This window comes from Candidatus Omnitrophota bacterium (genome assembly GCA_023819145.1).
Lineage (GTDB): Bacteria > Omnitrophota > Gorgyraeia > DTHP01 > DTHP01 > JBFWKV01.
This window is the reverse complement of record JAMWCW010000006.1, coordinates 1-56,977: the sequence shown is the minus strand read 5'-3', so window position 1 is coordinate 56,977 and position 56,977 is coordinate 1. Positions and strand designations below refer to the sequence as shown.

Here is a 56,977-nt window from a genome sequence, read left to right as displayed (position 1 = left end):
ATTGAAACGGTGAAAAAAACGTTAAAGATAAGGTAGGGAAATCTTAATTTTTCCTGATTGGGGAAGGAACTCCCTGTGAAAGTCAGGGGGCTGCCCTGCAACGGTAATACCGTAAAAGCTCAAAAATACTCTCGCTTTAGCGGTGAGCCCGGTCGATCCCCATGATGGTAAGTACCTTCACGGGAGGGGAAGTGGTTACGATCTGTGGCCCACCGAAGAAGGTGGGTTTTTTATTTAATCCGAATATATAAAATATAGCAAATAGCACGAATAAAAGGAGGGAAGATGAAAAAGTTGATAATTAGTTTACTGTTTTATTGGGTTATGGGGTTGGTTAGTTTGATTTATGCCCAAGAAGAGTATGAATTAGGAAAGATAGTAGTTACCCCTTTGCGCTATACACAGCTGATTAATAAAATTCCTGCTTTGGTAACGGTGATTACCTACTCAGAAATAGAGAAGTCTCAGGCAAAAACTATTGTAGATTTGTTAAGGCCAATTTCAGGATTAGTGGTGCGTGATTATTATGGGACAGGAACAAAAACTTCGATTGATTTACGGGGGTTTGGAGAATTTGCTGGAAGTAATACCCTTGTGTTATTAGATGGAAGAAGATTGAATGAGATCGATTTAAGCGGAGTAGATTTGACCCAGATTCCCTTAGAGGTCATAGAGAAGATAGAGATACTCCGAGGAGCAGGAAGTGTGCTCTATGGTGATAATGCGGTGGGAGGAGTGGTGAATATAGTTACCAAGAAAGGTGAGGATAAAACTTCTTTTAAGATTGATTTTCAAAGCGGAAGTTACGAATTAGAAAAACATGTTTTAGAATTAGGTGGTTCTAAAGAAGATTTTTCTTACTTAATGCAATTTAATAGGCATTCCACTGATGGCTACAGAAAGAATAGCGATTATCGCGGAGAGGATTTTTTTGGAAAAATTATTTATGAATTCGGTAACGGTTTTTTAAGTTTAAGCGGAAATTATCATTTTGCAGATTTTGGTTTACCAGGGGCTTTACGGGAAAGTCAATTGAAAGAATCTTTGCGTAGAGATACAAAATTTCCTGATGACGATGTTGGAGAAGAAGATGGATTTTTAAATCTTGAAGCAAAAAATAAAATAACTGATCTCTTAGAAGTTAACGCCAACCTTTCTTTTAGACACCGCGTAGTAAATAACTATCTTCTGAGTTCTCAAAGCATTGACCATCGCGAGATTGACACTTTAAGTTTTAGGCCTTTGGTTATTGTAGAGACAAATTTGTTAGGAAAAGAAAACAAAGTTATTGGGGGAATGGATTTCTATTGGGTTGATTCTTTAATCGATGCTTACTCAGATTGGGGGACTGTTTATTATCAAGGAGAAAAGATACGCCAGACAGATATAGATAAAGATTCAGTGGGTTACTATATACAAAATGAGATGAATTTGAGAGAGAATCTTTTATTTCTTTTAGGATACCGTTTAGAAAAGGCAAAGTATAGTTTCGACTCTAAACTTCAAGAAGGTCCTTGGCTTAGCGATCCTTGGATAAGTAAAGTAGAGGTTGATGAAGATTTAGAATTGGATGAGGGGGCATTTAATTTGGGGTTTGCTTATTTTCCTAATGATGTTTCTAAAATTTTTATCAATTGGGGAAGAAGTTTTCGTTTTCCTGCAACCGATGAATACTACAGTATTTGGGCTACTCCTCCAGTCAATACCCAGCTTTTACCTCAAATTTCCTACAATTATGAAGGGGGTTTTGAATATGGATTAAAAGAGTCATTTAAATTGGGGGGAAGTATATTTTATATGAGGTTGAGAAATGAATTATATTATGACCCCTTAGTTTATACGAATAAGAATTATGATAAAACAGAGCGTAGAGGTATAGAATTGTTTACTGAGAAAAAAATAAGTAATTATTTAACCTTAACTGGAAACTATACTTTCATGGAAGCAATCTTTAGAGAGGGTAGTTATAGTGGAAACCAAATTCCATTGGTTCCCCGTCATAAATTTTCTATAATTGGCAACTTGAGATTGTTCGAAGATTGGCAATTAAGATCAATGCTTAATTACTGTGGAGAAAGATATTTTATTAACGACCAGGCACATAATTATCCTCCACTTGATAATTATATTACCTTAGATTTAAAATTAAGTTATAGAATTGAACAAGGGAATATTTATTTTACGATAAATAATCTTTTTAACAAAAAATACTCTGAATATGGAGCAATCTCTACGGTTTACAATGAGAGAGGATTTTATCCTTCTCCGGAGAGAAACTTTGTCATCGGCGTTTCTTATAAATTTTAGTGTGCACAGTTAGTAATTTTAAGGTATAATAAAAATCAATGGATAGAATTTTCTTCTGGGCATTAGTATTTTCTTTTGTAGGGCATCTTTTAGTTTTTCTTCCCTGGGCAGGATTAAAAAATGAATTTTTTCCTCGAAATTTTTCAGAAATTGAAATAAGTTATTTTGAGGTTAAACCAAAGACAGAGGAGATAAAAGTTAAACAAACAATTTCTGCCGAGGAAAAGAAGGTTGTAATAAAAGATGAGATTAAACAGGAGGCAAAACAGGAAATCCAGCAGGTAGCAAAAGAAGAAGAAGCTACTCCTTCTCTTACTAAAGAAGAGGAATGGGTTAAAAGAGATTTTTCTGCCTTAAGTAAAGAGCCTACCTTCTTAGATTATTATCGCGCTATTCGGGAAAAGATAAAAAATTCCGCAAACAGAAACAAACCTCTGTTTTTTAAACCAGGGGAAGTCTGTGTTTTCTTCGTTTTGGATAATAGTGGCAATTTGAGAAGGTTAAAAATAATTGAGCACAGGTCAAGCGATGATTTACTTTTACGGGAGACGGCATTTAAAAGCGTGGAAGAAGCTTCTCCTTTTCCACCGTTTCCTCCTGAACTAAAAAGAGAGCAAATTGCCTTTAATATAATTATCGCATTTGAAGTGCGCTAAACCACAGCGAGTTCTTTAAGAAGTTAAGGAGGATAAATGAAGTATATTGTTGTATTGATTACTACTGCTACTCAAAAAGAGGCAGAAAAAATTGCTAATTCCTTAGTTAATAAGAAATTGGCGGCTTGTGTAAATATTGTTCCGCATATAAAATCTATCTACCATTGGCAGGGTAAGATTGAAAAGGGTGAAGAATTTCTTTTAGTAGTGAAGAGTAAAAGAGTCTTATGCGATTTATTATTTAAGGAAGTTAAAAAAAACCACTCTTACAAAGTTCCAGAAATTATTGCCATCGATATCACAGAAGGATACGGACCTTATTTAAGATGGCTGATGAGTTCGCTTAAACCGCGGTAGAAACAAATTTATAATAGAGTAAATAAAATTAAATTTAAGTAAATATATTGAAGAAAAAACTTGACAAAACAGTTTTGTTATGATAATTTAATTTTTGTTTGCAATTGTAAGGAGGTTAGTGTTGACCCGTTTGATGGATTTAGAAGAATTAGCTTCTTATTTAAAACTGGAGAAGCAAACGCTTTATAATTGGCTCCATCAGAAAAGAATTTCAGGAATTAAAGTGGGACGGGTATGGCGTTTTGACCGCCAGGCAATCGAAAAATGGTTAAGATCAAGAGTAGTTAGAGCCAGACCCAGTAATAACAAACACCCTAAACGGAAGAAAGGGATGAATGTCTAATATTCAAACAGGAATTAACATTGGTAGACATTATATTGAGGTAGTGCAAGTAAATAAAACATTGTCCGGATTCCAACTCATTAATCAAGGGAGAATAAATTTTAGTGATGCTTCCGTAAAGGATTTTTCCGGAACTGGGCTTAGCAGTTATTTAAGGCGCGTCCTCGAAGAAAATCATATTGAACCGATTAATGTAGTTTCTTCCATCCCTGACGCAAAGGTAATTTTACGCTATTTTACCATTCCTTTACTTCCTCCCAAAGAACGAGAGACTGCTATCCGTTTCGAAGCACAGAAGTATATTCCTTTCAAAATGGAGGAGGTGATGAGCTCCTTCCTTGTTTTTCTAGATAAAGAAAGAAAGAAAGAGTGTAAGGTAGTTTTTGTAGCTACTAAAAAAGATGTCTTTAAGGAGCATCTTGCAATGTTGAAGGAAGCATATATTGAGCCTATGGCAGTAGAAACTCCTTCTTTTGCATTGATGCGTATTTTACGTGCTTTGGACCTCCTGAGTAAAAGGAATTTGACAGCAGTTCTTTATATAGAAAAGTCTGATGCTGTAATTACTATTTGTGACCAGGAAATACCTTATTTACTGCGGGATTTCTCCTTGATTACTCCTTTACGAGAAGAAGTAGGGGAGTTGGGAAGAAGCGAAGTTTCCGGAACTGGTAAATACGATAGTCTTTTACGAGAAATTCAATTGTCCTTTGATTATCATTACAAACATTTCCCGAGCCTTGCCATTGAAAAACTTGTTCTCGTAGGAGATGGTTTTGATAATTGGCAGGAAGGTTTAACAAAAGAATTTAAAATTCCTGTAGTCATTGCTGAACCAGCAGTTATTTTTGGAAAGAAAAGTGGTATTTCTTCAGGATTTTCTACTTCTATCGGACTGGCATTAAGGGGATTTCTTGCCCGGGACAGAAAGATTAGTTTTCTTGAGGAGAAGAAAGTCTCTCCAGAAACCGGAGAAACTTCTGGAGAAGAGAAAAATATTCTTAAACGGATTTTCTTTTTGGAGTTAGTTTTTGGTTTGGCCATAATGTTTTTTTTACAAATTACTTTGTCGCGTCAAATAAAAATAATTAAGGATAACCTTAATGAGGTAAGAAAGATAAGGGAAAGGATAGGAAGAGAATTAGCGAGTGCGGACAAGAGGGAATTGGAAAGAATTTATCAAGAGTGGGACAAAAAGAAAAATGTTTTTTCGCGGATGATTGATAGAAGAACATATTTAACTTCTTATTTAAGTGAACTTCCGCGTTTATTACCATCGGGTTTGTGGTTAGAGGGTTTGCGTGTTGAATCTAAGCTTGATGAGGTAGGAAATAAATTTACAAGATTAACTCTAGAGGGTAATGTTTTTGCCGGTAAACAAAACAAGTCTGATTCCGATTTAGTCAATGAATTCGTAAATAATATTAAAAACAGCCCAGTGCTTGCTCCTGAATTTAAAAAAATTGAACTCGGTTTTATAGAAAAAAATAAAATAGGAGAATTTATTGTAACGCGTTTCAAAATAACCTGTTCGAAATAATATGGTTATAACAACTAGTAAGAAAGTTTTATTAATGACGGTTTTATTAGGAATGTTTTTATTCTTAGCGACAGTTAAATGGGTTTACGAACCGCGCACGAGGGAATTAAAAAATTTACTTAAAACGCTTGATGAGGAACATGAGAAAGATAGGGTACATTTTGAGATTAGTAAAATAAAAGAAGATGTAGAAAAACGTGTTGCTAAAGAGATGCTTAAGAGTGAAAAAGACCTTTCCTGGTTTTTGGGGAAAATTTCTGAAATATTTAAATCTTTGGGTTTAGAGCTTATCTCTTTAGAACCCCAGACTTTAGAAAGAAGTATTTATTATACTAACCTTCCGGTTAAGGTCAAAACCATATGCAATTATCATGCTCTGGGAGAGTTAGTGAGCAGGCTAGAAGGTTTGGATAAATTTGTAGAAGTGAGTTTTTTGGAGATAAAGACCTTAAAGGAAACGGTTTCTAAAGATAAAGAGGAAGGAGTTAAGAAAATTTCGAGTATTAAACAGGTTGATGATAAAGGGTTTGTTCTTCTGGAAATGAATTTGATTATAAAATCTGTTTATCCCAACTTATAAGTGAATAAAATTAGATTAATTATTTTTTGGTTAATGGTAACAAGTTTAGTAGGAATTGTGAGGTTAGTTTTTTCTCAAGAAAAAAGAGAATTAAAATATTTTGGGGTGAACTATCGCGACCCGTTTTCAAGTTTTCTACCCCAGGAGAAACCTGTAGAGGTTGTGGAAAAGGTTAATCCTCCCGATTTAAAACTCCAGGGAATGGTCTGGGGTTCAGATAAACCAAGGGCAATTATTAATGGGACGGTTTTGGGGAAAGGGGATAAAATACAAGAGGCAGAAATTTTAACTATAAGCAAAGAAGGGGTAGAATTTGTCTATAAGGACCATGTTTTTTTTCTAGATAGAATTAGCGGAACAATAAAGGAAAAAACAGAATAAAAGGGAGGAGAAGATGAGAAAGACTAGAATTATTTTATGGGGATTATTTTTAATTTTTATTTTTTTTAAACAAGGCTTTTCTCTTGGCCCAGGAGATGTTACCATTTCTATGGATTTTAAAGAAGTATCCCTTAAGGATGTGCTGAAGATTTTTTCTCAACAGTCGGGTTTAAATTTTGTAGCAAGTAATGAGATTGAAGATAGAAAGATTACTTTATATTTTGAGAATGTAAGTGTGGAGGATGCTTTAAATACCATATTACGTGCTAATAATCTTACTTATGAACAACCTGCGGGAAGTAATATTATTGTAATTCAGGAACTGCTTATGCCTGAAGTAGAGACAATTACCCGTATCTATACCTTAAATTATGCCAAAGCAGATTCTGTAAAAGAGCTGTTTGAGAAGATGCGCGAAAAACGCCAAGATGCCACTGCTGCTAAAGAGAAGGAAGAAAAAAGCACCCGTCAACCCATTAAGGCAGCAGGACTTTTAACTGAATACGGAAAGATTGTTTCTGATACGCGAACAAATAGTTTGATTATTACCGATATCCCCGCGCAATTTCCGGTTATTGAAGAAACTTTAGCCAAGCTTGATGAGGCGACTCCGCAGGTAATGATTGAAGCAGAACTTTTGGAAACCACGGTGGGAACAATAAATAAATTGGGCGTAGAATGGGCAGATACCATTGGCGTTTATACCGGACCGGTGCAAACTACCAAATTCCCTTTCAGAAAACACGATTTTCCTAGTGGAGTGGATAAGACAGAAGGTATGGCTTACGGAACAATTTCTCTGGCAGATTTTACTGCTGCTTTAAAATTATTGGAGTCAGATAGTGAGACCAAGGTTCTTGCCCGTCCGCGGGTGCTTACTTTAAACAATGAGACCGCGGAGATAAATCTTACGGCGCAGACTGCGGTAGCAGGAATCACCACTATTCAGGGAGAAATACAGACTTATTCGGTAGAAAGGATTCAGACAGGAATTGTGTTGAAGGCGACTCCTCAAGTAAATAAAGATGGTTATATTACCATGACCCTTGAGCCCTCGGTGACTACGCCAGTTAAATCCCCTTACTTTACAAAAGCAGAATATGTTGACCCTCATAAAAGAGAGGTGAAAACTACGGTGAGAGTAAAGGATGGAGATACCATTGTTATCGGCGGGTTAATCAGTACGCAGGATACCGAGACGTTAAAGAAGGTTCCTGTTCTGGGAGATATTCCTCTTTTAGGTTACTTATTTAAAAATAAGAGTAAGGATAAGAGTGATAGAGAATTAATTGTTTTTATCACTCCGCATATTTCCCAAGAGTATACTTCTCCCACATTAGTGGAGGGGTTGGAAAGAGAAATTACGGTTCCTCCCGGACTTCCCAAAGAGAAAGCAATCGATGCAACTTTAGATAAATTTAATCAATAAATATGGCTCGGCAGAGATTAAAATTAGGCGAGATTTTAGTCAAAGAAGGGCTTATTACTGAAGAACAACTCCAGAAGGCGCTACAGACACAATTGGTGGAAGAGGCAAAATTGGGTGATATTTTGGTAAAACTGGAGTTGGTTACAGAGAAAGATATTGCTCTTGCTTTGGGAAAACAATTAGGAATTCCCTATGTTTCCCTTTCTAAAGGACAACTTAAACCTAAAGAAGATGATAACTTGGAAAAAATAATTCCTGCTGATGTTGCCCGACGCTATAAAATCCTTCCTATTTCGCGCCATTTCAACTCTCTTACGGTAGCGATGGTTGATCCTTCGGATTTGATTATTTTGGATAACTTAAAGAAAATTACAGGTTGTGAAATCAATCCCATTATTTCTACCTATTCAGAAATCGAACAGGCGATTGAAGAATTTTACGGTAGGCAAAATTTACTTAAGGAAGCCATTGAGAATTCTTATCGAAAGGAAGAGAACATAGAGACTTTAGAAGAGGTTACCGAAGATGAAGGTTTGAGTTTAGATAAATTAATTGCCAAAGCAGAGGAAGCACCGGTAGTGAAGTTAGTCGACTTGATTATCCGGCAGGCAATTGAAGAACGAGCTTCTGATATTCACATTGAACCTTTTAAAGATAAACTTGTGCTCCGTTATCGGATCGATGGGGTATTGCATGAGATTCCTCCTCCGGCGCATTATTTAAGACAGGCGTTGATTTCCCGCATTAAGATTCTTTCTAAATTAGACATTGCGGAGAAAAGATTGCCTCAAGATGGAGGAATGATAGTTAAAGTTGGAGAACGGGTAGTAGATATACGGGTTTCGATAATTCCTACCATAAATGGAGAAAAGGCAGTTTTAAGAATCTTGGATAAATCGCAAGTTCCTTTAGATTTAAAGGAATTGGGTTTCGAGTCTAAGGAATTAGAGATTTTTCGCAAGGCAATCCATGCTCCCTATGGGCTTGTGTTTCTTACCGGACCCACGGGAAGCGGGAAAACCACTACCTTATACGCAGCGTTGAGTGAGATAAAATCTCCGAAAATAAATATCTTGACTGTCGAAGACCCTGTGGAGTATCGTTTTGAGGGGATAAATCAGGTTCAGGTGAAACCAAACATCGGGCTTACCTTTGCTACTGCTTTACGGGCTTTCTTAAGGCAGGACCCGGATGTGATTTTAGTGGGTGAGGTACGGGACCTGGAAACAGCAGAAATCTGTATTCGCGCTTCTTTAACCGGACACCTTGTTCTGAGCACTGTGCATACTAATGATGCTCCCACAGCAATCGGACGTTTGTTAGATATAGGAGTAGAACGATATCTTTTGGCGCCGTCCCTTTTGTTAGTTGCTGCCCAGCGACTGGTGCGGAAATTATGTGATCAATGCAAAGAACCATATGAACCTCCCAAAGATTTTATTCAGCGAAATAAAATAGTTAAGGATATTTTTTACAAGCCCCGCGGCTGTGAAGCCTGTAATCATACGGGTTACAAAGGGAGGATAGGAATATATGAAATTATGCCCTTTTCGGAAAGAATAAGGGCATTGGTAGAAAAAGGTTCAGGGACCGATATCTTACGGGAAGCAGCACGGGAAGGAGGAATGCTCACTTTGTGGGAGTCAGGAATGCAGAAAGTAGCAGCGGGGATTACAGATGTGGAAGAGGTTATGCGGGTAACTTTGGTAGGGGGAGATTAGTTTTTCATTTCTTATAGGAGGGAGAATATGCCTCTATTTGTCTATACTGCGCGAACTAAAGAGGGTAAGGTAGAAACGGGTTCTTTGGAAGCAAAAGACCAGGATATGCTCTTAGCGATGCTGCAAGAGAGAGGGCTTTTGGTTACTTCTATTGTTCAGGCGAGTAGAGAAGAGCTTGTTTCTAAGACGTTAGGAAAGAAAAAGCATTATCATCACGGCGTTAAACTTGATGACCTCATTCTCTTGGCTCGGCAATTAGCTACGCTTTTAGATGCTGGGGTTCCGCTTTTAAGGGGTTTAATTGTTGTTTCCGAGCAGGTAGAATCGCGGTTTTTAGATAAGGTTTTATATCAGGTGAGAAAAAGCGTAGAAGGAGGGAGTGCTTTAAGTGAAGCGTTAAAAAAACATCCTAAGGTATTTTCTCCTTTCTGGGTTAACCTGGTGCAAACGGGAGAAGCTTCGGGACAGCTTCCTTTTGTATTTGATCAGATTGCTAAATATTTAGAGGAAGCGGGTGCTTTAAGAAGGAAGGTTATTTCGGCTTTGGTATATCCTATAATTCTTACCTTCGTTGCCTTTGCTACCATTACTGTTTTTATGTTGAGGATTGTGCCCATATTTGAGCGTATTTTTAATGAATTTCAGGTAGAGCTACCCTTTATGACCCAGATGATTATAAGATTAAGCAGTTTTGTGAGACGCTATTTTATCTGGGAAGTTCTGGGAATAATTGGTTTGATTTTTGTACTACGAAAATTTTCTCAAACGAAAAATGGACGCATGATTATAGATAGAGTTAAATTAAAATTGCCGCTATTTGGAGATTTATTTTTGATGATTGCCGTAGAAAGATTTGCTTCTGCTTTTAGTGTCTTAATTAAGAGTGGAGTGCCTATATTGTATGCCTTGGAGATAGTGCAGAAGGCTTCGTTGAACAAAGTTATTGAGTCTGCTTTGGAGAAGGTAAAGGATTCGGTAAGGGCGGGTCAGAGTATGTCTAAACCTATGGCAGAAACTGGAATATTTCCTCCGATAGTTATTGAAATGACCGAAGTTGGCGAGGAAGCAGGAGAGTTAGCCAATATGCTTAATCGCTTAGGTATATTTTATAAGGAAAGAATTGATACTTTTATTTCCCGTTTTACTGCGGCTTTTGAACCCGTAATTTTAATTTTTATGGGTATCATTGTGGGAATAATTGTGATTTCTATGTTCCTACCCATCTTTGGCTTATCCAGTGCCGTAAAAATTACTCAATAATTATCATTAAAAAGGGGGTGATTTTATGTTTAAACGGGGTTTTACGCTATTAGAAATTTTGGTGGTGATTATCATTATTGGCATTTTGGCTACTCTTGCTCTGCCTCAGTATATGAAGACTACAAGAAAAGCAAAAGCGGGTGAGGCGGCTTCTAATATCGGGTCTTTAAGAGGGTCTTTATTAAGATATTATCAAGAATACGATAAACTTCCTGCAAGTATTGCAGAATTGGATATTGAAAATCCAGCGTCAAGGCCGGGTTCCTATTTTGATTATTCATTTACAGGAACCAGTCCTGATGATTTAGTAATTACGGCTACGGGGAAAGCAGGAACGAGCATGGCAAATGTGAAGGTAGAGTGGAAGGCAGCTACAGGAAAAATGACCACTACTGGTTTGGATTAGTGAGATACAAAGAATATAAAAAGAGGTTTAAGTTTTAAGAAAAGATGGAAACGAGTTTAACCATTGAAGAACTTTTGCGTTTAGTGGTAGAAAAAGGAGCGACAGATCTACATCTTACCGTAAATCTCCCTCCACAATTGCGTATCAATGGAGAGCTTGTAATTACCGATTTGCCAGTTTTAACGCATGAGGAAATTCAGAAGCTTGCATATAGTATTTTAGGGGAAAGTCAGATTAAGCGCTTTGAGCAGGAGAAAGAACTGGACACCTCCTATGGGATAAGGGGTTTGGGTAGATTTAGGGTAAATCTTTATTATCAACGCGGTTCAATTGCCTGTGCCGTGAGGTTTATTCCTTATGAGGTTCCTTCTTTAGAAAGCCTGGGTCTTCCGGAAATAGTGAAGAAATTTGCCAATTATCATGCGGGCTTAATCTTAGTTACCGGCGCAGTAGGTTCAGGAAAATCTACCACCCTTGCTTCTTTAATTGAATATATAAATTCTTTCCGGCGTTGTCACATTATTACCATTGAAGACCCCATTGAATATCTCCATAGACATCGCCTGGCAACCATTGACCAAAGAGAAATCGGTCGGGATACGCTTACCTTTTCCCATGCCTTAAAATATGTTTTTCGTCAAGACCCCGATGTGGTGATGATTGGGGAGATGCGTGATTTAGAAACGATGCGTACCGCCTTAACCTTAGCCGAAACCGGCCATCTTATTTTAGGCACTTTACATACTATGGATGCGACCCACGCCGTAACCAGAATTATTGACGTTTTTCCTCCTTATCAACAACAACAGATTAGAGTTCAGCTTTCTTTAGTTTTAATTGGGGTGATTGTGCAACAACTTATTCCTCGGATTGATGGAAAGGGGCGAGTTCTGGCGGTAGAAGTAATGAAGGTCAATTCCGCAGTTTCTAATTTAATTCGCGAAAATCAGCTTCATCAGGTTTATTCGGTAATTCAGACTGGAAAATCAGAAGGAATGCTTACCATGAATCAGTCGCTTTTAGAACTTTATAAAAAGAAACTCATTAGTCTCGATGAGGCTTTAAAGAGAAGCGCTAATCCTAAAGAACTAATGGCACTTATTGAAAGGAAATAAAGGAGGGAGGGATGTTCATTAAAGAATGTAAGCGAGGTTTTACGGTGATGGAAGTAATGACGGTAGTAATTATCTTAGCCATTTTAGCATCCCTATCCTTACCCACTTTTATAAAAACCATTGAAGTTTCCAAAGGGCGGATGGCCAAATCCTATCTTAAGTTGATTTATGCTGCAGAAAAGGTTTATCGCAATGAATATGATTGTTACTATCCACAACCACCCGGCACAATAACGGATTTAGCTTTAATTAATCAGAATTTAGGACTTGACCTTAAACCTTCAGATGATTTTGATTATGTACTTACTACTTCTAAGTGCAATGTTTTTAAAGTAGAAGCAAAGAGAAAGAAAGGGCGCTATACCAGCTGGGTAATTTCTATTAACCAAAATGAAGATATTACCGAAGAAAATAAACCTTAAAAATAATTTACCTTAATTATTTTAAGAATTGGTTTATAAAAAGGTTAATTTTCTCTCTTTAAGATGCGGTATAAAGGAGGTTGATAATGGGTAGAATAAAAATAATAGAAAGAGAGGGTTTTGGTTTGGTGGAGGTGATGGTATCAGTATTATTATTGACTTTAATTACCGGCGGAACATTACTTGTTTTGGGAGTTCCTGAGAAGGTAATTTCCGAGATGGGAAGACGCCGGCAAGCGATAAATTTCTGTCAGGATACTTTAGAGGATTTAATTAGTAAGCATTCCTCTGACCCCAGTTTTTTTAATAGTGCGGAATTAGCCCCGGGAACACATCGAAGCGAATTACCTCCCAGCACTCTTAAGGATAGATTTTCCGGAACAAGAGAATATACGGTAGAGGATTTAGAGGGTGGTGTTTATAAAAAGATTACGGTTAAGACCTCTTGGATTGCCGGCGGAAAAACAGGAAGTAAAACCTTGGTTACTCTTTTAGCTAATCCCCAACCTGTTCCTTTAAGAACCCCTACTCCTTCACCTACGCCTTCACCTTCACCTTCAGTTTCACCCAGTGCCTTTCCAAGTGGAAGTCCGAGTGCCTCTCCGAGTGAAAGTCCGAGTGCTTCGCCGAGTACAAGCCCTAGTACCTCACCCAGCGCTAGTCCCAGTGTCAGTCCGAGCGTTTCGCCCACTGCCAGTCCGAGCGTTTCGCCCACTGCCAGTCCGAGCGCTTCGCCCACTGTCAGTCCGAGCGCTTCGCCTACTGTCAGTCCGAGCGCTTCGCCTACTCCAACGCCGACATCTAAAACTCAACATAGGGAATGTGTTAGATATGGGAGTTTTGGATGGTGTGTGACGGTAGATGGGCCTGGTGAGGATACATGCGAAAGCAATAATGATTGCTGGCGATATGTTTGTGAATTTGGTAGATGTGTTGCGAGATTTGGGACGGGACCAGATGAATGTTCCCAAGACAGTGATTGTCTTTGTGTTCCTAGCTGTGCCGGCAAAGAATGCGGTTCTGATGGTTGTGGAGGAAGTTGTGGAGAATGTGACGGCTATAATTGCTATAGCTGTCGTAACGGCAGGTGTGTTTATCAATGTTCCCACGGCTATACTTGTGTAATGGGTTCATGTATCCCGTCCGGAGGACCAATGCCAGAGTAACGTTAAGTAATTAGATATTAATAAAGAGAGATTACCTTTTATTTCTGCTTATTATCCTTAGAGTAATAGGACGCCAAAAACTGTAATAGTGAGAGTTTAAACTCTTTCTATGAGAACCAGCCCAAAAATTATCTTGTTCTTAGGCAATTTATCTTATATAAAGAAAACAGAGGCGGTTACCTTAACTGAGGTTTTAATTTCCTCAGCATTGATTTTTTTTATCTTTCTCTGCGCGATTACCGTGCAACAGAATGCTGATATTTTCTTTAGCTCTATTACTCAAAAAGGATATAGCCAATCCAATGCTGATTATATCATGGATACTATTCTGCGTGCGGTGCGAGAAAGTAAAAAAGCTTATGTTTTAGACCAAGGAGCGAAATTACAGTTATTTGATATGGACGATAACTTGATTGAATTTACCTGGGATAAGCAAGAAAAAGGATCAATTTATTATTACCAACAAAATAACGGTGCTTTTCCCATCTCTGAAACTTTGGGGAGAGGAGTAAGTAATCTTAATTTTTCTTTGGAAAACAGAACAGTGGTCGTGCGGTTAGAAATTGAGCAGAGATTGAGCAAGAAGAAAACCGTTAAGCTAGATTTGTTCTCCCGGGCCAGTTTAAGAAATTGAATAAGGAGATAAAAACTTGAGCAATAAATCGGGGCAAGTGTTTATAATCGTCGTCTCTTTGGTTTTTCTGCTTACCGCAGCCATTGAAACCTCTGTTCTTTTATATATGCGCAATCATCATCGCCTTACGCTCAAGCAGGCGACATTGACCGAAGCTTTATATTATGCCTCTGCGGGAGTAGAGAGAGCAATCTATCAACTAAAAATAGACAAAGATGATGGTATTGAGGATTATTGGGGTGAGGTATATCATATTCCCGGAGAAGAAGATGTGGAGATTAATATTAATGTTTTCCCCCATGGTTTTGATACCTTTCGTATCGTTTCTTCAGTTTCTCAAGAAAAAGCCGCGCGTGAAATTATGGCTTCTCGAAAGATTGAAGCCATTGTTCAAAGGACGGAATCAGGCTCCGAAGAAGAGTTTTATAGCCAAGTAAATTTAATTTCTTGGCGCGAACTACCCGCGGATTAAGTGAAGTAGGGAGTTTTAAGAAAAAGTGCGTGCTAATAATAGACTGTAAACAAAAGTTCTCTAGTGTAACTTTAGTTTACGCTTTTAACTTATTGATTATAGATAGATTAGAATAATAAGGTGTGGAATGTAATTTGAGTTTACAGCTTTTATGCAATTTTGCAAGGTTCGAAGAAGAAAAAGAAAATTCTCTATGATGTAAGTTATTCTACATTAATTGATTATGATAACAAATAATGGTTCACAATTTGGCACAATTTTTGCACATCCTGAGGTAGAAGTAAAACAAAGGAGGTGCAAAATGAAAAGAAAATATGGGGAAAAGGGAATAGGTTTAGTAGAAATTATGGTTGCGACATTAATTGGGGCTTTTATGAGTGCAGGAGCGGTTACAGTTTTTCTCACTGGTGAGCGGGTAATTTCCCACACGGGGCGACGGATGGAAGCAGTGAATCTCTGTCAGGATAAGATGGAAGATTTAATTGGTAAAGGGTTTTTTGCTCCGGAATTAAAAGCGGGAGAGTATCCTCAAGAATCAATAACCCAAGGGATTTTAAAGAATTTTCAAGGTAAGAGGAGTTACAAAGTAGAAGACATTGCCAAGGAATATGGTTCAGGATACCTCGTGGTGGCAAAAAAGATTACCGTGGAAACAAATTGGAGTGCTGGTGGGAAGCTTTATCGTGAACGTTTAGTAACTCTTTTAACTAATCCTTCGGAGATTACTCCTTCCCAAGAATTGGCAAGCGAAGGAGGATTTACAATTCTACCACCAGGGGGTAGAAGCATTTTGTCGGGAGAATGGAAAAAGATAGCTTATAATGACGATGATTTACTTCCACCAGGACCACCTATACTCCTTGGCGGTGGCGACGACGGTGGTGGCGGCGGTAGAGACGGCGGTGGCGGCGGTAGAGACGACGGTGGTGGCGGTAGAGATGACGGTGGTGGCGGTAGAGACGACGGTGGTGGCGGCGGTAGAGACGACGGTGGTGGCAGTTCTAGCAAAGAAAGAAGAGAAATTCCCATAATGGTGATAGAATACGCTGGAAGGCTTAGTGAATATTATTCTCGTTCAAATGAAGCACCGACATTTACTCCTTCCCTCTCTGATGAGCGTCGTGCTAAAGTCACTGAATATTATTATAACAATCTGACAGTAGTTAGAAAAGAATACAATAATCCTACCGGTTGGGGACCGGGGTCAACGATGGTGGTACTACAATTTTATGATAAAGGAGGTAGTTTGATTTCAGAGACGGCAGAGTATTATGGCCCTTATGTTGAGCCTTATAGTGAGCCAAAGACAAAGGCAGGTACAGAAGCTAAAAAATCTACCGTTATCTGTACTGAGCTGTATCGTTATGGTTTTATACCCGAACATATCTATGAAGCCGATGCGCGTTATGGTGCAAGTCTTCCTCCCGAAGTAATAAGGGGTTATCATCTTTGGGGTAAGCCCATTGCTAGGATGATGCAGAAATCCCGAGTTTTTGCATATTTTGTTTATATTCTTGCTCGTCCGTGGATTCAACAAATGGCATATGAAATGGCTGCCACTGATAGAGGTTCTAAATTAGGTAAACTAATGATTAAAATCGGAGAACCATTTTGTGCTTATCTGGGAGAAAGGGAAAGATAGTAATATAATTATAATGAGGTGTTTAAATAAAAATTTTCATCAACGAAATAGAAAACAATCCTTTACGCTTATCGAACTGTTGATTACTACAGTTTTAATTTTTGTGGTAATAAGCGGTTTTATCATTTTAGAAGAGACCGGAGGAAAGTTCTTCAAATCGGTTTCTGAAAAAAGTTCCTTTCAAGCTAATGCCAATTATGCTTTAGAAAGAATGGTGCGGCGGATTCGTGAAAGTTCCGCTTTCCAAATCTCTGCGGATAAAAGTAGCCTAACCCTCTGGGATCAGGATAATTATCAGATATTTTTTACTTTGGATAAAAAAGAAAATGTTTTATATTATTTAGATGAAAGATACGGACCAGAGATTTTACTGAAGAATGTTTCTGCTCTTAGATTTGAGGAACAAGAAGGGGGTAAAGTTATTTTTATTGCCTTGGTTATTAAATTCAGAGGAAAAGAAGCGGAGTTATCTTCACGGGCTTCCCTGCGGAAGCGTTTAAGAGATGCCGGTGCAAGTGGAGAAAGTTGCACCCCTTGCGAAAGTGATGTAGAGTGTTCTTGTCCCTTAAGGGTTGGGATTGTGCCAAAGTGTCTTTTGGGCTGTTGCAGTTGTATCGATGAAGGACCTCCGGGAATTTAAATTTTTAAAATTGTATAGGGGAAGAAAAATGAGGAATAAAGGACAGATTCTTATTGTATTAGTGGTTCTATCTGTAATGCTTATTACCGGAATGATGGGAGCGGTGCTTTTGTATATGGCACAACACCACCGTATTAAGTTGAAAGAATTTGTTCTCACCGATGATTTTTACTATGCGCATGGAGGGATAGAGCGGGCAATGTGGAAATTACAAGTTACTCCCAATCCTATTGAGTATGTAGGAGAATTTTATACAATCCCCGGGACAAATGTCCCTATTGTGCTTTCGGTAAATTCTCTCGGTTCTAATCAATATCGGATTTATTCTCTGGTTTTACAGACTAAATCAGGAAAAGAACTCTCCATTACCCGTGTCTTGGAGGCAATTGTGGAGCGCGAGGTTCTGGATAATGGCAAGGTGAGGATGAAATTGATTAAATGGCGTGAGTTGTCTCCTCAACAGAAAATACCTTAAAGAAGTAGAAGAGAGCAAATCTTTGTTCCTTTAGAATTTCGTTTAAATAAAAGTTCCCAAAGATAATTTCGGTTTACAGTTTTTTATTTATGAAGGGGCCATAGTTGAATGGGACAACGCCGCATTCGCATTGCGGTGGTACGGGTTCAATTCCCGTTGGCTCCACTCTAAAACGCGAAAAGACGCGAGAATGTTGTGTAAGGAAGAGAAAAGAAAACTGCTTCAACTTGCAAGAATAACTATTGAGAGTTATCTTAAAACAGGTGTAATTCCTCCTTTTGAGACAAAAGAAGCCGGACTTTTAGAAAAGCGAGGTGCTTTTGTTACGCTTAAAAAAAATGGAGAACTGCGTGGCTGTATTGGAAGAATTTATGCTGAAGAGCCTCTTTATCAAACTATTCAGGAAATGGCCATTGAGGCGGGTTTTAAAGACCCGCGTTTTTATCCTCTACGGCTAGAAGAGTTATCGGAAATAGAAATAGAAATTTCGGTTTTATCCCCCTTAAAGAAAATTGAAGATATAAAGGAAATTGAAGTAGGAAAACACGGCATTTTAATGCGTAGCGGATTGAATTCCGGGCTTCTTCTGCCGCAAGTAGCCACTGAGTATAAATGGACGAAAGAAGAATTTTTAAAACACACTGCTTTTAAAGCAGGTCTTTCGCCTCTTGCCTGGCGGGATAAAAATACCCAGATTTACATCTTTTCTGCAGAAGTTTTCAGTGAATCACAGATTAACACAGATTGACCCCGATGCAAAACAAAAGACCAAGATTAACCGCGGTTTTCCTATCTACTATATACTACCTACTATTTACTATTTTCTCTTTTGCTCAAGAAGAAGTCCGCCAGCCCGTAGTAAGTGGTTTATTTTATCCAGCAAACTCTGAGAAATTAAGAGCAACGATTGAAAGTTTTCTGAATAAAGTCCAAACTCCTCTTATCGAGGGAGAAATTAGAGGTTTAATCGCACCTCATGCAGGTTATGAGTATTCAGGAGAAGTTGCCGCGTTTTCTTATAAGCTTCTTCAAAATAAGAAATTTGATACCGTGGTTATTCTTGCTCCCAGCCATGGCGTTTTTATTGAGAAAGCCAAGGTTTTTGATAAAGGGGATTTTCTAACTCCCTTAGGGTTAGTTCCCATCGATAAAGAATTGATAAATAAGCTAATTTCTTTAGAGATAACTCGCGATACCCAAGCGCACAAGTACGAGCATGCTATAGAGGTGCAATTACCTTTCTTACAGGTTGTCTTAAAAGAATTTAAAATTGTTCCCATTTTGATTAATACGCTAGAACTTGGCGAATGTAAGAAAATTGCGCAAAGAATTGCCCCAGCGATAAGGGATAAGAATTTTCTTATCCTCGCTTCCACTGACTTGTCCCATTATCACAATTATCAAACAGCCAGAGATATGGATAATTTTACCCTTAGTTTGATTGAGCAAAATAGATCCATTGATTTAGAAAAGGCTTTAAAAAATGGAACTGCTGAACTTTGTGGCGGAGGTGCAGTGCTTACCCTTATGTTTTTAATGAGGGAGTTAGGTATGGATAGAATAAAAGTTCTTAAGTATGCTAATTCGGGAGATACAAGTTTTGATTTCTCGAGGGTAGTGGGATATGCGAGTGTAGTTTTTTATAGAGAAAAAGGCGCTTTTTTGAGTAATGAGGCAAAAAAGGAACTCTTAAAAATCGCCCGCGAAACATTAGAAGTTTATTTAAAAGAGGGTAAAATACCGGAATTTAAAGTTGAAAATCCTTTCCTGTTGGAGAAAAGAGGCGCATTTGTTACACTGAAAAAGAAAGATTCTTTACGCGGTTGTATTGGCAATTTTGAACCGCTCCCTTTATATTCCCAGATTCAAAGAGTAAGTTTGTCCTCTGCTTTAAACGACCCTCGTTTTCCTGCGGTGCGTCCTGAGGAGTTAAAGGATATTGAGATTGAAATATCGATTCTTTCTCCAACGCAGGAAATAAAATCTCTTGATGAACTTGAATTAGGCAAGCACGGAATTTATGTTACTGATGGGTTGCGCAGTGGAGTTTTCCTTCCACAGGTTGCTTTGGAAACAGGTTGGTCGAAAGAAGAGTTTTTAAGAAATTGCTTTGTGGAAAAAGCGGGACTTCCACCCGATGCCTGGGAGAAAGGGACAAAGGTATTTGTTTTTACTGCTGAGGTCTTTTCTGAATCAGATAGATGAGTTTACATTTTATTATCGACGGATATAATTTGATGAAACAGGTTCCCTACATTCTGAAAAAAAAGGCATTCAGAGATAGAGAAGGTTTTATCCGTTTTATTGATGAGGAAAGACTTTGTGGGAGTAAGAATAATAAAATTACCGTTGTCTTTGACGGTAGAGAAGACGTGTTTGGCTTAAGTACATATTCTACAATAGAAGTAATTTTTACTAAAAGAGAGACTGCGGATGAGAAAATAAAGAGGCTGATAGAAAAGAGTTTGTATAAAAATATTTTAGTTGTCATAAGTGATGATAATGAGATAAAATATTTTGCCAAAAGTCAAGGGGTGCGAGTAATGGGAGCAGAGGATTTTTTATCCAAGATGAAAAATAAAAAGAATTTTCTTGTTCAGGAAGAGAAAAAGATTAGTCTTGAGAGTAGTAAGGGGATAGAAATTACTAGAGAGCTGGAAAGGATATGGCTGAAGAAAAAGGAAAAGTAAATTCGCAATTTAAGGATTCGTTTAAGGAATGGACGGAATCTATTATCATTGCCTTTGTTCTGGCAATGGTAGTAAGGACTTTTGTTATCCAGGCATTTAAGATCCCTACGGGTTCAATGGAGCCGACTCTAAAGCCCCGTGATAGAATCTTGGTAAATAAGTTTATCTATCGTTTTAAAGAACCAGAAAGGGGAGATGTGGTTGTTTTCCGCTATCCTTTAGACCCTAAAAGAGATTTTATAAAAAGACTGATTGCTAAACCTAGGGAGGTAGTAAAGATTGAGAATGGGTATATCTATATAAATGGAGAGAAAATTGATTCGCATCCAGTGATAAAAAGGATTTATTATTATAATCGGGGCTCAATGGGGAACGGTCCATTAGGAATAAAGGTTCCAGAAGCATCTTATTTCGTATTGGGTGATAACTCTGCTTTTTCTCAAGACAGCCGCTACTGGGGATTTGTTCCCCGGAAGTATATTTTAGGGAAAGCAATATTGATTTATTGGCCTCTTCATCGTATTGGATTAATCAGATAAGCAAAAACTCTAAACTCGGATTGAGGAGTGGAGAATATTAAAAGGAGGTGAGGTATAATGAAGTACTTAGGGATTTTGGTTCTTTTAAGTTTAGTTCTCCTTGGGTGCACTACCACTCAAAAGGGAGCAGGAGTAGGCGCAGCGGTAGGAGCAGGCGTAGGAGCGATTATTGGACATCAGAGTGGAAAGACTGCTGAAGGAGCGGCTATTGGAGCAGCTGTTGGTGGATTGGGAGGAGCTTTAGTAGGAGATGCTATGGCAGTAAAATTCTGTCCGGTTTGCGGTACAGAATATCCTCAGGATGTAAAATACTGTCCTAAGGATGGAGTGGAACTGAAATTGAAACAATAATTGATAAAACTCTAATTTTCCGAAATTAGAAATTTTAGTTTATGGTTTGGACTTTAGGATTTTAAAATTAATGAACTTAGCTAATCGTTTGTCTCTTTTTCGAATTATTCTTATTCCTCTCTTTGTGGCAATAGTTCTCTATCACACGCCGCAAAAGGATTATTTACGCAATTTTGCGGCGTTTATTTTTATTTTGTCAATTATTTCTGATTTTTTAGATGGTTATATTGCCCGAAGGAGCAAACAGATTACTCGGATGGGAGCTCTGCTTGATCCGGTAGCAGATAAGTTACTTATTAATACTGCTTTTATTCTTCTTTTTACGCGTAAGGGGCTTTCGGCGAGTTTTGAGATACCGTTTTTGATACCCCTTGTAGTCTTGAGTCGTGATTTACTTTTGGTGGTAGGTTCTTTGTTGTTTTATCTCACCCAAGGTAAGTTAGAAATTAAACCTACTATTTTAGGAAAATTTAGCACTTTTTTTCAAACTATTACGATTATTGCCATAATTATGCATCTTAGTTTTACTCCCTTTCTTTGGTATGCTACTGGTTTTTTCACTATTGCGTCGGGGATTGATTATATCTGGAGAGGGGGTAAATGGATATTTCAGGAGAGTAGTTCTTCGGTATCGCTTAAGACAAGCAAATAGAGACAATATAGCTATGTTTATAATTAAGGTAATTTTGGCTTTTTTTATTGGTTCTTTTCCCACAGGTTTTATTCTTACAAAACTGCTTAAGAAAACCGACATTCGTAAAGAAGGTAGTGGTAATATTGGCGCTACTAATGTTTGGCGAGTAACCGGAAAGATTCCCGGTGTTTTAGTTTTGGTAATCGATATTTTAAAGGGGTATTTAGTGGTGAGATATCTTACCTTATGTGAACCGATTTCCTCTTCTTTGTCAACTTTTGAAGAAAAATTAATTTTAGGTTTTTCGGTAATTCTGGGACACACCTTTAGTATTTTTTTAAAATTTAAAGGAGGAAAAGGAGTAGCCACAACAGCAGGCGTGATTTTTGCTCTTGAGCCTAAGATATTTTTTATTTGTTTAATTATCTGGTCTTTAGTTTTTCTAATCTTTCGTTATGTCTCCTTGGCTTCCATTATTACCGCTGTTTTGTTACCCCTCTTATTATTAATTATTAACCGTCCATTTTTCTATATTCTTTTTGGGGTTTCACTGGCGCTCTTAGTGAGCTATAAACACATTCCCAATATACGCCGTATAATTTTGGGTAATGAGCCAAAATTCCATTTATAATGAAAGTATGCGTGCTTATTCCCACCTATAATGAAGCAAAGACCATCGGTTGGTTGATTCGCCGAATTAAAGAACTTGGGATAAACGAGATAGTTGTTGTGGACGATGGTTCTACCGATAATACTGTTCAACTTGCTAAAGATAATGGCGCAGAAGTATTGAGAAACATTAATAATCTCGGTAAAGGGAATTCCTTAAGGAGAGGTTTTTCTTATTGTTTGGAGAAAAATTTTGATATAGTAATTACAATAGATGGAGATGGTCAACATAGCCCTGAAGAAATTCCTCATTTTATTGATTTTTTTAAGCACCATCGGGTTGATGTCATTGTGGGAAACCGCATGCATCATCCAGAAGGAATGCCTTTGATTCGTTTTCTTACCAATAAATTAATGTCTAAAATAATTTCCTTTTTGATTCATCAAGAAATTCCTGATACTCAATGTGGTTTGAGATTATTGCGAAGGGAGGTCTTGGAAAAGATTAATCTTCGCACCGATAATTTTGAGATAGAATCGGAGATTTTAATTGAGGCGGGGAGAAGAGGTTTTGTCGTTTTTTCACTTCCGATAAAAACTATTTATTTACACGAAACCATCAGCCAAATAAACCCTATTCTAGACTCTTTGCGTTTTATAAATTTTGTTTTTAAAATTATCCTGAGATGGTAGAGGATAGTTATTCTTCTCTTAAGGAAGAGATGGTGAATAATCAAATTATTGCGCGGGGGATAAAGGATGAGCGTGTGATTGGAGCATTTTTAAAAGTTCCTCGGCACCGCTTTATCCCTGAGAAAAATATTAGTGAGGCATATGATGACCATCCTTTACCCATTGGTGAAGGACAGACTATTTCTCAACCCTATATGGTGGCTCTAATGACCGAATGTCTCGGTTTAAAAAGAGGAGAAAGAGTTTTAGAAGTTGGTACAGGTTCAGGCTATCAGACGGCAATTCTGGCTGAGTTGGCGCATGAAGTCTATAGCATAGAAAGAATTTCTTCTTTAGCAGAAAGAGCAAAAATGATATTAGAGGAGTTGGGTTATAAGAATATAAGGATAAAAACAGGAGACGGAACCCTTGGTTGGGAAGATTTTTCTCCTTATGATGGGATAGTAGTTACTGCTGGTTCTCCCGAGGTCCCTCCTCCCTTGATTGATCAGTTGAAAGCAAAAGGGCGTTTAGTAATTCCTTTGGGTGATTCTTTCTCGCAGGTTCTAACCGTTTTTGAAAAATTAGAAAATAGGGTTAAAAGGATAGAAATTTGTGGTTGTGTTTTTGTTCCCTTAGTGGGTAGATATGGTTGGTATAGGGACAGTTGAATGTTAGAAAGAATTTTTCTTTTCTTCAAAAATTTTCCGCCACAATGGGCAGTTTTCTTAACCGCAATGCTTCCTGTTTCTGAATTACGCGGTGCTATACCGTTAGGTTTTTCCTTAGGGATGCCTTGGCAGAAGATAATTATTTTTTCTTTATTAGGCAATATTTTCCCCGTTCCCTTTATTCTTTTTTTGTTAGATCCCATTGCAGAATATCTTAGAGAATTTAAATTATGGAAGAAATTTTTTAATTGGTTGTATATTCGTACACAAAAAAAAGCAAGAGTTATAGAACGGTATAAATTCTGGGGGTTGGTAATCTTTGTAGGCATTCCTTTGCCAATGACCGGGGCTTGGACAGGAGCGGTTGCTGCTTCTCTTTTAGATATGCGTTTTAAAAAAGCCTTAATGGGAATTTCTTTGGGGATAGTTATTGCAGGAACGATTGTTACTTTTCTGGTATTAACCGGTAAGATAATCATTTCTTTTTCCTTTAAATAGATTTTTTGACAGTTTGATTCATTATGCATATAATGTTTTTTAAATTTTGAGTAAACAGGATGGAAAATGTAATTGCTTTTTTAATCTTGTTGGTTGGTGGATACATCGGTTGGACAATCGGAGCAAATGACGCGGCGAATTGCGTAGGTGCAGATGTTGGCTCCGGGAAAATGACTATTAAGCAGGGAATATTTATTACCTGCCTTTTTAGTTTTTTAGGGGCGTTACTTTTAGGTTCGCGGGTGGTAAAGACTATTGGTAAAGGAATAGTTCCTTTAGATAAGTTAGATCCGCAAATAGGAATCTATATCGCCCTAGCTGCTTGTTTTGGAGCAGGGACTTGGGTGCTTATTGCTACCTTGCGGGGTTTACCCGTTTCCACCAGCCATTCAATAGTAGGGGCAGTAGCAGGAGCGGGCTTGGCAATAGGAGCAGAAGTAATTTGGAAGAAACTACTAGACATTTTTATCTGCTGGGTTTTTACTCCCATAGGGTCGGGAGTAATCGCTTATATTTTATATAGACCATTTCGTAAGATTTTTTATACCATAATTCCTAAAAGATTAATTAACGCTAGTGTGGTTTTCTTCATTGTAGCCACCAGTAGCTATTTAGCTTTTACGTGGGGGGCGAATGATGTGGCTAATGCTACAGGAATAATCGTCGGAGCAGGAATAATGCGACAGGATAAAGCAGTTATTTATGGAAGCATCGCCATTTTGTTGGGAATAATAACCTTCGGTTATAAAGTTATTCGGACCGTAGGATTTGGAATTACTCGCCTTATGCCACTAATGGCGATTGTAGCTGAAATTGCCAGTGGATTAAATATTCACCTTTATACAATGTTTGGGATACCCGTCTCCACCAGCCATTCGATAGTAGGAGCGGTTGTGGGTGTGGGGTTGGTTAAGGGGATTAAGATGGTAAAAAGAAAGATGGTAGGAGAAATTATCTTTGCTTGGGCATTAACCCCTTTGGTAAGTGGATTGATTTCATTTTTAATTCTTAAGTTAGTAAGAATTTTGTTATAATAAACGGAGGTGATGGAGATGAAAGAGTCAAGGAATATTTTAGGGTGGTTAGGGATGAAGCAGGAAGCGCTTGTTTTAGAAGATGCTCGGAAACATGTGGAAGTTACCTCTCAGACAGTAGAGTGGTTTAGGGAGGCGATTTTGTCATTTATTAAAGGGGATTTAGAAAATAAGGGAAAAGCGATAGAAAAAGTAAGGGAATGCGAACGGGAGGCAGATGCTTTGAGGTCGAAGATGATAGATAGGCTTTCTGAAGGTGTACTGGTTCCTCCTGACAGAGAAGATTTAATGCATTTTGTTAAATCATTGGATAGGATTGCAGATTGGACAAATGGAGCAGCTAGACTCCTTGATTTTATAGAAGAGAAATTACCAGAAAATATTTTAAAGGAAATTTCCCAAGCTACAGAGATAATTTTTAGTTCCATTTCCAAGCTCAAAGAAGGAATTGAATCACTTATGAAAAATGATTTGAAACAAGCAATAAGAGATTGTAATGAAGTAGAGTTATATGAGACGAAAGCGGATGACCAGAAAAAGGTTTTAATTGGAGCGATTATTAAAGCAAAATTGGCTGCCTCTACCTTGCTTTTGGTATACCAATTGGCAGAATATATGGAAGGAGTCACCGATAAGATAGAGGACGCGGCAGATTTTATTAAAGTATTGGCCATTAAGTCGGGATAGCGATATGTTTATTATTTCCAATTTCCTGTTGGGTTTAGCAAGGGTTCTAAATGTAGGGCTGACCATTATTTGGTGGTTAGTGTTTATACGAGCGATAATCAGCTGGGTAAATCCCGACCCTTTTAACCCCATTGTGCAATTTCTCTATCGAAGTACTGAACCCATACTTAGCCCTCTAAGAAGGATCATACCGCCTACTTTTGGCATTGATATTTCTCCCTTAATTGCTTTTCTTATAATTGTATTCTTAAGACCTTTTCTCGTAAATACACTTATTGGGCTGGCGTTAAGAATGCAATGAAAAACCTTCGTGAATTTTTTCCTTCACGTGAAAGAATCTTAATTCTCTCCCCACACCCTGATGACGACTGTATTGGAATGGGAGCAACCATTAATTTTCTAAAAAAAAAAGATAACATCATCAAAATCTTCTATCTTACTCCAGGATGGAGAGGGGTGAAAGAAAATCTTTCTTGTAAAGAGAGAATCAATTTAAGAAAAAATGAAGCAATTTCTGCCAGTAAAATTTTAGGGATAGATAAAAAATCACTTAAGTTTCTTTTTCTTCCTTTTTATGAAAAAGGAAAAGTTGTTTCTGAGGATATTCAGAAATTAACTAAAGAGATAAAGAAGTTTCACCCCTTGGTGATCTTTACTTCTGGCGAAGAAAATGACCCTCATCTTACTCATAAGAAATGTTGGAAGATAATAAAAGAGAGCTTAGATGGTTTAGATTTTTTTCCTAAGGTATATATTTATCGGGTTTGGAAATTACTCAAAAAATTCGATTTTTATTTTCCCTTTGGAGATGAAATTATGGAATTAAAAATAGAAGCAATCAAAGCACATCGAAGTCAACTTGAGCCAAAATATATTAAAAAAGGAATGATTTCTTTCTGGGAAAGGGAAGAAAGCTTAAACAAATTTTACGGAGAAGTGTTAAGGAAGAAGGGGAAAATAAGAAATTTCTTATTTGCTGAGGTTTTTAAATCCTGCCCAAATAATCCAGAAAAAAATCGCGGTTTCAGGGATGAAGAATGAAATATCTATAAGATTGTGAGATAGAAAAAAAGGACATACCTTCCTAAGATAAACTGACATACCCCAATTTTTTTGAATTCCATTTTTAAAAATGTTATCATATAGGCATTGTAGAAGCAAGAAAAACTTGGATGGCTATGCATGATAATGATTCCGTCTCAGTGGTTATAGTTGATTGGCGGAGTAACAAGTTACTAAAAAATTGCCTTAACTCAGTATTCCTTCAAACCTACAGGAATTTCGAAATCATCTTAGTAGAAAATGAGCCGCTAGATAGCTTTCTTAGAGAGATATTGAGTTCTTTTCCCCAATTGAGAATTATTGCGAATAAAAAGAATTTTTTTTATTCTTTTGCTCAGAATCAAGGCATCAAGGAGGCAAAGGGAGAGTTTGTTCTTTCTCTAAATAATGATATTATTTTAGATAGAAATTTTCTAAAAGAGGTTTTAAATACTATAAAAATGGATAGAAAGATTGGTATTGTTTCGGGAAAGATTCTTTCTTATAAAGGAGAATTTATCGATTCTACAGGACAGTTTTTATCACGGATGCGTAAACCGTTAGAAAGAGGTCATAGAGAAAAAGACATAGGGCAATTTGATACTCCTGGATTTGTCTTTGGTGCCTGCGGAGCCTGTGCATTTTACAGAAAAGAGATGCTTGAAGCGATAAGAATAGAAGATGGTGAATATTTTGATAACAATTACGGATTATTCTATGAAGACCTGGATTTGAACTGGCGTGCACAATTGGCGGGATGGAAGGCATATTATAATCCGAAGGCAATTGGCTACCATTTGCGGGGAAGTTCTGCAAAAGTTAATCAGCCAAAATTTCGTATATTCAAGCGGTTTGAGTTTTGTTATCTTCTTCCTGAACATAAATTGATGCTTCTGAAAAACAGATATGCTACGATAATTAAAAACGAAACTACCCAAGGTTTTTTAAGAAATTTTTTCTTTATTTTTATATATGATTTATCAATCTGGGCTTATTTACTTTTATTTGAACCATCTATAATCCTTAGGTTCAGAAAGGAGGTGAAATATTTATTGAGCGTTTTTAGAAAAGAAAGGAGGTAAAGAATGAAAAGATTTATATTCTACTTTCTTCTTTCTCTATGCGTGGGGATGGCTTCGGCGGATGAGGTCTGGGAGAATATTACGGGGAGTTTAGACCATGATTTGTATTCTTTAGCCATTTCTCCCTTTGATGGCAAAATTATTTATGTGGGTTCGGATAAGGCAGTCTTTAAGACGGAAAACAAAGGAAATATTTGGCAGTATCTCTATACCGTGAAAGGAGAGAGTCAAAAGATTAATTTTATTCTTTTTGACCCCAAGGATAAAAATACAGTTTATTTAGCAACCTCTCATGGGCTATTTAGAACCTTGGATAATGGAAAGTCTTTTCAGAAGATTTTTAGAAAAGAGACAAACGTTTTCTATGTAATTAAGAATTTTGAAGATGCCCTTTATTTAGGAACAAATAACGGTGTGTATTTAAGTATAGATAGAGGAGGTACCTGGAATCGTCTTTCAGGAATTCCTCAAGGAACAGAGGTATTTTCTTTAGCTATCCATCCTGCTCTTCCACGGCTGGTCTATGCGGTTTGCAATAGGGGAGTATATCGTTCTTTTGATAAAGGAGAAAATTGGGAAAGAGTTTTTGTTACTCAAGGAATACAAGAGGAATCTACAGAGGATGATGGGGAAAATGAAGGAGCTGAAGAAATAGAGGTATCATCGCTTATCCCCCGTAGTCTTCTTATTAACCGTTCTAATCCCAGTTTTGTGTATTTAGGAACTACAAAAGGACTTTATGTCTCTTCTGATAGTGGAAGAACTTGGGATAAGAGAAACATCGCTAATTTAGGAGGGGTAGACGTTCGTTATATTGTCGCTTATGAAGAACCAGATTTGTTGTATCTTGCTACAAATAAAGGAATATTTAAGGTTAATCTTAATAAGCTTAGAGCAGAGGAAGTTTATCAGGACTTACCTACCCAAGATGTACGCATGCTTGCCTTGGATAAAGAGCATACACTTTGGGCAGTCACCGCTAAAGGATTATTTAGAACTGTTAAGGTTACTGAAGGAAAAAGCGTCAATAAGGATAGTTATTTAGAGGAATATGAATTTTATTTTCGCGATGAACCTACTATTCAAGAGGTACGAAAAGAAGCAATAAGATATGCAGAGGTTTATCCAGAAAAGATTAAAAACTGGCGAACTCAGGCACGGCTTAAGGCATTTGTACCAGAGTTTGATTTGGATTATGATAAGACTATTTCCATTTACGGGGCTCAGAGTTACGAAAGAGTAGTGGTTGGTCCGCGTGACTGGGGTATGTCTTTAAGATGGGATTTAGGAGACTTAATCTGGTCCACCGACCAGACTTCCATTGATGTGCGTTCTCGGTTGATGGTGCAGTTGCGTGACGATATTCTCGATGAGACCAATCGTTTATACTATGAGAGGCGCAGGGTTAAATTAGGTTTGTTACTTAATCCTCCTCAGGATCTTAAGGAACGTTTGGAGAAGCAAATCCGTCTTGATGAATTAACCGCCGGCCTCGATGCTTTAACTGGAGGATATTTTTCAAAGAGACTAAAAGAATTATCGAATAAGGAATAAAATTCGAAATTCTGAACTTGGGATTTTTAGAGACGATGTTAAAATTAAGAAATATTTTATGTGCTTTAGTAATTATTTCTTTATCAAATTTCTTTCATGAATTAGGCTTACCTAAAAAAGCCTTTGTAGAGAAGGTTATCGATGGAGATACAGTGGTTATAAAGGGAGAAAAAGTTATACGTTATATTGGCATAGATACTCCAGAGGTAAGAAAAAAGGAGAAAGATAAATGGGTTTATGCTCCTCAACCTTTTGCCTTAGAGGCAAAGGAGTTGAATCAGATGTTGGTAGAGAAAAAATGGGTTCGCTTGGAATACGATCTCGAAAAGAAAGATAAATACGGAAGACTTCTTTGTTACGTTTTTGTAGATGATACACTTGTTAATGCCAAGCTCATTGAGGAAGGGCTTGCCTTCCTTTATACTTTGCCGCCAAATGTTAAATATGTGGATAAATTTGTTTCTCTTCAGAAAAAAGCAAGAGAGGAGGAACGCGGTATTTGGAAGATATATGCAAAAGGCAGTATTAATGCTGAAGAAGCAAAGAATCATATTGGAGAATTGGCAGAGGTTGTGGGTAGAGTGAGTAAAGTAAAAGAACAGGAAAAGGTATTAATCTTGAATTTTGGGCAGGCAAAAAAGAATGATTTTAAAATAGCCATTTTCAGGGACGACTTAAAGTATTTTTTCTCCTCTAAAATAGAACCTTCTACATATTATATTGGAAAAAAAATAAAGGTATGTGGTAAAATTAAATATTATTCAGGCCCGGAGATAGTCGTAAGACATCCCAGCCAGATAGAGATCATAGAATGAGAGAAGACATTTATGATTTGATTATTATCGGTGGAGGACCTGCAGGCCTTTCTTGTGCGATATACGCAGGGAGAGCTCGCCTCAGAACACTTGTTTTAGAAAAGACTTCTTTCGGAGGCCAGTTATTATTTACCCAAAGAATAGAGAACTATCCAGGTTTTAGTGAACCTGTAAGTTCCTATGTTTTTGCTGAAGAAATGAAGAAACAAGCAGAGAAATTTGGTGCAGAGTTTAAAGAGGCTGAGGTGATTGAAATAGACATAAAGGGTAAAGAAAAAATAATTACCACGCAAGAAGAGCAAATTTATCGGTCTTTTGCAGTAGTGGTTGCAGCGGGTACGCGATATAAAGAATTGGGGGTTCCTGGCGAATTAGAGTTATTAGGGAAGGGAGTGTCTTATTGTGGGACCTGCGATGGTCCTTTGTTTCAGCATAAAGAAATAGCGGTGGTAGGAGGTGGTGACACAGCATTGGAGGAAACGATTTTTTTAAGCCGCTTTGCGAAGAAAATTTTTCTTATCCATCGTCGCGATAGGTTAAGGGGAGCAAAGATTCTTCAGGAGAAAATTTTTGCTTTGCAAAATTTAGAAGTTCATTGGGATACGGTTGTTTTGAAAATCGAAGGCGGAGAAAGAGTAAAAGGGATAAAGGTTAAGAATCTAAGGAGCGAAAAAGAAGATTTCATAGCTTGTGAGGGAGTATTTATTTTTGTTGGTTTAAAACCTCAGACGGAGTTTGTTAAAGGGATGCTTAAATTGGATGAGCAGGGGTTTGTTGTTACAGACGAAAAACTTCAAACTTCACAAGAAGGCATCTTTGCCTGTGGAGATGTGCGGAAGAATAACTTGAAACAGGTGGTTAATGCTTGTGCCGAGGGAGCTCTAGCAGCAATCTCAGCAGAGAAGTATATTGAGGAGGTTAGACATGGTTAAAGAAATTACTGCGAAAGATTTTCAAAAAGATGTTTTAGATTCGAAGTTTCCGGTATTTGTAGATTTCTGGGCAGAGTGGTGTGGACCTTGCAGGGCAGTTAGTCCGATAATCGATTCTTTAGCCGAGGAGTATAAAGATAGATTTAGTTTTGTGAAAATAAATGTAGACAGTTTTCCTGAAATTGCGGGGCGCTACGGAATAATGTCTATTCCTACCATGCTGGTTTTTAGCCAAGGGAAAGTCATCGCTCAGACGGCAGGAAGTCAGACAAAGATACAGCTTAAGAATTTCTTGGAGGATACTTTGAGAAAGATATGAGAGAGGCAGAATTTTATGAGAAGCTTGCAGGAAACAATGTCCGTTGTTTTCTCTGTAATCATCGTTGTTTAATTGCTGATGGTAAAAAGGGAATTTGCGGAGTAAGGGAGAATATAAAAGGTATTCTCTATAGTCTTGTTTACGGGAAATTGATTTCTCAACATGTAGACCCTATTGAAAAAAAGCCTTTTTTCCACTTTTTCCCCGGTTCCCTTGCTTATTCAGTTGCTACCGTGGGGTGCAATTTTAAATGCGATTTCTGTCAGAATTATGAGATTTCTCAAATAGTGAGAAGCAAGGGAGAAATTTTTGGAGAGGAAGTTGCTCCTGAAGTAGTAGTAGATTCAGCCATAGAGTATGGATGCAAGAGTCTTTCTTATACCTACACTGAACCCACAATCGCTTATGATTATTATAAAGAAATAATGAGGCTGGCGAAAAAACGAGGTCTTTATAATAATTTTGTTACCAATGGCTACATGACAGAGGAGTTATTGAGTGATGCTCTTGGTTATTTAGATGCAGCCAATGTTGACCTAAAGTCGTTCAGCAGTGGTTTTTATAAAAATATATGCGGAGCAAGACTTGAGCCGATTTTGGAATCTTTAAAAATAATGAAAAAAATGAATATCTGGTTAGAGGTAACCACTTTGCTTATTCCTGGGCTTAATGATAGTGAGCAAGAGATAAGGAATTGTGCCGAGTTTATTTATAGTTTAGGTAATGAAACTCCCTGGCATATTAGCAGATTCTATCCGCATTATAAGATGGATGATGTTTCTCCTACTCCTCTTCGTGCTTTACACAAGGCAAGAGAGATAGGTTTAGAAGTGGGGCTTAAGTATGTCTATGCGGGAAATGTTCCTGGAGATGAAGGAGAAGATACCTATTGCTACGGTTGTAAGAAAAAGGTTATTAGAAGATATGGTTTTCAGGTCTTGGAATACAACATAGATAATTCTTACTGTCATTTTTGTAATACGCAAATAGAAGGAGTCGGTTTGTAAAAAAATGAAGCTATATTTAAGATTGTTAAAATTTGTTCAGCCCTATGGTTTTATTTTGCTTTTAGCGATATTAACTATGGTTATTTCTACCCTTTTCGATGGCGTTTCCTTAGGGATGCTTGTTCCGCTTGCGGATAATATTCTTAGCGGTAAAAAAATTATTCTCTCACGCAGTTTACCTTCTTTTCTTACAGAAATCATTGAGGTGATAAATAATACTCCCAGCCTTGTTTTGCTAAAAATAACCGCTATTTTGATTATCATTCTCTTTACCCTCAAAGGAATAACTACTTTTTTACAAGGTTACCTTATGAATCTGGTAAGTCAGAGGATAATGCGTGATATAAGAAATCTTATTTATGAGAAAATTCAATCTCTTTCTTTAGATTTTTATGTCCGTTCTAAGACAGGAGCTTTAGTTTCTCGAATTACCTACGATGTAGGATGGGTTCAGATTGCCATATCTGAGGCGTTGGCAGATTTTATTTTCTTCTCTCTGCAGCTTTTACTTTTTACATTTATTATTTTTTTCATTCAGCCCAAGCTTGCCTTAATTTCTTTTATCCTGCTTCCTCTGATTGGATTACCTGCTTTCCGTATAGGAAAAATGCTGCGCAAAATAAGTAAACGCGCGCAGGAGAAAATGGCAGAAATTAATACCGTACTTTATGAATCGATTACAGGGGTAAGAATTGTTAAGGCATTTTCGATGGAAGATTATGAGATTAAAAAGTTCAGAGAGTATAACCACAACTTTTATCACCTTATTCTCAGTGCTATCAAAAAGAGTCTTGTGCTTGGCCCGGTTACAGAATTTTTTGGTGCCTGTGCAGGAGTTTTTGTGCTTTATTTAGGTGGTAAAGAAGTAATCTATGGCAGGATTTCTTTTGGGGTCTTTGTGCTTTTTTTAGGCTCCCTGCTTTCTTTGCTTAAACCCTTTAAGCGTCTGAGTAAAGTATATACCATAAATCAGCAGGCTTTGGCTGCGGTGGGAAGGGTATTTGAGATATTAGATAAGCAACCTTCAGTAAAAGAAGTTTCTTGTCCCTATATAATGAAATCTTTTGAGAAAGAGTTAGTCTTTGAGAATGTAAGTTTTTCTTATGAGGAAAAAGATGTTCTTAAAGATATAAATCTTAAGGTTAGAAAAGGAGAGATTGTGGCTATTGTAGGCCCTACGGGTTCAGGGAAGACTACCTTAGTTAACCTTATACCACGTTTCTACGACCCTACCGAAGGCAAGATTTTGATAGATGGTATAGATTTAAGGGAGTTGAGTATAAAATCTTTGCGTTCTCATATAGGCATTGTCACGCAAGAAACACTTCTTTTTAATGACACCGTAATGTTGAATATCTCTTATGGTAGACCCGGAGCGTCTTTGGATGAAATAACGAAGGCTGCAAAAATAGCCAACGCTCATGATTTTATCGTGCAGTTGCCCGAGGGATACAATACTTTAATCGGTGAACACGGAGCAAAACTTTCCGGCGGTGAAAGACAGAGGCTGGCAATTGCTAGAGCGGTGTTGAAAAATCCCTCGATACTCATTCTTGATGAAGCCACTTCCCAACTTGATAGCACATCTGAGCGGATTGTCCAAGAGGCACTGGAACGATTGATGCAGGACCGTACGGTATTAATTATTGCTCATCGGCTTTCTACGATAAAGAATGCAGATAGAATAGTTGTTTTACAAGGTGGTAAAATAGCAGAAATGGGCAATCATGAAGAACTAATGAGTAAATGTATGATTTATAAAGATATGTATGAAATGCAGAGTTTAGTTTCCTAAAAGAATTGCATAAGGTATTGATTTGTGATATACTAAATTTTTAAAATTTAGCCCATAAAAATAAAAAAGGAGGAATGAGATGGCGATAATTGAACTCGTGAGGGAACTTTTAGAAGCGGGGGTCCATTTTGGGCACCACAGAAAACGCTGGAATCCACGGATGAAAAATTTTGTTTTTGGAGAACGCAACGGTGTTTTAATCATTGACTTGGAAAAAACCGCTGATTGTCTTGCCACTGCCTGCAAATTTTTAGAGGAAATAAGTGCCAAAGGAGGAGAGGTATTGTTGGTGGGGACCAAAAAACAGGCACAGACCATTGTAGAGGAAGAAGCGAAGCGATGTGGGTCTCCATTTGTGAACATTCGTTGGTTAGGGGGGATACTTACAAATTTTGAAACAATAAAGAAAAGTATCAAACGTTTTGAAGAGCTTATCAAGATGAAAGAAAACGGTTTATTCGCGAAACTTTCTAAAAAAGAGGCTTCGAGACTGAGTAAAGAACTTCTCAGATTGGAGAGGAATTTAGGTGGGATTGTAACTATGAAGAAAATTCCCGCTGCTCTTTATATAATTGACCCCAAAATAGAAGAAATTGCCGTTAAGGAAGCAATTCGTCTTTCTATTCCCATTGTTGCGTTGATTGATACTAACTGTGATCCTACTTTTATTACCTACCCTATACCTGGAAATGATGATGCGATTCGTTCGATAAGATTTATTACTACAAAGATTGTCGATAGTATAACCGAAGGCAAGAAAAAATTTGCTCAGTTTGCTCCTAAAGATGCTAAAGAAGAGATAAAAGAGGAGACAAAAGAAGATGTAAGGGTAGAGGTTCCCGAGATACCTGAGGAAATCGAAGAAAAGGTAGAAAAGAAAGAAGAGAAAAAACCACATAAGGCAGTGAAAATTCGCGGAAAGAATGCTTAGGAAGGAGGTTTAAATTTATGATAGACCTGATTAAAGAACTGCGCGAGAAAACTGGCGCAGGAGTAATGGATTGTCGCCGAGCACTGATTGAATCTAAAGGTGACTTCAATAAAGCAGTGCAGATTATTAAGGAGCGGGGTATAGAAATTGCTTTAAAGAAATCCGAGCGCCAAGTAAAAGAGGGAAGAGTGGAAGCATATGTGCATTTAGGAGATAAATTAGGGGTTATTGTAGAGATCAATTGCGAGACCGACTTTGTGGCAAGAAACGAATTATTTAAAAAAATGTGTCGTGACGTAGCAATGCAGATAGCCGCAGCAAATCCCTCTTATATAAAGGCTGAAGATATTCCCCAAGATGTTCTGAAAGAAGAAAAGAAGAATTTTGAATTGGGCTTCTCTGGTGATAAGAAGGAATTATCTAAGCAATGGGAAGAGTACCTGAGTAAATTCTTGAAAGAAAAATGTCTCTTGGAACAACCATTCATAAAAGATGAGAAAATTACAGTAAGAGAATATATTAATTCTATGATTGCTCAGTTTGGGGAAAATATCCAAGTCCGCAGATTTACTCGTTATCAATTAGGAGAATAATACATTTGTGAGTAAGATAAAAAAGGCAAAATACAAGAGAGTAGTTCTTAAGTTAAGTGGAGAAGCACTCCAGGGTAAGGAAGGATATGGGATTGATCCTCAGGTTACTCTTTCCATTGCCCAGAGGATAAAAGAGGTTAATGATATCGGGGTAGAGATAGCGATTGTGATTGGAGGAGGAAATATTTTCCGCGGAAACAAAGCAGCTTCAGAGGGGATGGACCGTTCTACTGCTGATTATATGGGTATGCTTGCTACGGTAATCAATGGGCTTGCACTGCAGGATGCCTTGGAGAGAATAGGAGTTTCTACCAGGCTTCAGACTGCCATTGAGATGAAGGAATTGGCAGAGCCATACATAAGGAGGAGGGCAATTCGACACTTGGAGAAAGGAAGGGTGGTGATATTTGCGGCAGGTACAGGCAATCCTTATTTTACTACCGATACCACAGCTGCATTGAGAGCGATAGAGATTAATGCAGAGGTTATCCTCAAAGGAACCAAGGTTGACGGTGTATATACCGCTGACCCCCTCAAAGACAAGAAAGCGAGAAAATTTGACGTTTTAGAATATATTGATGTTTTAAAGCTTGGGTTGAAAGTAATGGATGCTACAGCGATAAGTCTTTGTATGGATAACCATCTCCCAATTATTGTTTTCAATTTAAATAAAAAGGGTAATATTAAAAAGGCAATTTTGGGTGAAAAAGTAGGGACACTTGTGAAATAGGGAGGGTGTATGGCTACGGTAAAGGAAGTTTTACACCAAACAGAAGAAAAGATGCATAAAACCATTGAAGTTATTCAACGGGAATTTGCCACTGTTCGGACATCACGCGCTTCGCCCACTTTACTTGACCATATAAAAATAAACTATTATGGGACTTTAACCCCTTTACGGCAGTTGGCAACTATTTCTATACCCGAGCCCAAATTAATTATTATTCAACCTTGGGATCAATCTGCATTAGCAGAAGTAGAAAAAGAAATCCTCAGAGCAAATTTAGGACTTACTCCTATAAATGACGGGAAGGTTATTAAGCTTTCTATCCCTCCTCTCAGTAAGGAGAGAAGAGAAGAACTTATTAAAGTGGTTAAGAAGATGGCAGAAGATGGCCGGGTAGCGATTCGTTCTATTCGCCATGATGCTAATGAGCAGATTAGAAAGTTGGAAAAAGATAAACTGATAGGTGAAGACGATTCCTTCCGCAATCAGGAAGAAGTTCAGAAACTCACCGATAAATATATAAAGCAGATTGATGAGATTCTGAAGATAAAGGAAAAAGAAATTCTGGAAATCTAAGATCCAGATTAACAAAGATATTTTAGCAATTTTTAAGATGCGGGCCGCTAGCTCAGCCGGTAGAGCACAGGCTTTTTAAGCCTGGAGTGCCGAGATCGAGACTCGGGCGGCCCAAGGAGTTTGCTTACTGGTCGAAGAACTCGAAGTGATGCCTGAAGGGAAGAAGTTCCTTTCAGGATTAGCGGAGAACAGTGAAACGTTAGGAGGGGACTAGTCCCCTCCTAAGAAGTGGAGGTTTTTAAATCCGGAGTGCCGAGATCAAGACTCGGGCGGCCCGAGGAGTTTGCTTACTGGTTTCGCAAGTTCTAAAGGATGGTTGCGGAAAGATAGTTTTTCTCGGAGGTTTTAACCCACCGTTGATGGAAAAGTATCGACTCATTTCACATACTGCCGATTTAGGGATAGAAGTTTATGGCAGGTCGTTAGAAGAAATCTTTTTAAATTCCGCCTATGCGCTGTTTGATTTGATTACAGAGTTGGAAAGGGTGAGCGCAAAGGACAAGATAGAACTAACCATAGCTTCTGAGGACCAGAATGAACTTTTAATCAATTGGCTTCGGCGTTTACACAGTTATTATGCTATTGATGAATATCTCTTTAGGAATTTTCAGATATTGCAACTTACCTCCAACGAAATAAAAGGGTTTGCCGAAGGTGAAAAATTTAATCCCCAGAGGCACATTTTAAAAAAAGAAATAAAAGCAGTAACCTACCATCAGATAGAAATTAGAAAAAAAGAGAATTTATATACAACGCAGATAATCTTTGATGTCTAATACCGCGAAAACACGCTAAATTTAACGCGAAATTATGCTAAAGGAGTTGTGAAAATGGGTGTGTCTTGGAATGGTCCTTTAGAAAAGATTGATGATTATCGCTTTCGCATCCCTAAAACTTACAAACCAGGAATGCAGGTTGATGGGATAATCTATACAGATGAAAAGATGCTTGATGATATTCGTCAGGACCAGGCAGCGGAGCAGGTGGCGAATGTTAGTTTTTTACCGGGGATTGTAAAATATTCTTTAGCGATGCCAGATATCCACTGGGGCTATGGCTTTCCCATTGGCGGAGTAGCGGCAACTAATCCCGAAAAAGGCGGAGTGATTTCTCCTGGCGGAGTTGGTTATGACATAAACTGTGGTGTCAGGTTAGTTAAAACCAATTTATTTATTGATGAAATTAAGCCCAAAATTAAAGAACTGATTACTGCTTTATTTCATACTATTCCTGCCGGTGTAGGTTCTACGGGGGAAATAAAAATTTCGGTTCAGGAGGAACAGGAATTGTTAGTTAAGGGAGCACGCTGGGCAGTAGCTAAAGGTTATGGTATAAAGGAAGATTTGGAATGCACAGAAGAGGGGGGTTGTATTGGGGGAGCAGACCCCGCGGATGTTTCGGCAAAAGCGTACGAACGCGGTAAGAAGCAATCCGGGACCCTTGGTTCAGGAAACCATTTTCTGGAAATTCAAGAAATAGACGGTATTTATGATAGAAGTTTGGCAGAAAAATTTGGTTTAGAAGAAGGGCAAATTACAATTATGATTCATTCGGGTTCACGCGGTTTAGGTTATCAGGTGTGTGATGATTATTTAGAAACAATGGGTAAAGCAGTGCGTAAATATAATATTAATCTTCCTGATAGGCAACTGGCTTGTGCTCCCATAGATTCTCCAGAAGCAGAGGCTTATATTTCGGCGATGCGCTGTGCCGCAAATTATGCCTGGGCAAATCGGCAATGTCTTATGCACTTAACGAGAATTGTTTTTGAACGCGTATTCAATAAAAGTTGGGAAACACTAGGAATATTTTTAATTTATGATGTTGCTCATAATATCGCTAAATTTGAAAGATATATAATCGATGGGAAAGAAAAAACTCTTTGCGTTCATCGTAAAGGGGCAACCCGTGCATTTGGTCCCGGACATCCTGATTTACCGCCGCGGCACAAAGAGACTGGCCAGCCGGTAATTATTCCCGGCGATATGGGGAGAAATTCTTATTTACTTGTAGGAACGAGTAAGGCAGAGGAAACTTTCTACAGCACCTGTCACGGAGCTGGAAGAGTTATGTCGCGTTCGCAAGCAATAAAGTCTTGCTCAGGGAGAAATGTTTCGCGCGAATTGGAAGAAAAGGGGATTATTGTAATGGCTTCAAGCAGAGGGACTTTGGCCGAAGAGGTTCCTGATGCCTATAAAGATGTAAACGATGTAGTTAAAGTAGTATCTCGGGCAGGCATATCTAAAACTGTCTGTCGGATGAGACCGCTGGGAGTAATTAAAGGATAGTTTTTATTAGCTATATAATAGCCAAAAAGGAGATAAATATGCTTGACCTTAAGTTTATTCGGGAGAATCCCGATAAAGTGAGAATTGCGCTTAAAAACAGAGGAATGAAAGACGATTTACTTAATGATTTGCTAAGGATTGATACCGAGCGTAGAGGATTATTAAACGATTTGGAAGAATTACGTCGGAAAAGAAATTTACTTTCCGATGAAGTAGGGAGGTTATTGCAGGATAAAAAAAATGCCCAGGAAAAGATTATAGAGTCTAAAAAAGTTGGTAGTAAAATTAAAGAATTAGAAGGTGATTTAGATAGTTTAGAGAAAAAGTTAAAGAATTTACTTCTAAATCTTCCCAACATTCCCCACGATTCAGTTCCCGTAGGACCAGATGCTTCTTACAATAAGATTGTTCGTTCCTGGGGAAAACCGAGAGATTTTACTTTTACCCCGCGTACGCATCTGGAACTAGGGGAATATCTGGATATCATTGATTTTCCGCGGGCAGCAAAATTGGCTGGTTCAAATTTTGTCTTATTTAAAGGAGAAGGGGCAAAGCTTCAGCGTGCACTCATTGATTTTATGTTGGACCTGCATACTAAAAAGCATGGTTATAAAGAAGTCTGGCCTCCAGTTTTAGTTAATCGCACGAGCATGACTGCCACTGGACAGCTTCCCAAGCTGGAAATGGATATGTATTGTCTTCGTGATGATGACTTCTTTTTAGTGCCTACTGCAGAAGTACCTGTTACCAACCTTCATCGTGACGAGCTCTTAGAAGAAGAAATACTTCCGCTATACTATACTGCATACACTCCCTGTTTTCGTCGAGAGGCAGGTTCATACGGTAAGGATACAAAGGGATTAATCCGTGTGCATCAGTTTGACAAGGTAGAGTTGGTAAAATTTACCAAACCCGAGGATTCATATAAAGAACACGAATTGTTGGTAAAAGATGCAGAAGAGGTTCTTCAGTTACTTGGGCTTTCTTACCGTGTAGTTTTACTTTCTACTGGCGATTTAAGTTTTGCCGGAACAAAATGCTACGATTTGGAAGCATGGGCGCCGGGTGTAGGGATTAATTTAGAAGTTTCTTCCTGCAGTAATTTTGAAGATTTTCAGGCACGACGGGCAAATATCCGCTTTAGGCGCTTAACGGCTAACGGTAAGCAGTCAACAGAATATGTTCATACTCTAAATGGTTCGGGAGTCGCTTTAGCCAGAACCGTAATTTGCATTTTAGAAAATTATCAAAATGAGGATGGCTCAATAACTATTCCCGAAGTTCTCCGTCCTTACATGGATGGCAAAGAACGGCTTGGTTAAATCTGAAATTGTTTAGAGTTTAGAGCATGGGATGTAGAATTTATTTACTATGTGGTTACGCGTTTTAAAATTTATTCTTGGTATCCTTCTTATTCCTTTCTGCTTTGGAACTACAGTCTCCCTTTATCACCAAATTTCTAAAATATCTTCCTATTCCACTGAGGAAGTAGTTTTTTTGTGGGGAGTAGTTTTGTATATTGTGATGCATATTTTTATTTTTAAACCGCAACGTATTTACGTTTTTGGACACGAGATGGTTCATGCCTTATTTTCATGGCTAAGTGGGGGTAAAATAAAAAAGATTAAGATTTCTGATGAAGGAGGGGAAGTAAAAACAGACAAGATAAACTTTCTTACCTTAATTGCCCCCTATATTTTTCCTACCTATACCTTGTTATTTTCTATTCTGTTTTTTGTGTTTGATGCTTCTTATAAACTAGATATTATTTATTTAAGGTTATTTCTTTTCCTACTTGGTTTTAGTCTTACGATGCATATTCTTATGACCGCAGAGACTTTAAGAAGAATTCAGCCCGACTTAATTCAAGCGGGATATTTATTCTCTATTGTCCTCATTTATCTGGTTAACATTTCTCTTATGGCTTTTGTTTTGAGCCGTATATTTAGTTATTTTTCTTTTTCTTCTTTTTTTAATCTTTCCTTAGGGTTAACTCGCAACATATTTAGCCGTATTTTAAATCAGCTTTTTGCAATATAATTAGCAAAGTTGACTTTCTTATTGATGTTATATTTATGTTCGCACGAGGGTAGGTTCCAGAGTGACCGGTTCGAATGTCGAAGTCATATAAAGAAGACTTCGAGTTCCGGATGAGAGAGGTAATTAGCTGTTTTCAGAAAAGAGGGTGTGGTTTTTATCTTCCACAGTTTTTTAGATATATGGTGGGATGCCGGAGCGGTTGAACGGGCCTGTCTTGAAAACAGGTACTCCGAGAAAATCGGGGTCGTAGGTTCAAATCCTACTCCCACCGCCATTAAGCACAAGGAACAAGGCAGGGATTAGTAATCCGTAATCAGTAATTCGTAATTTAAGAGACGCAAAATTCAAAGCGCAAAGCACAAGACGAATATAACGAGCACAACTAACAAAACGATACTAACTTGTAATGGGAAGGATGCCAGAGTGGACGAATGGGACCGCCTCGAAAGCGGTTACCTCGACAAAATCGGGGTCGCAGGTTCGAATCCTGCTCCTTCCGCCAAAAACGAACTAAACGAAAACAACAAAATTAGCGGACTAAACGTGCTAAACTAAATTAGCTGGAGAGGTGCGAGAGCGGTTGAATCGGCACGCCTGGAGAGCGTGTGGCCGCCCACAAGGTGGCTCCTGGGTTCGAATCCCAGCCTCTCCGCCATTTGAAAAATGTTTTTGCTGGCCCGCCCTCTGCAAGGGGTCGCCAGCCGATTTTAGGCACAAAATTTAATTTTTTGTCTTTGTTCCGCGTAAGCGGAACGCCAAAAATGGGCTTTTCTTTTTCTTATATTGAATTCATATTTTTTGGTAATATGATAATAGATGTAAAATTATCATTTACCATTAAACTACCAAAACTTTATTTAGTATGACAAGTGGAAAAGTTATAAGCGAAAACATAAAAAGACTGCGAGCGAAACTTGGTTTAACCCAAGACGATTTAGCCAAAAAAGTGGATATAAAATACACTACGCTTATAAAGATTGAAAGCGGAGCAGTTAACAGACCAAGTGTCCAAATAATGGCTAAAATTGCCAAGGCACTTGGAGTGAATATTGAAGAGTTAATTAAGTAATATGCAAATTGCAAGGACAATGTCCAAAACAAAAAATCAATTAAAATCAGATACAGAAATTTGTAATGAATGCGGAAGAGATGTGAGCCGGGAGAGTGGTTTATTTGTGAATAGAGTTATAGATTTCGATGACCATAGAACAAGAAAAGAAATGAATAAGCCGTTTCCACAAGGAGATTATATTTGCAGAGAGTGCGAAGAAGAATTGAGAAATTTAGTTAAATAAATTTTATGAATGAAAACAATAAAAATTTAAAAAATCTATCTTTTTCTACTAGTCTTTTTAGTTCAGATAAATTGACAGATAAAAAGGCAGATATAATCAAAGAATTATTAAACAAATATTTCATTAAGGATATGAACGACTGGAGAGATATAAATGCTGATTTAATCATTACCGATCCGCCTTTCGGGATTGAATTCAGTGGTAAAAACGGAAATTATCATAGAAATGTTAATAATGTTGTTGATGGTTATGTAGAGTGGAAAGTTTCGGAATATGAAGAGAAAATACAACAATTATTAGAAGTAATTAAAAGAAATTTAAAAGAAAATGGTCAGGCTTTAATTTTTTCTGGATGGAATAATAGCAACATTATTCATAACAGAATTTTACAATTTAATGGATTAACGTTACGAGGGAAAATGTATTGGGTTTATAATTTTGCTCCGGTTTGTCAAAGAAAAACCTCTCATAATGTTTATGAAATTTATTGGATAACAAAGGGAGATAAATGGAGTTTTAATAATAGATGCACTACGCATCATTGTCAGCAAGGTGAACCAAATTTATCTACTCTGATTTTTAAAAGAGATTATAAAGTTAATATGCCTAAATATCCAACGCGGCTTCCATTTAAACTTCTTCAATGCTTATTAGAGCATTTTTCTAATGAAAAAGATTTAATTTTTGACCCTCTTTGTGGTAGCGGAATGGTTGGCGTAGTTTCCTATATGTTTAATAGAAACTTTATTATGGGAGATTTGAACAAAAACGGCAAAATAGTATTCACACATCTTTTAGATTACTATCTAAATAACAACGGCCTTCTTCAAGATATAAAAATTAGTACTTGGTGGAAAAATAAAAAGTAAAAAAATAATAATTATGAAAAAAGAAAATTTTTTAACTTTAGCGAAAGAAATATCTCTTGAATTTAAAAGAATTCCTACACATTGGGACGGCAGAAGGTCTATTTTAGAAATGAAAGAAGCAGGTTTTAATCAATGGAAACAAATGGAATGGATTGGTTTTTATTTTCAATTTTTATGTGAAAAACTTTTACAGAATATTATGACAATTCCGGGTCCAAAATATAGAAATGTTAGATTTGACGGTTTTAAAAAGATACCATGGGATTTTAAAGCACACGCAATAAATACAAGCAGTCATCAGATTATTGTAAATGATAGCGAAGCAACCGCTAATGCTATCAAGGATTATGGTTGTGTTGGTTTGATTCTGGCGATGGGAGAAGTGGAATATAATGATGATCAACGGACTTTTCAGAAGTGGCATGAAAAACTTAAAGGTGGTAAATCAAAGTACGAGTTAGAAAGAATAAAAAGAGGCGCTTGGTCAAGATTAAGAAAAGTGGAATTTAACTTAAAACAAATTTCATTTATTAAAATTGATGATGCGGTTCTTGTAAAATGCGGTTCCTTTCAAAGAGATTTTAGAAATTCCAACGGAAGGCCACGGCGAGAAAAAGTTTTATTAGACTTAGAAAAATTAGACGAAGAGATAATTTATTTTTTGGATTTTAACAAATAATATAATATATGCCCACACAACGAGAAAAAATAGTTAAAAAAGCACTGGAGATTTTAGAAAATCGTCCTAACGGAATTAGATATTCTGAACTATTTCGCGAAATAAAAAACCAATTACCAAAAGTGCCAGAAAATACAATTCATGGCACTATTTGGGATTTAGATAAAAAAATTTCAGAAATAGGAAAACCAGAAAGAGGAATTTTTGTATTAAAGAAATATCTCAAAGAAGGTATAGAGACAAAATTAAAAGAAGTAGAAAGAAGTGTTAGGGGAATAAACGAGAATCTTTTTTATAATTCATTTGCCGACTATTTAGTTAAAGATTTGGGAGAATGCACAAAAGCAATACCACTAGGCGGAAATAAATTTGGTGATAGATGGGGCACACCCGATGTTTTAGGGGTATATAAGTTTTCTGAAGCCGATCCAATACGACCGCCAATTGAAATTATAAGTGCAGAAATAAAAGTAGATACTAATCAACTTGTTACTGCTTTTGGTCAAGCGTGTTCCTATAAACTTTTCAGTCATAAAGTTTATCTTGTTGTTCCGAATGAAGCAGAACGAGATATCGAGAGGGTCGAATCTCTTTGTTCAAGATTTGGTATAGGACTTATCCTTTTTGACAAAAATAATCCTCAAAATCCAAATTTTGAAATAAGAACTAGGGCTACAAAAAGCGAACCAGATTATTTTTATGTAAATGAGTATTTAAGAAGGTTGGGCGAGGATTCCAAGAAATTATTTTAAAAAAGAATTTGCCGCCAAATAGGAAAATTAGTTATTATTTCCCTTGCGGGCTATCGCACGCTAATAAAATCGGTTCGGATTTTTTCAAATACACACCGCTTTACGTCGTTTTTTTATAAATAGATGCGTTATAGATTTGGCGGGTTTCGTAGAACTTTCTGTGAAGCATAATGTTTTTCTGTTGTGTTTGGAAATTGTACCTGTAACCTGAGGAGGTGTGTTATGCCTTTAATTAAAATCCTTTTATTCATTGCTTTCTTTATCGTCATCTTTGGTATCAGGATTGTTACCCAGTGGCAGAAGGGTGTGGTTTTTCGGCTGGGAAAATTGGTTAGGGAAATTAATCCCGGTTTAAATATTATTATCCCGATTATCGAATATGTGCGTTATGTGGATATGCGCACGCGCACCATGGATGTCATCCCGCAGGAGGTGATGACCAAGGATTCAGTGCCGGTAAAGATTGACGCCGTGGTCTATTACAAGATTTTTGATGCTGCCCGCTCCATTGTGGCAGTAGAGAATTTTGCCGCGGCCTCTGTGCTTTTAGCGCAGTCAAAATTAAGGGATGTTTTGGGAAAATATGATTTGGATACACTTTTAGCCAATAAAGATAAAATCGGGCAGGAAGTGTTAGAGGCGCTACAAGGCCCGACGGATGATTGGGGTATTAATATCAAAAGTGTAGAAGTAAAGAATATTGAAATTCCCGACAATATGAAGCGCGCCATGGCCAAAGAGGCAGAGGCAATTCGGGAAAAACGTTCGCGTTTAGTCAAGGCTTCCGCAGAAGAAGAAGCAAGCAAAAAATTTACCGAGGCAGCCAAGACCATTGAGGCATCTCCCAACGCGCTTTTATTAAGGCAGCTGCAGACCTGGCAGGAAATTGGTGCCGAGCAAAATAGTTTAATCATTCTGGTACCGACGGAATTCGCCCATATTATCAAAAAAATGCAGGGAGAAATTAAGTAAGGATGGCGATTAAAGAATTGGCCTACATTGACGACCTGACCCAGCTGGCTAACCGTCGCGCCTTTCGGAAAAATCTGGAAAATGATGTTGCCACGGCTCGACCTTTTTATCTAATCCTTTTAGACATTGACCATTTTAAGAAAATCAACGATACCTTTGGTCATGCCAATGGCGATTATATGATAAAGGAGTTTTCCAAATTAATCGTGGATGGTCTAAAAGACACCGATAACCTAATTGCCCGCTATGGTGGAGATGAATTCGCCGTTATTTTAAGAGCAGAAGATAAAGATAAGGTGATGTATCTGTGGGATGAGATTAGGCAAGGTGTGGCGCAAAAAGAATTTATTCTTCCGGAAGGCAAGCGCCAGATAAATATCACTACCAGTATCGGGATTGCCCAGTATCCTTTAGATGCTAAGACTCCGGATGAATTATTCTTACGGGCGGATGAGGCGCTTTATTCATCAAAACGTTTAGGCAGAAACCGCCTTTCTTTTGCCCAGGAGAGTTTAGCCCAGATTAAAGAGGAAAAGCGGATCCAGAATGCATTACTTCGGCCGCCTTTAGTAGGAAGGGAGAAAGAAAAACAGGAGATAAAAGAATATCTTTTGGGTGCTGAACCGCGGAAATTAGTCCTGATAGAATCAGAGATTGGCAGCGGTAAGACGCGTTTATTAGAAGAGAGCGCAGATTTAGCCCGGAAGCAAAATATTCCTGTTTTTTTCTTTACGGCAACGGAAATCCAGAAGACGCAGCCTTATGCGCTAGTGGTGGATATCCTGAATGCCTTGGGGCTGGAGCAGCCCGAACTTTTTAAAAAGGCATACACGGCATTAGAGCCAAAGAAACAACCGGTCTTATCAGTTTTTTCTAAGTTAAAGAAGCTTATTGGCGATACAGTGGCACTAGAAAATTGGGATGCCCAGGCGCGCTCCTATCTTTTTGAAGGAATCGCCGAACTGTTAGAGTTTATTATTACGGATTTAAAGCCCCTTATCATCATCGATAATCTGGATTGGATTGATGAACCAAGTGTGGGGATTTTAAGTTATCTTATCGTCTCTAAAAGATACGCGCCTTTGCGTATCTTAGCCAGTGACAGCCGACCACCCGCTGAGCAGAAAAGACGCGCCTTTTTAGACAACTTACTCTTGGGGATTTCAGAATTTGAGATTGTGCCGCATCTAAAATTAGAACCCCTTACTGATTCCCAGACTAAAGAATTAGTGCAGAGGATTTTTAACGGTGGTATCGTGCCGGAAGAGTTTCTTCATGATATCGCACGAATTACCAAAGGTAACCCATTTTTTATCGTGGAACTATTAAGGGATTTAATCAGCCGCGGGACGATTTATTTAAGATATCCGGATTGGGTTTTTAATGAGAAAAAAGAAGCCCTGCCGCAGGATTTAAAGGAACTCCTCACCAATAAATTTAAAAACTTAGAGCAGGAAGAAAAAGAATTGCTTCTGGCTGCCTCAGGTATTGGCGGAAATTTTAAATTTGATTTTCTTTCTAAATTAAAAAAGATGAATGAGGGTTATATTGAGGATATTGTTTCCCGCGCAGTAGAAAAAAATATCTTTAATAAAGAAGAGACCGATCTGGGGATTTTGGCTTTCAACAATGAATTTGCCCGAAGCATATTTTATGATACGCTGGATGAGACGACCAAGAAAAAATTGCACCTTAATATCGCCAATACCTTAGAGAGCGAATTTAGGGATAATCTTGAGACAGTAAGTTCGGAATTGGTCTTTCATTATCAACGCGCCGACCTCCTGACAAAGGTTAAGGAATACACACCCCTTGCTCTTTCTTACGCAGATAAACTCTTTTCTAATGCCCAGACGGAAAAGATTATTGAAGAGGCCATCCGCGCCCGCGAAGAGCGTGACCGACAGGAGCCGATTAAAGAAGAAAGTTGGCCATTAGTTACGGCCATTGTCAGCGCCTTTAATTCTGCCGTAAAAAGTATGACGATGTATCAACGCGAAAATGAGGTCAGCCAGAAGATGCTGGATAGGTGTTTTGCTACTTTAATAAATTATTTTAAACTCCAGTATAACCTAACATTTTCCCATCCTCAGGGTGAGGCCAAGGAGTCCAGCCGCTTTTTAATCAATGGTCAGGAATTTCCCGAAAGCGGTTTTGTGGAAAAATTAGTCAGCAAACAATTTACGAGCATTATGCGGGATTTTGATATTGGCAGCATTACCTTTCGCAAGACCATTTCCCGTGACGAACTGGAAAGGTTTATCGTCATTTTATCCGACCCGCGACTTTTTGCGGAAAAAAAAGAAAATTGGCAAAAAATCCTTATCAATAATAAAATCGCCTCCATAAAAATAGATGAAGTGATTTATCGTCGGGTGCTTTCCGAGGAGGAAAAAAGGGAATTTCATAAAGAGGTGCTTAAGGATTTGTTGGCCAGGCAGATAATCTCTGAAGGTATGATTCCTTCCGCAGCCACTACCGGGCCAGTCAAAGAAGAGATGCCTGTGCCTTTGGAGAGAAAGGTCAGGCGCGTTAGCGAGGAAGAGAAAAATATCCTGGCCAAGACCATTGCCCGCCTACCGGCTGAGACGGTGGTGGAGACCATTGCCAATGAATATACCAGCCGCAAGAGTAATATCCAGGATTTAAAGGATATGGTTTTGGTGTGTCTGGCCAATGCCCAGAATCGCACGCAATTAGTCGCTCTTTTAAGGGAATATTTAAAGAATCTCGGTATGTCCAGTCAGACCTTTGAATGGTTGATAGATGAGGCAGATTTTTTGAAATACCCGGTGAAAAAACGGGCAAACGTTTATCTTAATGCCGATGCCAAATCTATCCTTGAAATCGGCGTAGAGGAAAATCTGAAAACCACATTGAGTGAACTTTTTAGTTTAGATGAGGAAAAAATAGCACAGGAGATAATTAATAAATATCTGGATAATCTGAAGAATCCCAGTCCGGAATTGCGGGCCTATATGTCCAATACCATACAAGATATCGTTGATACCATTCCGGAAAAGGCAGCGCTCGGCTATACAAAAAAAATTGTGGCCGTATTTTTGGAGGCCCTGGAAAATGAAAAAGAAGACCTGGTCTATGAGATATTGGTAAAGAACATAGATTTTTTAATTTACAAACTGCAAAAGTTAGAAGATTATCAAAGCATTGATGCACTCCTTGCAAAAATAAAAATTTATACGGATAAAAATTTCTTACCCGAATGGAAAAGGATAGCCACAAAAAAGGCAATGCAGGAAATGGATTTCAGCCCTTTAAATAAACACCTCGTTGCGCTTTTAGACAAGGCGGCCTTCCAGGAAGAAAAAAACAAACTCATCCTGGGCATCCTGAAAAAACTCATTCCCCAAAGTATCCCTTATCTATTGGATTTATTGCAAAGAAGGGCCTCCAGAGAAGTGCCTTTTGAATGGTATCAACAGGATTTAGCAATCATACAATTCCTTAAAGAAAACAAAGAAGACCTGATTCCCGAAATAGAAAATCTATTAAGCACTGAGGATAAAGGTAAGATAGATTTCGCCTTTTATTTATTAAATAATTTTTGCGATGAGGGTCTCTTATACCTTTATGAAAGGGCCTTGGGCAGCGAGAAAGATTTTTTAAGAAAAAGTGCCATCAATGCGCTCATTGATTGGGGGACAGCAGCCGCTCTGGGGTTAGTTGAGGAGGTATTTTTGCAGGAAGGAAGGGAAAAGCAAAAAGAAATTATTTTAAGTATGGGTGAGCACAGCCACAATCAGGCCGCCTTGGATTTTCTCTTGCGGCTTAAAGATCTAAAGAGCCAGGCGCGCAACAGAAAAGAGATTCAAAAGGCCATCGCATTAATTCAGAAGAGAATTTAGGTAAACAAGGAGGTAGGGATGAGAAGGCACATACTTAGTGGTCTATTTGGCATTCTCGCTGGTCTATTGATGGGGATAATATTTTTTTACCACCTACATAACAATGCCCAGGCGCAGGAAATCTACGGCGCGAAACTGCAGAATTTCGCTTATCTGCAGGCATTTTTTTCTGGCAATAATTTAGGATTCTTTGATACGCGGGAAGCCAAGATTTACATTTATGATATGAGCACAAATAGTTGTACAAAGATTTTACAATTAAGACAATTAGGTAATCCTTTATGGGAGATTAGGAAATAAGCAAATGAGTTATCAGGCGTTTTCCTTAAAATGGCGACCGCAAAGTTTTGATGAGGTGGTTGGCCAGGAGCATGTGATTACCACCTTAAAAAACGCAATTTTAAAGGCAAGGGTGGCGGCGGCTTATCTATTTTCTGGTCCGCGGGGAGTGGGGAAAACCTCTGTAGCCCGCATTTTTGCCAAGTCCTTAAATTGTAAAGAGGGTCCTACGCTCACCCCTTGTCAAAAATGTTCTTCTTGCCTTGAGATAACCCAGGCAAGAAGTTTGGATGTTATTGAGATTGACGGTGCTTCCAATCGCGGCATTGACGAGGTCCGCGATTTAAGAGAAAAGGTAAAATTTGCTCCTGTGCAGGGCAGATTCAAAATTTACATCATTGATGAAGTACATATGCTCACTACCGAGGCCTTTAATGCGCTTTTAAAGACCCTGGAGGAACCGCCAGAATACGTCAAATTTATCTTTGCCACTACCCAGGCAAACAAGGTAATTCCCACCATCCTTTCGCGTTGCCAGAGATTTGATTTTAGCCGCATACCCGCCTTAAAGATCATCAGCCAATTGGAAAAGATTGTCAAGGCGGAAAATATAAATATAGAAAAGGAGGTCCTCTTTGCCATTGCGCGCGCCTCCGATGGTTCATTAAGAGATGCTGAATCCATATTGGACCAGTTGCTTTCTTTTAATCCCGATAAAATCACATCTTCGGATGTGAATTCTTTGCTGGGTATCGTGCAGGAAGAAGCCCTTTTTGAAATTACCTCTAAAATTATCCAGAAAGATGCGCTTGAGGCAATAAAATTACTGGATGAAATTATTGCCCAAGGGAAAGAAGCAAATCTGTTGTTGAGCCGCCTGATTGAGCACTTTCGTAACCTCATGATTGCCCACGTCACCAAAGAAAGGTCTTCCTTGATTGACCTTCCGCAAAATTATCTGGAAGCGCTTTCTGAACAGAGCAAGGCCTTTAGTTTGGAAGAGATATTTTCCATCTTTAATCTTTTAGTCAATACCCAGGAAATCGCCAAGCGCTTTGGTGCAAGCCGCATTCCTTTGGAGATTGCCTTGGTGAAATTGTGCCAGGATAAAAAAAGACCGGCCCAGCCCTTATCAAATGCCCATCTTAGCCCAAAAGACCAGACTATTCTAAAGGTAGATGTCTCAACGCAAAGTGCCGATCCTACCACCGCCGCAGATTTAAAGAACATAAAGGCAGCCTGGCCTTCCGTGATTGAAAGTTTAGGCAAGATAAAGATGTCTCTGGCCACCTATCTAAATGAAGGGGAATTATTGAGATTAGATAAAGATATCTTGACCATCGGCTTTGCCAAGGATAATTCTTTGCATAAGGAGATTGTGGAGAAAAAAGAGAACCACCTGCTCATTGAGAAGGTAGTTAAAGAGATATTGAAGGCGGACTTAAAACTAAATTTTATTTTGAGCGAAGAATTAAAGACAAAACAGCCGCAAGCAACCGGGGTGGAGCAGATCTTAAATACCTTTGGCGGCCGTCTCATCAAGGAAGGATAAATGCCACAGGCAATAGAAAGATTGATTAAGGAACTGGAGAAGTTTCCCGGTATCGGCCGACGCAGCGCCAGCCGTATCGCGGATTATCTTTTGCACTCCCCCCCAGACCAGATTCAGGCGCTCGTTGAGGCGATTATAAGGGCGAAAGAAAATGTTAGATTTTGTAAGGTCTGCAATAACCTAAGCGAAAAGGAAATCTGCGCTATCTGCAATGACCTGAAAAGAGATAAGGAAATAATTTGCGTGGTTGAGAATCCCAAGGACATTGAGGCAATAGAAAAAGCAGGAAATTTTAACGGCGTCTATCATGTTTTAATGGGCGCCATCTCGCCGCTGGAAGGAAAAGGGCCACAGGATTTAAAGATAGATAATTTATTGGAGCGGATTAAGTGTCATCAGGTCAAGGAAGTTATCATTGCCACAGATGCAGATACTGAGGGCGAGATTACTGCCTTGTATCTGGTTAAGATGTTGAGGCCATTAAATGTAAAAATAACGCGCATCGGTTTGGGGATTCCCGCAGGAGGCAACTTAGAATACAGTAGCCCCGTAACCCTGGCGCATGCGCTTTCTCGCCGAAAAGAACTCTGATTAAGCCCTCTCCACACTGAATCAAATGCCGAAGGTAAAGATTATCTTTAACCAAGATTGTTTGCATTATGCTTCTTTTGGGCATCCGGAGTCGCCGGAGAGAGTGAGGGGTGCAGCAGAATTCCTTTTAAATTCTGGCTTTGAATTTAGAACCGCTGAAATAGCCCAAGATAAAGATATCCTTTTGGCCCATACCCCGCGTCTTTTCCAGGCAGTGAGGGAGAACAATTTTTTTGAGCCGGATACACCCAATATAGAGAATATCTTTACCTATGCCAAATTAGCCGCAGGTAGCGCAATCACGGCAGCGCAGTGGAGTTTAGAAGGAGAGATGGCTTTTTCTTTGATGCGGCCACCCGGCCATCACGCCACAAAAGATAATTTAGGCGGATTTTGTTATTTTAATAACCTCGCCATCGCCATAATGCGGATTAAAAGTAAGGTTAAAAAGATATCCATTGTAGATTTTGACTGCCATCATGGAAATGGCACGCAGGATATCTTTTTGGGGAGAGAGGCCGTACAATACATCTCTTTACACCAAGTCCCTTTGTATCCGGGCACGGGTTGGGAGTCGGTAAAAAATTGCTTAAATTATCCTTTAGTCGCGGGCACAGATTCTGCTGCCTATCTTTCGGTTTTTAAAAAGGCGCTGGGAGAAGTCAAAAATTTTAATCCGGATTTAATTGCGGTCTCGGCGGGTTTTGATACGCACAAGGACGACCCCCTGGGCGGCTTGTCTTTAGAAACCGAAACCTTTGAGGAAATTGGCCGACTCCTGGCGCATTTTAAAAAACCGCTTTTTTGTGTTTTAGAAGGCGGATATGGAAGGGCATTACCCGAATGCATTTATAAATTTTTAAAGGGGCTGGAGCAGTGATGCACACCTATAAAGAGGCACAGAATTATTTAGAGTCCTTTATCAATTATGAAAGAAGAGTCCGCTATCCCTACAAGGCCTCTTTTAAATTGGAGAGGATGCAGGAATTTTTAAAAGAATTGGGCCAGCCGCAAAAAGATTTAAATTGCATTCATATCGCCGGCACAAAAGGCAAGGGTTCAACCTGTGCATTTATCGCGTATATTTTAAAGGAGGCAAGGTATAGAGTTGGTCTGTATACCTCTCCGCATTTGGTGACCTTCAGAGAGAGAATAAGAATACTGGAGCAGCCGAGTGCGGGAACACCAAGTTGCCCTTCGCCGGAATTTGAAGGAATGATTAGCGAAGAGGAGGTAGTAGATTTTGTGAGTAGATTAAGGCCTCTTGCCGATAGATTTTCACAAAAGAACCCTTATGGACCACTTAGTTTTTTTGAAATTTATACTGCCTTGGCCTTTATTTATTTTAAAGAAAAAAAAGTGGATTTTGCGGTGTTAGAAACTGGCTTGGGAGGAAGGTTAGATGCTACTAATACGATAGATGCTCTGGTTTGTGCAATTACCCCTATAAGTTATGAGCATACGCAAAAATTAGGCAATACCTTAAGCGAGATTGCACAAGAAAAGGCAGGGATAATAAGAAATCAGAAATTAATGGTAATTTCTGCTCCGCAGGAAAAGGAGGCAAGTGAGGTAATCCGAAATAGATGTCGGCAAGTAAAGGCACAACTTTATGAAGTAGGCAGGGATATCTTCTATGAGAAATCTGGTTTAGGGTTTAGAGTTTGGGGAAGAGGATATAGTTTCCCCGAATTAAAGGTAGGATTAATCGGCGAACACCAAATGGTCAATGCCACCGTGGCAATCGGTGCAATTCAGGGATTAAAAAATAAAGGTATAGAAATCAGTGAGGAGGCAGTGAGGAACGGTCTGGCGCAGACAAAATGGCCGGGTAGATGCGAGGTTGTTGCCAGAAACCCTTGGGTTGTCTTGGATGGTGCGCAAAACCGGGCTTCTGCCCTTGCCATAAAAGAGGCGGTCAGAAAAAGTTTTCAATATGCGAAATTATTTTTAATTTTGGGAGTTTCCAAAGACAAAGATATAAAAGGTATTTGTGAGGAGTTGTATGATTTAACGGATATGGTTGTTTTAACTAAAGCCGATAATCCGAGAGCTGTGCATCCCGCAATCTTAGCCCGATATTTTAAAAATAAGCCGCGGCACTTGACACAGAATGTAAAAGATGGTTTAATAAAAGCGCAAGTGCTTGCTAACAAAGAAGATTTAATCCTGATTACCGGCTCATTGTTTGTGGTAGGTGAGGCAAGAAGTTTATTAAAAAAAGATGCGCCTTAATCTTAGTGACACAATTGCTGCTATTTCTACTTCTCAGGGCTCAGCCGGAATTGGCATTGTGCGCTTAAGCGGTAAAGATGCGCTTAAGATTGCCGATAAAATTTTTCTTGCCAAAGACAGGACGAGGCCGTCTGAGATGCCGACTTATACCATGCGCTATGGCTGGATTGTCGAGGCAAAAGATAAGGGCCAAGGGGATGGCAGCCGGGATGGCGTAGTAGATGAAGTGATTTTAAGCGTAATGCGCTCACCCAGAAGTTACACCAAAGAAGATGTAGTGGAAATAAACTGCCACGGCGGGATAGTGGCCTTGCGCCGTGTTTTGAATTTGGTCTTGGCTCATGGCGCCCGGCTGGCAGAACCCGGGGAATTTACTAAAAGGGCGTTTTTAAACGGAAGAATTGATTTGGCGCAGGCCGAAGCAGTTTTAGATATCATTCAAGCAAAGACAGATTCTGCCCTAAAATTAGGCGCAGAACAGTTAAAAGGCACACTTTCTAAGCATATAAAGCGCATGCGCAAAATCCTCTTAGATATTTTGGCATCTCTGGAAGCAAGCATTGATTTTCCTGACGAAGAAATTGAGGCAGTAGACGAGAAAAAGGTTGGTTTAAGGTTAAATAAAGTATACCAGGAACTAAAAAAAATCTTGGATTCCAGTCAACACGGCCGGATATTGCGCGAAGGTATACATGTAGTTATCTGCGGAAAGCCCAATGTAGGAAAATCTTCGCTTTTAAATGCGCTTTTAAAACAGGAGCGCTCAATTGTCACCCCTCTGCCGGGAACCACGCGCGATACCATTGAGGAGGTCATTGACATAAAGGGGATTCCGGTAAGAATTGTGGATACTGCCGGCATTATTGAACCGCAGGACCTGGTAGAGAAAAAAGCAATTCAGCGTTCAAGAGAACAGATCCGCTTAGCGGATTTAATCATCTTGGTTTTTGACGCCAGTCGGAAAATAGACGGCCAGGACCAGCTCTTGATTAAACAGTTGAAGACAAAACCGGTAATTGCCCTGATTAACAAGATTGACCTCAAGCAGAGGATAGAAAAAGAAGAAATCTTAAAATATTTTCATCCCGTGATTGAGATTTCCGCAAAGAAATTAAAAAATATTGAAGAGATTGAAAAGGCAATTCAGGATGAGGTATTTAAAGGAGGGATTAAAGAGCCAGAACGAGTTATGGTGAGCAATCTAAGGCACATCCAGACCTTAAGAGAAGCAGAAGATTTAATCCAAGAGGCGATCAACGCATTAGAAAAAAACCTCTCTTACGAATTCATCAGCCAAAACATAAAAGAGGCATTGATTTGTTTTGATGAGATAATCGGGAAAAATTTTTCTGAGGACTTATTGGAAAAAATTTTTAGTGAATTTTGTATTGGAAAGTAGAGGGGTTAAAATGGATAAGAAAAAGATTGAAAAAGCCATAAAAGACATCTTGGTGGCGATTGGCGAAGACCCCAAGAGAAAGGATTTAGTAAATACCCCCCACCGGGTAGCAGAAATGTATGAGGAGATTTTTTCCGGAATAAACAAAGACCCGGCAAAGGAATTAGAAGTTATCTTAGACCAGAAACACGATGAGATAATTTTACTGAAAAATATACCTTTATACTCGGTCTGTGAACACCATCTCCTGCCCTTTGTCGGAAAAGCACACCTGGCTTATATTCCTAAAGAGGGAAGGGTTACTGGCTTAAGCAAATTGGCACGGGTGGTAGAAATATTGGCGCGCCGGCCGCAGGTGCAGGAGCGCCTAACTACCCAGATTGCGGAGATTATTATGAGGAAATTAAGGCCTTTGGGCGTGATGGTGGTGATTGAGGCAGAGCATTTATGTATGTCCTTCCGGGGGGTGAAAAAAGCCGGGGTCTTGACGGTGACTTCGGCGGTAAGAGGGATATTTAAGGAAAACGAAAAAACCAGGAGTGAAGCCTTAAGTTTAATAAAAGGATAGGAGGTTAAAATGAGCGGTGGAGCAAGTGGATATCGTAAATCCAAGCATTATCCGGATACTAAAGGGATTAAGGTAAGTGCTGGTCAGATAGTTAAGCCAGGAACACTTTTGACCCGCGAAGGCGATAAATGGCGGCCAGGAAAGAACGTCGGGGGAAAAGACCATCTCTTTGCCCTTTGTAAAGGTAAAATCAGTTTTCAAAAGAAGAAAAATAACCGCAATAAAATCAATACCTATATTAATATAATCCCCGTAAATTGAAGACATTAAAGAAAAAAATACCCTTGTT

63 protein-coding genes and 5 tRNA genes are annotated in these 56,977 nt (G+C 38.5%); all 68 read left to right on the top strand.

Annotated elements, in window-relative coordinates:
- Positions 1-285 precede the first annotated feature (285 nt).
- The 68 genes from NC818_04420 to NC818_04085 all read left to right on the top strand — a co-directional run bounded on the left by NC818_04420 (position 286) and on the right by NC818_04085 (position 56,949).
- Positions 286-2,307: a TonB-dependent receptor gene (locus tag NC818_04420; GenBank protein ID MCM8783999.1), complete on the top strand. Its 2,022-nt coding sequence runs from the start codon at positions 286-288 to the stop codon at positions 2,305-2,307.
- A gap of 38 nt (positions 2,308-2,345) precedes the next feature.
- Positions 2,346-2,963 carry a TonB family protein gene (locus tag NC818_04415; GenBank protein MCM8783998.1) on the top strand — a complete coding sequence of 206 codons (618 nt, stop codon included), beginning with the start codon at positions 2,346-2,348 and terminating at the stop codon, positions 2,961-2,963.
- Between the two features lie 36 nt (positions 2,964-2,999).
- The gene (locus tag NC818_04410) at positions 3,000-3,320 is read left to right on the top strand and encodes a divalent-cation tolerance protein CutA (GenBank protein ID MCM8783997.1); all 321 of its coding nucleotides are present in this window, start codon (positions 3,000-3,002) and stop codon (positions 3,318-3,320) included.
- Between the two features lie 118 nt (positions 3,321-3,438).
- Positions 3,439-3,663 (top strand): helix-turn-helix domain-containing protein, encoded by a 225-nt coding sequence (locus tag NC818_04405; protein ID MCM8783996.1) that lies wholly within the window; start codon positions 3,439-3,441, stop codon positions 3,661-3,663.
- Entirely contained in the window at positions 3,656-5,203 is a 1,548-nt protein-coding gene (pilM, locus tag NC818_04400) for a pilus assembly protein PilM (protein ID MCM8783995.1), read from the top strand. Before NC818_04405 ends, pilM begins: the two co-directional genes overlap by 8 nt.
- A 1-nt stretch (position 5,204) precedes the next feature.
- Positions 5,205-5,783, top strand: coding sequence for a type 4a pilus biogenesis protein PilO (locus NC818_04395; GenBank protein ID MCM8783994.1), 579 nt, complete (start codon positions 5,205-5,207; stop codon positions 5,781-5,783).
- Positions 5,784-6,164 carry a general secretion pathway protein GspB gene (locus NC818_04390; GenBank protein MCM8783993.1) on the top strand — a complete coding sequence of 127 codons (381 nt, stop codon included), beginning with the start codon at positions 5,784-5,786 and terminating at the stop codon, positions 6,162-6,164.
- Positions 6,165-6,177: 13 nt separating this feature from the next.
- Positions 6,178-7,593 carry a secretin and TonB N-terminal domain-containing protein gene (locus NC818_04385; protein ID MCM8783992.1) on the top strand — a complete coding sequence of 472 codons (1,416 nt, stop codon included), beginning with the start codon at positions 6,178-6,180 and terminating at the stop codon, positions 7,591-7,593.
- Between the two features lie 2 nt (positions 7,594-7,595).
- Complete coding sequence (gene tadA / locus NC818_04380) at positions 7,596-9,314, top strand: Flp pilus assembly complex ATPase component TadA (protein ID MCM8783991.1); 1,719 nt, start codon at positions 7,596-7,598, stop codon at positions 9,312-9,314.
- A gap of 27 nt (positions 9,315-9,341) precedes the next feature.
- Positions 9,342-10,574, top strand: a complete 1,233-nt coding sequence (locus tag NC818_04375) for a type II secretion system F family protein (protein ID MCM8783990.1) — start codon at positions 9,342-9,344, stop codon at positions 10,572-10,574.
- A 25-nt stretch (positions 10,575-10,599) separates the two neighbouring features.
- Positions 10,600-10,980 carry a prepilin-type N-terminal cleavage/methylation domain-containing protein gene (locus NC818_04370; GenBank protein MCM8783989.1) on the top strand — a complete coding sequence of 127 codons (381 nt, stop codon included), beginning with the start codon at positions 10,600-10,602 and terminating at the stop codon, positions 10,978-10,980.
- 44 nt (positions 10,981-11,024) lie between these two features.
- Positions 11,025-12,095 carry a type IV pilus twitching motility protein PilT gene (locus NC818_04365; GenBank protein MCM8783988.1) on the top strand — a complete coding sequence of 357 codons (1,071 nt, stop codon included), beginning with the start codon at positions 11,025-11,027 and terminating at the stop codon, positions 12,093-12,095.
- 11 nt (positions 12,096-12,106) lie between these two features.
- Entirely contained in the window at positions 12,107-12,517 is a 411-nt protein-coding gene (locus tag NC818_04360) for a type II secretion system GspH family protein (protein MCM8783987.1), read from the top strand.
- A gap of 86 nt (positions 12,518-12,603) precedes the next feature.
- A complete protein-coding gene (locus tag NC818_04355) occupies positions 12,604-13,683 on the top strand; it encodes a PT domain-containing protein (GenBank protein ID MCM8783986.1) in 1,080 nt (359 codons plus the stop codon).
- A 109-nt stretch (positions 13,684-13,792) separates the two neighbouring features.
- Complete coding sequence (locus tag NC818_04350) at positions 13,793-14,317, top strand: hypothetical protein (protein ID MCM8783985.1); 525 nt, start codon at positions 13,793-13,795, stop codon at positions 14,315-14,317.
- A gap of 16 nt (positions 14,318-14,333) precedes the next feature.
- Positions 14,334-14,789, top strand: a complete 456-nt coding sequence (locus NC818_04345) for a hypothetical protein (protein ID MCM8783984.1) — start codon at positions 14,334-14,336, stop codon at positions 14,787-14,789.
- 301 nt (positions 14,790-15,090) lie between these two features.
- The gene (locus NC818_04340) at positions 15,091-16,431 is read left to right on the top strand and encodes a hypothetical protein (protein MCM8783983.1); all 1,341 of its coding nucleotides are present in this window, start codon (positions 15,091-15,093) and stop codon (positions 16,429-16,431) included.
- 13 nt (positions 16,432-16,444) lie between these two features.
- On the top strand, positions 16,445-17,071 hold the full coding sequence (locus NC818_04335) for a prepilin-type N-terminal cleavage/methylation domain-containing protein (protein ID MCM8783982.1): 627 nt from the start codon (positions 16,445-16,447) through the stop codon (positions 17,069-17,071).
- Between the two features lie 28 nt (positions 17,072-17,099).
- On the top strand, positions 17,100-17,546 hold the full coding sequence (locus NC818_04330; protein ID MCM8783981.1) for a hypothetical protein: 447 nt from the start codon (positions 17,100-17,102) through the stop codon (positions 17,544-17,546).
- Positions 17,547-17,640: 94 nt separating this feature from the next.
- Positions 17,641-17,711, top strand: a tRNA-Ala gene (locus NC818_04325).
- 25 nt (positions 17,712-17,736) lie between these two features.
- A complete protein-coding gene (amrA, locus tag NC818_04320) occupies positions 17,737-18,294 on the top strand; it encodes an AmmeMemoRadiSam system protein A (GenBank protein MCM8783980.1) in 558 nt (185 codons plus the stop codon).
- Positions 18,295-18,299: 5 nt separating this feature from the next.
- A complete protein-coding gene (gene amrB, locus NC818_04315) occupies positions 18,300-19,751 on the top strand; it encodes an AmmeMemoRadiSam system protein B (GenBank protein MCM8783979.1) in 1,452 nt (483 codons plus the stop codon).
- The gene (locus NC818_04310) at positions 19,748-20,236 is read left to right on the top strand and encodes an NYN domain-containing protein (protein MCM8783978.1); all 489 of its coding nucleotides are present in this window, start codon (positions 19,748-19,750) and stop codon (positions 20,234-20,236) included. The genes amrB and NC818_04310 overlap by 4 nt, the downstream gene beginning before the upstream one ends.
- A complete protein-coding gene (gene lepB / locus NC818_04305; protein ID MCM8783977.1) occupies positions 20,212-20,775 on the top strand; it encodes a signal peptidase I in 564 nt (187 codons plus the stop codon). The genes NC818_04310 and lepB overlap by 25 nt, the downstream gene beginning before the upstream one ends.
- 57 nt (positions 20,776-20,832) lie before the next feature.
- The gene (locus NC818_04300; GenBank protein MCM8783976.1) at positions 20,833-21,126 is read left to right on the top strand and encodes a YMGG-like glycine zipper-containing protein; all 294 of its coding nucleotides are present in this window, start codon (positions 20,833-20,835) and stop codon (positions 21,124-21,126) included.
- A 70-nt stretch (positions 21,127-21,196) separates the two neighbouring features.
- Positions 21,197-21,778, top strand: coding sequence for a CDP-diacylglycerol--glycerol-3-phosphate 3-phosphatidyltransferase (gene pgsA, locus NC818_04295; GenBank protein ID MCM8783975.1), 582 nt, complete (start codon positions 21,197-21,199; stop codon positions 21,776-21,778).
- Between the two features lie 13 nt (positions 21,779-21,791).
- Positions 21,792-22,391, top strand: coding sequence for a glycerol-3-phosphate 1-O-acyltransferase PlsY (gene plsY, locus NC818_04290; protein MCM8783974.1), 600 nt, complete (start codon positions 21,792-21,794; stop codon positions 22,389-22,391).
- Positions 22,391-23,062 (top strand): glycosyltransferase family 2 protein, encoded by a 672-nt coding sequence (locus NC818_04285; GenBank protein ID MCM8783973.1) that lies wholly within the window; start codon positions 22,391-22,393, stop codon positions 23,060-23,062. The genes plsY and NC818_04285 overlap by 1 nt, the downstream gene beginning before the upstream one ends.
- Entirely contained in the window at positions 23,056-23,712 is a 657-nt protein-coding gene (locus NC818_04280) for a protein-L-isoaspartate(D-aspartate) O-methyltransferase (GenBank protein ID MCM8783972.1), read from the top strand. The genes NC818_04285 and NC818_04280 overlap by 7 nt, the downstream gene beginning before the upstream one ends.
- Complete coding sequence (locus NC818_04275) at positions 23,713-24,210, top strand: small multi-drug export protein (GenBank protein MCM8783971.1); 498 nt, start codon at positions 23,713-23,715, stop codon at positions 24,208-24,210.
- Between the two features lie 59 nt (positions 24,211-24,269).
- Entirely contained in the window at positions 24,270-25,244 is a 975-nt protein-coding gene (locus NC818_04270; GenBank protein MCM8783970.1) for an anion permease, read from the top strand.
- 18 nt (positions 25,245-25,262) lie between these two features.
- Positions 25,263-25,931, top strand: a complete 669-nt coding sequence (locus NC818_04265; GenBank protein ID MCM8783969.1) for a DUF47 family protein — start codon at positions 25,263-25,265, stop codon at positions 25,929-25,931.
- A gap of 4 nt (positions 25,932-25,935) precedes the next feature.
- Positions 25,936-26,232, top strand: a complete 297-nt coding sequence (locus NC818_04260; GenBank protein ID MCM8783968.1) for a YggT family protein — start codon at positions 25,936-25,938, stop codon at positions 26,230-26,232.
- Positions 26,229-26,972 (top strand): PIG-L family deacetylase, encoded by a 744-nt coding sequence (locus tag NC818_04255; GenBank protein ID MCM8783967.1) that lies wholly within the window; start codon positions 26,229-26,231, stop codon positions 26,970-26,972. The genes NC818_04260 and NC818_04255 overlap by 4 nt, the downstream gene beginning before the upstream one ends.
- A 131-nt stretch (positions 26,973-27,103) precedes the next feature.
- On the top strand, positions 27,104-28,054 hold the full coding sequence (locus NC818_04250) for a glycosyltransferase family 2 protein (protein ID MCM8783966.1): 951 nt from the start codon (positions 27,104-27,106) through the stop codon (positions 28,052-28,054).
- 3 nt (positions 28,055-28,057) lie between these two features.
- Positions 28,058-29,608: a hypothetical protein gene (locus NC818_04245; protein ID MCM8783965.1), complete on the top strand. Its 1,551-nt coding sequence runs from the start codon at positions 28,058-28,060 to the stop codon at positions 29,606-29,608.
- A 35-nt stretch (positions 29,609-29,643) separates the two neighbouring features.
- Complete coding sequence (locus NC818_04240; GenBank protein ID MCM8783964.1) at positions 29,644-30,423, top strand: thermonuclease family protein; 780 nt, start codon at positions 29,644-29,646, stop codon at positions 30,421-30,423.
- The gene (gene trxB, locus NC818_04235; GenBank protein MCM8783963.1) at positions 30,420-31,355 is read left to right on the top strand and encodes a thioredoxin-disulfide reductase; all 936 of its coding nucleotides are present in this window, start codon (positions 30,420-30,422) and stop codon (positions 31,353-31,355) included. The genes NC818_04240 and trxB overlap by 4 nt, the downstream gene beginning before the upstream one ends.
- A complete protein-coding gene (gene trxA, locus NC818_04230; GenBank protein MCM8783962.1) occupies positions 31,348-31,674 on the top strand; it encodes a thioredoxin in 327 nt (108 codons plus the stop codon). Before trxB ends, trxA begins: the two co-directional genes overlap by 8 nt.
- Positions 31,671-32,681: an AmmeMemoRadiSam system radical SAM enzyme gene (gene amrS / locus NC818_04225; GenBank protein MCM8783961.1), complete on the top strand. Its 1,011-nt coding sequence runs from the start codon at positions 31,671-31,673 to the stop codon at positions 32,679-32,681. Before trxA ends, amrS begins: the two co-directional genes overlap by 4 nt.
- A gap of 4 nt (positions 32,682-32,685) precedes the next feature.
- Positions 32,686-34,476, top strand: a complete 1,791-nt coding sequence (locus NC818_04220) for an ABC transporter ATP-binding protein/permease (protein MCM8783960.1) — start codon at positions 32,686-32,688, stop codon at positions 34,474-34,476.
- A 79-nt stretch (positions 34,477-34,555) separates the two neighbouring features.
- On the top strand, positions 34,556-35,407 hold the full coding sequence (rpsB, locus tag NC818_04215; protein ID MCM8783959.1) for a 30S ribosomal protein S2: 852 nt from the start codon (positions 34,556-34,558) through the stop codon (positions 35,405-35,407).
- 17 nt (positions 35,408-35,424) lie between these two features.
- Positions 35,425-36,000 (top strand): elongation factor Ts, encoded by a 576-nt coding sequence (locus NC818_04210; protein MCM8783958.1) that lies wholly within the window; start codon positions 35,425-35,427, stop codon positions 35,998-36,000.
- Between the two features lie 16 nt (positions 36,001-36,016).
- Positions 36,017-36,730, top strand: a complete 714-nt coding sequence (gene pyrH, locus NC818_04205) for a UMP kinase (protein ID MCM8783957.1) — start codon at positions 36,017-36,019, stop codon at positions 36,728-36,730.
- Positions 36,731-36,739: 9 nt separating this feature from the next.
- Positions 36,740-37,303: a ribosome recycling factor gene (frr, locus tag NC818_04200; protein ID MCM8783956.1), complete on the top strand. Its 564-nt coding sequence runs from the start codon at positions 36,740-36,742 to the stop codon at positions 37,301-37,303.
- 41 nt (positions 37,304-37,344) lie between these two features.
- A tRNA-Lys gene (locus NC818_04195) sits at positions 37,345-37,417 on the top strand.
- 245 nt (positions 37,418-37,662) lie between these two features.
- Positions 37,663-38,079 (top strand): archease, encoded by a 417-nt coding sequence (locus NC818_04190; GenBank protein ID MCM8783955.1) that lies wholly within the window; start codon positions 37,663-37,665, stop codon positions 38,077-38,079.
- A 54-nt stretch (positions 38,080-38,133) separates the two neighbouring features.
- Positions 38,134-39,591: an RtcB family protein gene (locus NC818_04185; protein MCM8783954.1), complete on the top strand. Its 1,458-nt coding sequence runs from the start codon at positions 38,134-38,136 to the stop codon at positions 39,589-39,591.
- 38 nt (positions 39,592-39,629) lie between these two features.
- Positions 39,630-40,913 carry a serine--tRNA ligase gene (serS, locus tag NC818_04180; GenBank protein MCM8783953.1) on the top strand — a complete coding sequence of 428 codons (1,284 nt, stop codon included), beginning with the start codon at positions 39,630-39,632 and terminating at the stop codon, positions 40,911-40,913.
- Positions 40,914-40,962: 49 nt separating this feature from the next.
- Positions 40,963-41,631, top strand: a complete 669-nt coding sequence (locus tag NC818_04175) for a M50 family metallopeptidase (protein ID MCM8783952.1) — start codon at positions 40,963-40,965, stop codon at positions 41,629-41,631.
- A gap of 181 nt (positions 41,632-41,812) precedes the next feature.
- Positions 41,813-41,905: transfer RNA gene (locus NC818_04170), tRNA-Ser, on the top strand.
- A gap of 135 nt (positions 41,906-42,040) precedes the next feature.
- A tRNA-Ser gene (locus tag NC818_04165) sits at positions 42,041-42,133 on the top strand.
- Between the two features lie 60 nt (positions 42,134-42,193).
- Positions 42,194-42,286: transfer RNA gene (locus NC818_04160), tRNA-Ser, on the top strand.
- Positions 42,287-42,493: 207 nt separating this feature from the next.
- Complete coding sequence (locus NC818_04155) at positions 42,494-42,700, top strand: helix-turn-helix domain-containing protein (protein MCM8783951.1); 207 nt, start codon at positions 42,494-42,496, stop codon at positions 42,698-42,700.
- 1 nt (position 42,701) lies between these two features.
- Positions 42,702-42,926, top strand: coding sequence for a hypothetical protein (locus NC818_04150; protein MCM8783950.1), 225 nt, complete (start codon positions 42,702-42,704; stop codon positions 42,924-42,926).
- A 5-nt stretch (positions 42,927-42,931) separates the two neighbouring features.
- Entirely contained in the window at positions 42,932-43,795 is an 864-nt protein-coding gene (locus NC818_04145) for a site-specific DNA-methyltransferase (GenBank protein ID MCM8783949.1), read from the top strand.
- A gap of 13 nt (positions 43,796-43,808) precedes the next feature.
- On the top strand, positions 43,809-44,474 hold the full coding sequence (locus NC818_04140; GenBank protein ID MCM8783948.1) for a hypothetical protein: 666 nt from the start codon (positions 43,809-43,811) through the stop codon (positions 44,472-44,474).
- Positions 44,475-44,482: 8 nt separating this feature from the next.
- On the top strand, positions 44,483-45,226 hold the full coding sequence (locus NC818_04135; protein ID MCM8783947.1) for a hypothetical protein: 744 nt from the start codon (positions 44,483-44,485) through the stop codon (positions 45,224-45,226).
- A 222-nt stretch (positions 45,227-45,448) separates the two neighbouring features.
- Positions 45,449-46,198, top strand: coding sequence for a slipin family protein (locus tag NC818_04130; protein ID MCM8783946.1), 750 nt, complete (start codon positions 45,449-45,451; stop codon positions 46,196-46,198).
- 2 nt (positions 46,199-46,200) lie between these two features.
- Positions 46,201-50,064: a diguanylate cyclase gene (locus tag NC818_04125; GenBank protein MCM8783945.1), complete on the top strand. Its 3,864-nt coding sequence runs from the start codon at positions 46,201-46,203 to the stop codon at positions 50,062-50,064.
- Positions 50,065-50,082: 18 nt separating this feature from the next.
- A complete protein-coding gene (locus NC818_04120) occupies positions 50,083-50,364 on the top strand; it encodes a hypothetical protein (protein ID MCM8783944.1) in 282 nt (93 codons plus the stop codon).
- 4 nt (positions 50,365-50,368) lie between these two features.
- Complete coding sequence (gene dnaX, locus NC818_04115; protein ID MCM8783943.1) at positions 50,369-51,895, top strand: DNA polymerase III subunit gamma/tau; 1,527 nt, start codon at positions 50,369-50,371, stop codon at positions 51,893-51,895.
- Positions 51,896-52,486 (top strand): recombination mediator RecR, encoded by a 591-nt coding sequence (gene recR, locus NC818_04110; GenBank protein ID MCM8783942.1) that lies wholly within the window; start codon positions 51,896-51,898, stop codon positions 52,484-52,486.
- A 25-nt stretch (positions 52,487-52,511) separates the two neighbouring features.
- Positions 52,512-53,366 carry a histone deacetylase gene (locus NC818_04105; GenBank protein ID MCM8783941.1) on the top strand — a complete coding sequence of 285 codons (855 nt, stop codon included), beginning with the start codon at positions 52,512-52,514 and terminating at the stop codon, positions 53,364-53,366.
- Positions 53,366-54,721: a bifunctional folylpolyglutamate synthase/dihydrofolate synthase gene (locus tag NC818_04100; GenBank protein ID MCM8783940.1), complete on the top strand. Its 1,356-nt coding sequence runs from the start codon at positions 53,366-53,368 to the stop codon at positions 54,719-54,721. The genes NC818_04105 and NC818_04100 overlap by 1 nt, the downstream gene beginning before the upstream one ends.
- Positions 54,711-56,120 carry a tRNA uridine-5-carboxymethylaminomethyl(34) synthesis GTPase MnmE gene (gene mnmE / locus NC818_04095; protein MCM8783939.1) on the top strand — a complete coding sequence of 470 codons (1,410 nt, stop codon included), beginning with the start codon at positions 54,711-54,713 and terminating at the stop codon, positions 56,118-56,120. The genes NC818_04100 and mnmE overlap by 11 nt, the downstream gene beginning before the upstream one ends.
- A 10-nt stretch (positions 56,121-56,130) precedes the next feature.
- The gene (gene folE / locus NC818_04090; GenBank protein ID MCM8783938.1) at positions 56,131-56,688 is read left to right on the top strand and encodes a GTP cyclohydrolase I FolE; all 558 of its coding nucleotides are present in this window, start codon (positions 56,131-56,133) and stop codon (positions 56,686-56,688) included.
- Between the two features lie 9 nt (positions 56,689-56,697).
- Complete coding sequence (locus tag NC818_04085) at positions 56,698-56,949, top strand: 50S ribosomal protein L27 (GenBank protein MCM8783937.1); 252 nt, start codon at positions 56,698-56,700, stop codon at positions 56,947-56,949.
- Positions 56,950-56,977: the final 28 nt, after the last annotated feature.

Excerpts from the sequence above, each read along its gene's own strand:
- pgsA (MCM8783975.1), top strand. The coding sequence starts at position 21,197 with ATGAACTTAGCTAATCGTTTGTCTCTTTTTCGAATTATTCTTATTCCT.
- NC818_04255 (MCM8783967.1), top strand. The coding sequence starts at position 26,229 with ATGAAAAACCTTCGTGAATTTTTTCCTTCACGTGAAAGAATCTTAATT.
- NC818_04220 (MCM8783960.1), top strand. The coding sequence starts at position 32,686 with ATGAAGCTATATTTAAGATTGTTAAAATTTGTTCAGCCCTATGGTTTT.
- NC818_04245 (MCM8783965.1), top strand. The coding sequence starts at position 28,058 with ATGAAAAGATTTATATTCTACTTTCTTCTTTCTCTATGCGTGGGGATG.
- NC818_04125 (MCM8783945.1), top strand. The coding sequence starts at position 46,201 with ATGGCGATTAAAGAATTGGCCTACATTGACGACCTGACCCAGCTGGCT.
- tadA (MCM8783991.1), top strand. The coding sequence starts at position 7,596 with ATGGCTCGGCAGAGATTAAAATTAGGCGAGATTTTAGTCAAAGAAGGG.
- NC818_04375 (MCM8783990.1), top strand. The coding sequence starts at position 9,342 with ATGCCTCTATTTGTCTATACTGCGCGAACTAAAGAGGGTAAGGTAGAA.
- NC818_04145 (MCM8783949.1), top strand. The coding sequence starts at position 42,932 with ATGAATGAAAACAATAAAAATTTAAAAAATCTATCTTTTTCTACTAGT.
- NC818_04140 (MCM8783948.1), top strand. The coding sequence starts at position 43,809 with ATGAAAAAAGAAAATTTTTTAACTTTAGCGAAAGAAATATCTCTTGAA.
- NC818_04415 (MCM8783998.1), top strand. The coding sequence starts at position 2,346 with ATGGATAGAATTTTCTTCTGGGCATTAGTATTTTCTTTTGTAGGGCAT.
- NC818_04340 (MCM8783983.1), top strand. The coding sequence starts at position 15,091 with ATGAAAAGAAAATATGGGGAAAAGGGAATAGGTTTAGTAGAAATTATG.
- amrS (MCM8783961.1), top strand. The coding sequence starts at position 31,671 with ATGAGAGAGGCAGAATTTTATGAGAAGCTTGCAGGAAACAATGTCCGT.
- NC818_04395 (MCM8783994.1), top strand. The coding sequence starts at position 5,205 with ATGGTTATAACAACTAGTAAGAAAGTTTTATTAATGACGGTTTTATTA.
- NC818_04130 (MCM8783946.1), top strand. The coding sequence starts at position 45,449 with ATGCCTTTAATTAAAATCCTTTTATTCATTGCTTTCTTTATCGTCATC.
- amrB (MCM8783979.1), top strand. The coding sequence starts at position 18,300 with ATGCAAAACAAAAGACCAAGATTAACCGCGGTTTTCCTATCTACTATA.
- NC818_04280 (MCM8783972.1), top strand. The coding sequence starts at position 23,056 with ATGGTAGAGGATAGTTATTCTTCTCTTAAGGAAGAGATGGTGAATAAT.
- NC818_04335 (MCM8783982.1), top strand. The coding sequence starts at position 16,445 with ATGAGGTGTTTAAATAAAAATTTTCATCAACGAAATAGAAAACAATCC.
- NC818_04155 (MCM8783951.1), top strand. The coding sequence starts at position 42,494 with ATGACAAGTGGAAAAGTTATAAGCGAAAACATAAAAAGACTGCGAGCG.
- NC818_04285 (MCM8783973.1), top strand. The coding sequence starts at position 22,391 with ATGAAAGTATGCGTGCTTATTCCCACCTATAATGAAGCAAAGACCATC.
- NC818_04350 (MCM8783985.1), top strand. The coding sequence starts at position 13,793 with ATGAGAACCAGCCCAAAAATTATCTTGTTCTTAGGCAATTTATCTTAT.
- recR (MCM8783942.1), top strand. The coding sequence starts at position 51,896 with ATGCCACAGGCAATAGAAAGATTGATTAAGGAACTGGAGAAGTTTCCC.
- frr (MCM8783956.1), top strand. The coding sequence starts at position 36,740 with ATGGCTACGGTAAAGGAAGTTTTACACCAAACAGAAGAAAAGATGCAT.
- NC818_04185 (MCM8783954.1), top strand. The coding sequence starts at position 38,134 with ATGGGTGTGTCTTGGAATGGTCCTTTAGAAAAGATTGATGATTATCGC.
- NC818_04360 (MCM8783987.1), top strand. The coding sequence starts at position 12,107 with ATGTTCATTAAAGAATGTAAGCGAGGTTTTACGGTGATGGAAGTAATG.
- NC818_04210 (MCM8783958.1), top strand. The coding sequence starts at position 35,425 with ATGATAGACCTGATTAAAGAACTGCGCGAGAAAACTGGCGCAGGAGTA.
- NC818_04355 (MCM8783986.1), top strand. The coding sequence starts at position 12,604 with ATGGGTAGAATAAAAATAATAGAAAGAGAGGGTTTTGGTTTGGTGGAG.
- NC818_04410 (MCM8783997.1), top strand. The coding sequence starts at position 3,000 with ATGAAGTATATTGTTGTATTGATTACTACTGCTACTCAAAAAGAGGCA.
- NC818_04420 (MCM8783999.1), top strand. The coding sequence starts at position 286 with ATGAAAAAGTTGATAATTAGTTTACTGTTTTATTGGGTTATGGGGTTG.
- NC818_04310 (MCM8783978.1), top strand. The coding sequence starts at position 19,748 with ATGAGTTTACATTTTATTATCGACGGATATAATTTGATGAAACAGGTT.
- NC818_04370 (MCM8783989.1), top strand. The coding sequence starts at position 10,600 with ATGTTTAAACGGGGTTTTACGCTATTAGAAATTTTGGTGGTGATTATC.
- NC818_04135 (MCM8783947.1), top strand. The coding sequence starts at position 44,483 with ATGCCCACACAACGAGAAAAAATAGTTAAAAAAGCACTGGAGATTTTA.
- NC818_04190 (MCM8783955.1), top strand. The coding sequence starts at position 37,663 with ATGGAAAAGTATCGACTCATTTCACATACTGCCGATTTAGGGATAGAA.
- NC818_04150 (MCM8783950.1), top strand. The coding sequence starts at position 42,702 with ATGCAAATTGCAAGGACAATGTCCAAAACAAAAAATCAATTAAAATCA.
- NC818_04105 (MCM8783941.1), top strand. The coding sequence starts at position 52,512 with ATGCCGAAGGTAAAGATTATCTTTAACCAAGATTGTTTGCATTATGCT.
- amrA (MCM8783980.1), top strand. The coding sequence starts at position 17,737 with ATGTTGTGTAAGGAAGAGAAAAGAAAACTGCTTCAACTTGCAAGAATA.
- NC818_04240 (MCM8783964.1), top strand. The coding sequence starts at position 29,644 with ATGTTAAAATTAAGAAATATTTTATGTGCTTTAGTAATTATTTCTTTA.
- rpsB (MCM8783959.1), top strand. The coding sequence starts at position 34,556 with ATGGCGATAATTGAACTCGTGAGGGAACTTTTAGAAGCGGGGGTCCAT.
- dnaX (MCM8783943.1), top strand. The coding sequence starts at position 50,369 with ATGAGTTATCAGGCGTTTTCCTTAAAATGGCGACCGCAAAGTTTTGAT.
- NC818_04250 (MCM8783966.1), top strand. The coding sequence starts at position 27,104 with ATGGCTATGCATGATAATGATTCCGTCTCAGTGGTTATAGTTGATTGG.
- trxA (MCM8783962.1), top strand. The coding sequence starts at position 31,348 with ATGGTTAAAGAAATTACTGCGAAAGATTTTCAAAAAGATGTTTTAGAT.
- NC818_04270 (MCM8783970.1), top strand. The coding sequence starts at position 24,270 with ATGGAAAATGTAATTGCTTTTTTAATCTTGTTGGTTGGTGGATACATC.
- mnmE (MCM8783939.1), top strand. The coding sequence starts at position 54,711 with ATGCGCCTTAATCTTAGTGACACAATTGCTGCTATTTCTACTTCTCAG.
- NC818_04275 (MCM8783971.1), top strand. The coding sequence starts at position 23,713 with ATGTTAGAAAGAATTTTTCTTTTCTTCAAAAATTTTCCGCCACAATGG.
- NC818_04120 (MCM8783944.1), top strand. The coding sequence starts at position 50,083 with ATGAGAAGGCACATACTTAGTGGTCTATTTGGCATTCTCGCTGGTCTA.
- NC818_04300 (MCM8783976.1), top strand. The coding sequence starts at position 20,833 with ATGAAGTACTTAGGGATTTTGGTTCTTTTAAGTTTAGTTCTCCTTGGG.
- plsY (MCM8783974.1), top strand. The coding sequence starts at position 21,792 with ATGTTTATAATTAAGGTAATTTTGGCTTTTTTTATTGGTTCTTTTCCC.
- NC818_04260 (MCM8783968.1), top strand. The coding sequence starts at position 25,936 with ATGTTTATTATTTCCAATTTCCTGTTGGGTTTAGCAAGGGTTCTAAAT.
- folE (MCM8783938.1), top strand. The coding sequence starts at position 56,131 with ATGGATAAGAAAAAGATTGAAAAAGCCATAAAAGACATCTTGGTGGCG.
- NC818_04330 (MCM8783981.1), top strand. The coding sequence starts at position 17,100 with ATGAGGAATAAAGGACAGATTCTTATTGTATTAGTGGTTCTATCTGTA.
- NC818_04265 (MCM8783969.1), top strand. The coding sequence starts at position 25,263 with ATGAAAGAGTCAAGGAATATTTTAGGGTGGTTAGGGATGAAGCAGGAA.
- NC818_04385 (MCM8783992.1), top strand. The coding sequence starts at position 6,178 with ATGAGAAAGACTAGAATTATTTTATGGGGATTATTTTTAATTTTTATT.
- trxB (MCM8783963.1), top strand. The coding sequence starts at position 30,420 with ATGAGAGAAGACATTTATGATTTGATTATTATCGGTGGAGGACCTGCA.
- NC818_04175 (MCM8783952.1), top strand. The coding sequence starts at position 40,963 with ATGTGGTTACGCGTTTTAAAATTTATTCTTGGTATCCTTCTTATTCCT.
- NC818_04100 (MCM8783940.1), top strand. The coding sequence starts at position 53,366 with ATGCACACCTATAAAGAGGCACAGAATTATTTAGAGTCCTTTATCAAT.
- NC818_04365 (MCM8783988.1), top strand. The coding sequence starts at position 11,025 with ATGGAAACGAGTTTAACCATTGAAGAACTTTTGCGTTTAGTGGTAGAA.
- lepB (MCM8783977.1), top strand. The coding sequence starts at position 20,212 with ATGGCTGAAGAAAAAGGAAAAGTAAATTCGCAATTTAAGGATTCGTTT.
- NC818_04085 (MCM8783937.1), top strand. The coding sequence starts at position 56,698 with ATGAGCGGTGGAGCAAGTGGATATCGTAAATCCAAGCATTATCCGGAT.
- serS (MCM8783953.1), top strand. The coding sequence starts at position 39,630 with ATGCTTGACCTTAAGTTTATTCGGGAGAATCCCGATAAAGTGAGAATT.
- pilM (MCM8783995.1), top strand. The coding sequence starts at position 3,656 with ATGTCTAATATTCAAACAGGAATTAACATTGGTAGACATTATATTGAG.